This window comes from Rugamonas rubra, assembly GCF_900114705.1.
GTDB lineage: Bacteria > Pseudomonadota > Gammaproteobacteria > Burkholderiales > Burkholderiaceae_D > Rugamonas > Rugamonas rubra.
On record NZ_FOTW01000031.1, the window covers coordinates 1 to 57671 of the forward strand.

The window sequence follows — 57671 nt, forward strand, 5'->3', positions numbered from 1 at the left end:
GCCACCAGGTCGGCCGTCTCCAGCGCGGCGACGGCGTTGGTGCTCAGGCCGGCGACCTGGGCACTGTTCAGCGCGGCGGCCTGGGCGGTGCTCAGGGCGACGATCTGGTCGGTGGTCAGGGCGCCGGTCTGGTTGGTCGACAGGCCGGCGATGGCGGCGGTCTTCAGGTTGGCGAAGTCCTCGGTCTGCAGGGCGACGATGGAGTTGGTCGACAGCGCGCCGACCTGGGCCGAGCTGAGCGCGCCGGCCTGGTTGGACGACAGCGCGACGATCTGGTCGGTGGTCAGCGCGGCCATGTTGGCGGTGGTGACGGCGCTGATCTGGCCGGTGGTCAGGTTGGACAACTGGTCGGTGGTCAGCGCGGCCAGCTGGGCCGTTTTGAGCGCGGCGATGATCGAGGTCTTCAGGCCGACGATGTCGGCCGTCTCGATGGCGGCGATGTTGTTGGTCGACAGGGCGCCGAACTGGGCGGTGCTCAGCGCGCCCAGCTGGCCGGAGGTCAGCGCCACCACCTGGTCGGTGCTCAGCGAGGAGCCGATCTGGTTGGTGGTCAGCGAGGCGACCTGGGCGGTGGTCAGGCTGCTCACCTGGCCGGTGGTCAGGGCGACGACCTGGTTGGTGGTCAGGGCGGCGATGGCGGCGGTTTTGATCGCCACCAGGTCGGCCGTTTCCAGCGCGGCGACGGCGTCGGTGCTCAGGCCGGCGACCTGGGCGCTGTTGAGCGAGGCGGCCTGGGCGGTGCTCAGGGCGACGATCTGGTCGGTGGTCAGGGCCTTGGCCTGGTTGGTCGACAGGCCGGCGATGGCGGCGGTCTTCAGCGCGGCCAGGTCCTCGGTCTGCAGGGCGGCGATGCCGTTGGTGCTCAGCGCGGCCACTTGTTGCGAGCTCAGCGCGGCGGCCTGGGCGGTGGTCAGCGCCACCACCTGGTCGGTGCCCAGCGCGGCCATGTTGGCGGTCGAGATGGCGGCGGCCTGGACGGCGCTCAGCGCGGCGATCTGGTCGGTGGTCAGCGAGACCATCTGGGCGGTTTTCAGCGAGGCGATGACGGCGGTCTTGAGCGCGCCGATGTCGGCGGTCTCGATGGCGGCGACCGAGGCGGTGGCCATGGCGCCGACCTGGGCCGAGTTCAACACCGCGATCTGGCTCGAGGTCAGGGCCACCACCTGGTCGGTGGTCAGGCCGGCCGACAGGGCCAGGGTGCTCAGGGCGCCGATCTGGCCGCTGCTCAGGCTGGTGATCTGGTCGGTGGTCAGCGAGACCAGCTGGGCGGTCTGCAGGGCGGCGATGGCGGCGGTCTTGATGGCCACCAGGTCGGCCGTTTCCAGCGCGGCCAGCACGCCGGTGCTCAGCGAGGCGACTTGGGCGGTGCCCAGCGCGTTGGCCTGGGCGGTGCTCAGCGCGACGGCCTGGTCGGTGGTCAAGGCGCGCAGGGCGTTGGTGCTCAGGCCGGCGACGGTGGCCGTCTTCAGCGCGGCGAAGTCGCCCGTCTCGAGGGCGGCGAAGGCGTTGCTCGACAGCGCGGACGCTTGCGCCGAGCTGAGGATGGCGGCCTGGCTGGACGACAGCGCGACGATCTGGTCGGTGGTGATGGCGTTGGCCAGCTGGTTGGTGGTGAGCACCGCGATGTGGTTGGTGTTCAGCGCGACGACCTGGTCGGTCGTCAGGGCGCGGAACTGGGCGGTGTTCAGGCCTGCGATATCAGCAGTCGCCAGACTTGCAATTGTTTGGGTCGACAGACTTGCGATCTGGTCGGTTGACATGCTGGTTACGAGGCTCATTTCCATTCTCCTTGGGGGGTACTACCTGAATTCAGTCAAGATAAGAGACGGAGCCGAGCGGGACTTCTCCCTGGGGCTCCTCCTCACTACCGCTGGCACATTGCCAATTTTTCACTCTGTTTTATTTGCCATGCCGAAGCGACGGCCGCAAGAAAGCCCTGCTTTCCATTCTTAACGTCAACAAAAAAGTTAACTTGAGTAAACGAAAGCCGGGATCTTGCTTAACTTCAACTTTATTTTATTGCTTCAAAATCAATGATTCACTGTAGTCCATTGCGCTCGGGTAAAGAGGGGAATGGCGACGCGCTTCGGTACAAAGCGACCAATCCCGCACTTTCATTAAGTAAACTTGTTTACATAGGGCAATTTCCTCTTGCACACTGCGCATGTCGCCGGGCGGACCAGAGACAGGCGGAATACGAACCCCGAGTATATCGTAAATAATTTCCCACGAGAACGTTTTTACCGGCCTGTCTCCTGCGTGCAACCTGATTTTCGAACAAGTTTTAGCCGACCTCAACAGTGGCAAAAAAACCACTTCGCGGCGGCCGCCGCAGCGCGCCGCCGGCGGCCGCCGCGGCCGCGCGCCTTGATTCACAGGGGAAACATCGACGATCCCGATACTTTGCCGCAGAGAAATGACCGGACGATGACGGCGGCCGCCGGACGTTGCCGCCACCCAACTTCCCGCCGGCGGCCGGCCGCCCCGCCATGGCCTGTTTAGGGGATTGCCGCATTATCAAAAAGAAACATCCAGTGCCGGATGCACCACGCGGCGCGCGGCGGCGCCGTTGCAAATAAGGTACAGGGGCGCCGGCGGCGCATGGGCGGCGCGGCGTTCGGCGCGCTTTTTTGTTCGCCGGCGCGCAGCGCAACTCAGCCATGGGTGTAGAGTTGAACGCATGGATAACTCGAAAAAACTGGCCGGGGTTGCCGGCGTGGCCAGCATGCTGTGGCTGGCGATGACGGCGGCGGTGGCGGCCAACCAGCGCCGCCTGGTGTTCAATCCCACCGTCAAGCGCGAGGTCGAACGGCCGGTGAGCAGCGGCCACCGCACCCGCCCCATCGTGCTGCGCTCGAAGGACGGCACGCGCCTGTCCGGCTGGCTGATGACGCCGGCCGCGCTGGGGCCGCATCCGGCCGTGGTGTATTTCGGCGGCCGCTCGGAGGAGGTGTCGTGGGTGGCGCGCGACGCCGGCAAGCTGTTCCCCGGCATGGCCGTGCTGGCGGTCAACTACCGCGGCTATGGCGACTCGCACGGCGACCCGGCCGAGCACCACATGGTCGAGGACGGCCGCATGCTGTACGACTGGCTGGGCCAGCACCACCATGTCGACCCGCGCCGCATCGCCGTGGTCGGCCGCAGCCTGGGCTCGGGCGTGGCGGTGCAGGTGGCGCTGGAGCGCGACGCCCGCGCCATCGTCCTGATCACGCCCTACGACTCGCTGCTGGCGATCGCCAAGCGGCGCTTCCGCGCGCTGCCGATCGAGTACGTGCTGCGCCACCGCTTCGAGTCGGTCAAGTACGCCGCCGCGCTGATGGCGCCGACCTACGTGCTGCGCGCCGCCAGCGACGACATCGTGCCGCACTCGCACACCGACCAGCTGGTGGCCCGCCTGGGCCGGCTGCACGCCGACGAGACCGTGCCCGACTCCGACCACATGAACATCCCCTACCTGGACGGCACCCAGACCCGCATCGCCAACTTCCTCAGCCAGCAGTTCCTGCGCCCGCCCGCCTGAGCGGAGCGGCGGCCCGCGCCATTACCGGGACGGCGGCGGCCACGCCGCGCCGGCCTCAGCCCAGCTTCTTCAGCTGCTCGCGGGCGTAGCCGGCGTTGGCGTGGTTGGGCGCCAGCTCGATGAAGCTGGTGTAGGCCTTTTTCGCCTTGTCGGCCTCGCCCAGGCGCATGCGCGCGTCGGCCAGGTTGAGGTAGGCGATGGCGCGCGAGGTGTCGATCTGCAGGGTGTTCTCGAACCAGCGCGCCGCCTCGGCGTACTTTTCCTGCTTGTAGAAGACGAAGCCGAGGTTGTTGGCGGCCAGGCCGAAGTCGGGACGGAACTTGAGCGCCTCGGTGAAGGCCGCCTCGGCCTGGGCGTACTGCTTCTCCTTGTACAGCTGCAAGCCCTTGTCGTTGGCGCGCTGCGCCAGCTGGCGGGCCGAGGCGTCGACCGGCTTGGCCGCCTCGATCTTCAGCTCGCCGCCCTGCAGGTTCTTCAGCACCACCGCCTTGCCCTCGGCCTGCTGCTGGCGCCCGGTGTCGAGCTTGCTGTTGAGGGCGATCGCCTCGCTCGACAGCTGGCCGGTCTGGGCGCTGAGGAACTCGGCCTCGACCGGCAGTTGGAAGACGAACTCGCCGCCCTCGGAACCGGGCAGGCTGCCGAAGGCCGGCGTCTGCTGCGACACGCTGGCCACCGCCGGCGCCACGTAGGCGGCCAGCTCGGTGGCGGTGATGACGCCGTCGCCGTTCAGGTCGGCCTTGCCGCCCAGCGCCTGCAACACCGTCCAGGTGAACACCGAGTGGCCGCCGGGGCCGCCGTCGGCCACCATCTGGTCGGCGCCGCCGGCGGTCAGCATCTGCCGGCCCATGCGCCGCGCGTTGTCGCGCAGGAAGGCGGCGTTGCCGCCGCCGCGCGTCAGGCCCAGGCCGCTGTAGCAGGCGTCCATCAGGAACAGCACGTGCTTGGCGTTCAGGCTCTCGGCGATGTTCTGCAGGTCGGTCATCGGGATGGCGTCGACGCTGACCTGGTTGGGGTCGGAGTCGACCGGGATGATGTAGCCCAGGTTGCGGCCCGAGCTGAGCTGGCGCGTGGCGCCGTGGCCGGCGAAGAAGACGAAGACGCGGTCGTCCTTCTTCAACTGGGCGTCGGCCAGCTTGTCGTGGAACACCGCCAGGATGTTGTTGCGGGTGGCCTCGCCGTTGCTCAGCGAGAAGACCTTGTTGCGGTCGAAGCCGAAGCGGGTCACCAGCGTGTCGCGGATGGCGTTGGCGTCCTGCACGGCGTACTGCAGCTTGGGCCACTTCTGGTAGTCGTTGACGCCGATCACCACGGCGTAGCTGTTGGCGTAGCCCGTGCTCGGCGCCACCTTGTCCGGCTCCGGCTTGGCGCCGCGCGCCACGGTGAACTCGCTGCCGTTCCAGCCGGCGAAGCTGTAGCCGTCGGCGATCAGCTTGTCGAGCACCATCGGCAGCGCCTTGACGCTGCGGGCGTGGATGTCGTGGAACAGCACGATGCCGCGCTGCTCCTTGCCCAGCGTGGTCAGCACGCGGTTGGCGATCGAGTTGGGCACCGGGTCGGCCCAGTCGAGCGAGTCGACGTTCCACATCACCGAGCGCAGGCCCAGTTTGGCCAGGATGGCCAAACCCTCGGCGTTGTGGGCGCCGTAGGGGAAGCGGAACAAGGTCGAGCGGCGCGCGTCGACCGACTTGAGCATCTGGTCGGTGTGGGCGATCTCGCCGTACAACTGGTCGCCGCTCTGCTTGGACAGCAGGGCGTGGCTGTAGCTGTGGTTGCCCACGGCGTGGCCGGCGTCGAGCAACTGGCGGCTGGTGGCGGCGGACTTGCCGGGGATCTCCTTGCCCTGGGCGTCGAGCTTGCCCAGGTTGCGGCCGACCTGGAAGAACACGCCCGGCACGTTGTATTGCTTGAGGATGGCGGCGATCTCATCTGTGTAGCTGCCGTGCGGACCGTCGTCGAAGGTCAGCACCACGGTCTTCGGCGGCAGCGCGTTGCCGAAGATCTCCTTGCCCGGCGCCGGCGCCGCTGCGGCGGTGGAGGCCGATGCGGACGCCGCTGCCGACGCGGATGCCGCGCCGTCGCCGGCGGCGGCAGGCGGCTCGGCGTAGGGCACGATGACGCCGTAGTCCTTCATGATCTGCTCACGGCTGTACAGCTTGCGCAGATGGGCGACGTAGTCGTCCCAGCGCTCGCGCTTGGGCACGATGGCGCGGCTGTCGAAGCGGCCGAAGATGTCCTTGAGCTCCTTGTCGTACTGCTTCTCGATGTCCTCCAGCGCGGCGAGGTCTTCGCCGACCCGCTTGTGCAGCTTGATGGCCGGCAGCGTCTGGTCGGCGGCGGCCAGCTTTTGCAGCCCCAGCAGCACCTCGCGGAAGGCCAGGCGGTCGGCGTCGTACAGGTCGGCGGCCGACTCGATCCACGACAACATGGCATCGGTGGCGGCGTCGCGCTGGGCCGGCGGCAGGGCACGCATCTGCCGCAGCTGCAGCTCGATGGCGGCCAGGCGCTCCAGGTTCTCGTGGAACAGCGACTGGCCGACCTGGCTGGCGGCCTGCTTGTCGGCGGCGCTCATGCTCTGCTCGTCGGCCAGCAGGACGATGATCTTGCGGTGGGCGGCGAGCAGGTCGAGCAGCGCCGGCGGCACGTTTTGCGCGGCGCCGGGCTGGCCGGCGGCGACTGTGGGCGCGCCGGCCGGCGCCGGGTGTTTCAAATAGTAGAAGGCGGCGGCGCCGAGGGCGGCCACGGCCACGGCGGCGGCGGCGAGGTGCTTGCGAGATGTCATGAAAGAGAGCGTGTCCGGTGAGCAACGAATCGGGGTATTTTATGACAAATTGAACAATCTGATCGAAAGCGTCAGATATGCGGACGCGCGGCCCGCGCCGGATAGCTCGGCGGCCACGGCATGGGCGCTGCAACGGCGTCCATGCCGCCGCCATGCGCCCCGTTCCGCCGGTTCCTGGCCTGGCGCGCTGGGCATCGCCCCGCCGTGACAAAGCGAGAGAATCCCTCCCGTTTTTATTGCTATATTGGCATTTGACGTATGGGGCGAGCGCACTCGAAAGGATGATCTGGCATGGATTTGAGCCGCAAACGCCTTCCGGGGGGAATGCCAGCCGCGCCGTCCGTGCCGCGCGCCGCCGCAACGGGGGGCTTGCCGCCACGCACCGGCGCGCTACCGCCCGCGAAGTTTTCGCCCAGCCCACCGCCGCATTTCCCGCCGCATCGGCCGCCACCATTAGCGCAGGCCATGCAGGCGAAATTGGCACCCGCACGTATGCGCGCGGCGCCACGACCGCCCATCGTGCCGCAGCGGCCGCCCGCCCCCGCGCTGCCGACACTGCCCAGGCCAGTACCGCCGCCGCTGGGCCAACGCGCGCCGGCCAGGCCGATGCAGGCAAAGATGGCCGCTGTGCCGGCCAAGACGAACGCCACGCCGGCGCCGCTGCGCGCGCCGGCCTACGCCGGGCCGCCGTTCCCGCAGCCCGGCCTGCCGACCAGACAGATCGTACAAGCCAGACTGACCATCAAGAACGGCTCGCCGCAGGATCTCGTCAAGGCGATCGAGAAGACCGGCCTGGTCCGGCCGAACCGGGTGCATCGCCTGCCCATCGAGATCGGCCACATGATCCGCAGCACCGACAAGGACGAGCAGTTCGGCGAGGTCGACGTGGGCAACGCCCAGCAGGTGGCGCTGGTGGCCTACCGCCTCGCCCAGCACCGCTTCACCCCCCGGTCGGTCGCCGCGCCGTCGCGCAACCCCAACCGGGTCTACAAGCTAGCCATTGTCGGCGCCGGCAGCACGGCGGCCTACTACATCAATACGCTTGGGCCGGCCTATGACCACTCGCATACCGTGGTCATCGGCGGCAACAACCCGTGGATGTCCGCGCGCGGGCACGGTATTTCCTACATCAACCACACGGAACGGCAGATCGCCATGCCCAGCGAAAACGTCACCGAGCACGGCGGCAACGAGAGCTTCGTCAAGCGCCGCGCATTCGCCGCCGCCAGCGACCAGGTGATCCGCTCGACCACGGGACGCTGGATACACTCGGGCAATGTGACGAACATCCGCATGCTCGCCAACGTCTATACGATTACCTACGGCAACGGGCAGACGGTACGGGCGACGGAAGTGATCTTCGCCGGCGGCGGCGGCGCCCTGCGCAAGCCGGCCGAGTTGAGCGACGATAGTAAGGCCATCCGAAATGGCGCCCGGATCATCGACATGAACACGTTTATCCGCAGAAAGGTACGGCAGCGGCCCAGAGGCAGGGTGGTGGTCTGGGGTAGCAACGCCGCCATTGACGCCGTCGCGGCGGCCAAGCGCTTCGGCTGGACCATTGTCAAATGGCTGTACAACGCCGATCCCGCATGGCTTCCCGGCAGCCGCTACAAGTCCAAGCCCTACCGCCTGCAAGAAGTGCAAAGGGATTCCTCGCACAGCTACAAGGGACGCAACGACATCAAGATCGAGGACTGCGGCAGAAAACTCCAGGTACGGGACACGGTCAACAACGTAGTCATTGCGGCAAATATCGACTATGTGGTCTACGGCCTGGGAACCGACGACCTGTTAACCGACGGCGCACCCGTCATGGACGCCAGCGTTCTGGATGGCGACCGCAACCTGCGCCCGATGCTCGACGACGCCGGGATTTTCGGCGACATGCCAACGCCGGAAAACGACTCAAACCGCGCCTTCCTCGGCTGGCAGAACAAGGCGGGAACCTTCAAGGTCGTCGGCTTGGCGGCGGAGAACTACACCACCACCACCACGACACGCGACGGCAAGGATGTCAAAAATCGCATCAACTCAAAGGACGACCCCCGCGTGCTCGCCCTGAAGAACTGGGTCTCCGGCGACGTCGCCACCGTTGGCCAGCTCACCTACATCCGTTCCGCCGTCCGGGCGGTCAACAACTATGTGCCCCCTTCCATCGTCGACCGGGTCGACTACAGCCATGCCGACAGAAACCAGCTGCGCGTCCACCTGCAGGCGAAGTATCCAAGTTTGCCGGAAGCCTACGCGCAAGGCTTCATCGCATTGGTGCACACGGTGCGCAGCGGCTACAGCGCCCGTCTACCGCACGGCTTTACCGCCCAGCAAACCAATTTCCTCGACCAGCAACTGGCCGCCAAACACCTGCAGGCCAAGCGCGGCAAGATCTCGACCTTGGGCGCCTGGCTGCACTGGATGAGGAACCAGCTCCTGCGCATGATGCCAAACGAGGGCGCCGAAGTCAGCAGGGGTCTGGCCAAGTTGCCGCGCAAGCAGCGCTAGGTTCCAGATCGCCAAATGCTGTTCCTGCAACAGCGGATTACGGCTGGATCTTCCCCGTCGGCCGGCGGCGATACAGCACCAACAAGGTTGCCGCCAACAAGGCCAGCGCGATCAGATTGAGTACCAGCGTGGCGCCGTGCAACTGCCACACCACGCCGATACTGGTGCCGGCCTTGACGCTGAAGGCGCGGCCGCCGTCGTGCGGATAATAGCTGAGTACTTGCAGGCCGTAGTACAACAAGCCACCCCACAAACCGGCGACGCGCCCGCGCAGACACAGCGCCGCCGACACACAACCGAGCACGGCGGCCAACACCAGGCCCGCCAGCGCGCCGTCCTCGTGCGCCGGCCCGAGCAGGCCGAACACCACGGCGACGGCCAACACGCTGTTCAACAACAGCACCCGGGCCAACCACTTTTCAAATTCCGCCATCATCGGCACGCTTTCCTGTGTCCACGGGCGGCCGCTGCCGCCCTCGCCCGGCATGATAGCGACAAATTACAGCTTCTGTACGGCCGGCAGCACATAGTTGCGCAGGATGTCGAAGGGACGGTCGGCCTTGTCCGAGTTGTAGTTCTCGCCGGTGAAGACGACCACCAGGTCCGCCTCGGGGATGATGAAAATCATCTGCCCGCCGTTGCCCCAGGCGAAGCTCATGGTCACCTGCTTGCCGCCCACCTGCTCGAAGTGCAACCACCACAGGTAGCCGTATTTCCAGCCGTTGTCGATGAGGGCCTGCTTGCCGGTCGAGCGGGCGATCCAGTCGGCCGACACCACCTGCTTGCCCTCCCACACGCCGCGTTGCAACACCAGCTGGCCCAGCTTGGCCAAGTCGCGCGGGCGCAGTTGCAGGTGGCCACCGGTGTCGGTCTGGCGGTGGTTGTCGAAGTCGGCCCAGCGCGCCTGTGTGATGCCCAGCGGATTGAACAGGCCGGCGCTGGCGAACGCCGGGATCGACTGCTTGCTGGCCTCGGCGACCACGCGCCCCAGCGCCACCACGCCGGCGGTGCAATAGTGGCCCTCGCCGCCGGGCGCGGCGCGCTGCGGCAGGTTGACGAAGAAGCCGACCCAGTCGGTGGTGGGGTACATCTTGTCCTCGTTGCCCGGCGAGCCGGCGTCGCGGTCGTCGCAGGCGAGGCCGCTGCTCATCGTCAACACGTTGGCCAGGGTGATGTTCTGCTTCAGGGCCGGTGCGCCCGGATAGGCCGCGCCCAGGTACTTGCTGATCGGATCGTCGACGCTGGCGACCAGGCGCTGGTCGATGGCGATGCCGACCAGCAGCGAGGTGATGCTCTTGGTGGCCGAGCGCAGGTCGTGCAGCGTGTCCTTGTTGTAGCCGTTCCAGTACTGCTCCAGCACCGGCTTGCCGTGGCGCAGCACCAGCATGCTGGCCATGCCGTGCACAGCCGGCGCCGGCAACTCGCTGACGGCGCGGCCGAGCATGGCGCCGTCCATGCCCACCTCGGCCGCCGGCGCGATGACCCAGCGCTCGGTATCGTTGGGCGGCACCGGCACCGGCGGGCTTGAATTGCCGCCGGCGCCACCGCCACCGCAGGCGTTCAGCAGCAGCCCCAGGACGGCACAGGCGGCCAGCGAGGCGGCGCGCTGCGGGAGGAGTTTCTTGCTGCGGTTCATAGGCGGTTCCTGTCATGGTGAGGCGAGACGGTGGCGGGCCGCCGTGCCGAGAAATTATCAAGAATGCAAATTGCAATCCTAGCAATTTTCCACCACATTGTGGGAAATGTTTTAGTCCTCCTGGAAACGCTCCGTCAGAAAATCGACAAAGCTGCGCAGCTTGGGCGAGCGATAGCGGTCCGGCAAATAGACCACGCTCATCGGCCGGCTGGCCAGCTCGTGCTCGGGGAACAGGCGCACCAGGCGGCCGGCGCGCACATCGGCCTGCAGCAGGATCGCCGGTTGCAGCACGATGCCCAGGCCGTGCAAGGCGGCCACCCGCAGTGCCTGGCCGTGGTTGACCTGCAAACGGCCCGAGATCGGCACGCGGCTGGTGCCGTCCTGGTCGCTCAAACGCCAATGCGCCAGCACCGAGGGGGCAAACGACAGGCACTCGTGGCGGCTGAGGTCCTCCGGCACGGCCGGCGTGCCGCGCCGCGCCAGGTAGTCGGGCGAGGCGCACAACATCATCCGGTATGGCGCCAAGGGCTTGGCGATCAGCGCCGAGTCGGGCAACTGGCCGATGCGGATGGCCGCCTCGAAGCCCTCCTCGACCAGATCGACCACGCGGTCGCACAAGGCGACGTCGACGCTGACGTCGGGATAGCGGTCGAGGTAGTCGCGCAGCGCCGGCATCAACGCCTCGGTGCCGAAGGTGACCGGGGCGCTGATGCGCAACTGGCCGGCCGGCGCCAGTTGCATCTGCTGCGCCTGGGCGTCGGTTTCCGCCACCAGACGGAGGATTTCCTTGCAGCGCAGGTAGTAGTCCTCGCCGAAGGCGGTCAGGTGCTGGCGCCGCGTGGTGCGGTTGAGCAGGCGCATGCCCAGCCGCTTCTCCAGCGTGCGCAGATGGTTGCCGGCCATCGTAGCCGAGATGCCGCAGGCCGTGGCGGCGGCGCTCAGGCTACCCTTTTCGGCCGCCGCGACGTAGACCTTCATGCTGTCGAGCAAATCCATTCAACACTCCTGCTTTCAAATCACTCAAGTATCAAGCAGTTTATCTCGAATAGATTTTAAATAACACTGGAGCCTTGCTTGCACATGGAACGGCCGAGCGCCGTTCCGCGGCAAGCCCCCTCAACTACCCAGGAGCCATCATGGATTTGCAACTCGAACAACGTAGCGCGCTGGTCTCCGGTGCCAGCGCCGGCATCGGCGCCGGCGTGGCGCGCGTACTCGCCAGCCAGGGCGTGCGCGTGGCCATCACCGCGCGCCGCCGCGACCTGCTGGAAGGACTCGCCGCGCGGATCGTCGCCGACGGTGGCGCCAGGCCCGTCATCATCGTCGGCGACATCACCGACGCGCGGGACACCCAGCGCATCGCCGCCGAAGCCGGCGCCGCGCTCGGCGGCATCGACATTTTGGTCAACTGCGCCGGCGGCTCGCGGCCGATCGGCCCGGACGCGCCGGACGCCGACTGGGACGAGGCCTTCGCCCTGAACTTCACGGCGGCGCGCCGCCTGACGCAGGCGCTGCTGCCGGCCATGCGGGCGCGGCGCTGGGGCCGCGTCATCAACATCAGCGGTTCGATGGAGCCGCGCTCGCTGAACGCGGCCAGCGCCGCCAAGGCCGCCCTGCACCTGTGGGCCAAGGGCCTGGCCGGCGACGTGGCGGCCGACGGCGTCACCGTCAACTGCATCCCGCCCGGCCGCATCAACAGCGAGCAGATCCTCGGCAAGCTGCATCCGACCGAAGAAAGCCGGCGCGACTTCATCGAACGCAACATTCCCATCGGCTACTTCGGCGAGCCGGAGGACATCGCCCAGCTGGTCGCCTTCCTCGCCTCGCCGCTGGCGCGCTACATCACCGGCGCGGTGATTCCGGTCGACGGCGGCATGCACTATTTCGCCCATTGAGCGTGCACTAAGTAGCCCCGTTCACTATTTTCCACTGCAGAGACAAACACATGAAAGCCATTCAACTCACCGCCCCCTCGCTCGACGCCTTCCGCCGCACCGAACTGCCCGAACCTAAGGCCGCGCGCGGCGAGGTTCTGCTGCGCCTGCGCGCCGCCAGCCTGAACTTTGTCGACGTCGCCATCGCCACCGGCAACTTCCCCGGCGCCAGCTTCCCGATGGTTCCGGTGGCCGACGGCGCCGGCGAGATCGCCGCGCTGGGCGACGGCGTCGACGGCTGGAAGGTGGGCGAGCGCGTGGTGCCGCACTTCATGCCGAACTGGCTGGGCGGCGCCATCACGCCGCACAACGTGGCGGCGCTGCGCGGCATCTCCCTGCCCGGCTCGCTGGCCGAGTACGTCGCCGTGCCCGCCAGCAGCCTGGTGGCCCTGCCCGCCCACCTCGACTTCGTCCACGGCGCCGCGCTGCCGATCGCCGCGACCACGGCCTGGAACGCCGTGCGCTCGGCGCAGTTGCGGCCCGGCGCCGTGGTGCTGCTGTTGGGCACGGGCGGCGTCAGCATCTTCGCCCTGCAGTTCGCCAAGGCGCACGGCGCCACGGTGATCCTCGCCTCCTCGTCCGACGACAAGCTGGAGCGCGCCCGCCAGCTCGGCGCCGACCAGCTGATCAACTACCGCGCCACGCCGGCCTGGGACGAGGAGGTGTTGCGGCTGACCGGCGGACGCGGCGCCGACTTGGTGGTGGAGACGGTGGGCGGCGCCACCATCGCCCGCTCGCTCAACGCGGCGGCGCTGGGCGGCACGGTGTTCACGGTCGGCTTCGTTAGCGGCACGGCGGCGCCTATCGACCTGCTGCCGATCATCGTCAAGGCGCTGCGCATCGTCGGCAACAACACCGGCTCGGTGGCCGACCTGGCCGATGCGGTGCGCGCCATCGCCGCGCACCGCATCGTGCCGCTGATCGACCGCGTGTTCGACATCGAAGAGACCGCCGCCGCGTATGCCGAACTGGCCGCCGGCGGCCGCCACTTCGGCAAGATCGCCATCGCGCATTAAGCTACGAAAAAAAAACCGGCCAGCCTGCGGCCGCCGGGGTTTTTCTTGATCCGCTCTCGCGGCGAACTGGCCTAGTAGTGGGCGCCCATCACCCTATCGACCATGGCCTTGATCATTGCCGGCTGCACGCCGCTCTGCAAGGGATACTGCGGCCCGGTGTAGCCCCAGAAGTCCCAGCAGCCCTGCGGGTTGAACGGAACGGCGGACGAGACGATCAATTGCGGATAAACGATCAGCAGCTTGTTGGTGTCGGCATACTCGTTCAGTCCGCTGTTGTTGATGAAGCCGTTGCCGATCACGCCGTAACCCTGCAGGCAGCCATGCAGCGCGACAACCACCTTGCAGCCGGCGTTGGCCGCGCAGTAGGTCGGCACGTAGACGTAGCCGGTGTTGTCGACGCTGTAGGCGCTGGCCGCGCCGAAGGGCACGAAGGCCGTCTGGTCGAAAGGCACCATGGTGCCGGACGCCGTCGCCGCACGCCCGACGACCGAGCCGTACATCTGCTTGATCATGTCGTGTTCGGGATCGTTGCCGCAGTTGTTGATGAAGGGCGAGCCCTTGAAGGTGCAGGCGTTGACCACGGTGTTCGGCCCGCTGCCGCTCCAGGTGCCGCCGGTGGCCGCCTTCCAGGTCACCCAGGAATGCTCGGCGGCGGACTTGTTGTTGTAGGCGATGTTGCCGGCGGACGTGTAGTGCTGGTAGTAGGTCTGCAGCCAGTTGACGACGGGCTGCACCACCACCGTGTCGTTGGTGCCGGAATACAGATAGATTTTTTGTTGCGCCAAGTTGCTGGTCGGGTCGATCCAGCCGCTGCTGGCCCACAAGGTGGTGTCCGTCTCGAGGACATTGAGGCCGGTGTGGTTGATCGCCGGATTGTTCTGCATGCAGGTAGTGGTGGCGACGTCGACATTGGCCACCGCGCAGTAGTAAGGCCCGCCGGCGAACACCGCCGCGCCGGTGAAGGTCTGCGAATAGGCGATCGACATTTGCACCGCCATGAAGCCGCCCGACGAGATGCCGGCCACGGTCGGCTTGACCGCGCCATACGATAGCAGGGCCGGCGCGCCGGCGGCGCTGGCACCGACCGGCACGGCGGACAACAGCAGCGCGCCGATGGCGCCCAACATCGTCGATAGGACCGTATTTTTCCGTTTGCTCATGATGCGCTTCCCTTCGGGTGAGTGGGTGGCTTGCACATGGTGGACAAGGTGCAATGCCGACCAACATAGCAGTTTGGACGCGCCGAGAGGTTGCAATTACGATAATTCAAGCCGGATTGCGGCGCTTATTGAGCAAAATCAACAAGCAAGCAAAAAGCCCCGTAACTTCAATAAGTTGCGGGGCTACAGGACGCCCATCCACCTCGGCATAAGACGTTAAAACAGCGCCGCGTAGTCGTTCAGGTCCCGGGCGATGTATCCCTTGGCGGTAAAATGGGCACGGTCGCCCTGAGTAAGCGTCGGAGAGAAAAGAACCATTTCTTTAGTCCAGTCCTGCATATGCCGATGCTGCCTTGCGGAAATAAAACCCTCGACGTGCCTCTCGAACTCCGCAACCGACGTATTGGTGTGTGCATCGGCCGAACGTTTGCACGACCCGAACCGTACGCGCTTGTTTGTCTCGTCCAGCGCCACCAAGTCAATTTCGATATTGCGGCTGGCGTCCTTGGGACGGTTCCAGTAGCCCAACTGCATACTCGACAGTTCGAAATCGCCCTTGCCCTTACGCGAACACTCTTGCTGCAGCTTGCGAATGAGTTTCTCGAAAGCGAAGCCCTCCAAACCCATTAGTCGCGGCCTGGCCAGCTCCAGCGTTTTCTCGATCGGTTTCATGCGCGCCGCCTCTCGCGCTGGCTTGGCCACCGCCAACCAGGCCTGAAGGAAATTGTCGGCGATGTAGTAACGCGCGTTGCGGCTCTTCTCATCCGAGAAAACAGGATTGAGTTTGGAAATCATCTCGTAGTTTGTGACGAGCTTGCCAAGGTAGGCACTGATTTGCGTTTTCTCCTCCGGCGCGCCAACACCAGCCAGCAACTCGCCGTTGCCGCAGCCTGCATGGTCGGCCAAGAAGGTCAGCATCGAAAGCGAGCGCCCTCGAAGCTCCCGTAGAAACCAAGTGTCAGCTTCTTCCGATAAGGGGCTGGAGCTACGTAGGAACATTCTAGTCAGCAATTCATCGGCGAACTTTTCCGGCCCAACTTGATAGAGGTCCTGCTCGAAAGCATCATGATAAAATTTTGGCACCCCTTCGAAGAACGTCCAGAGCGTGAGCCATTGCGAGGGCGCCAGCACGTCTTGGCTACGAAAGACGTCCAGCAAGTCCTCGAAATCCCAATGGTCCAACTTGATGCGCTGGGTGAGCCGGCCGTAGAGCGGCGCCCCTTTGTCTTCGAGAAGTTGGTTCATGTCGGCGTGCAGAGAGCCCAGAACAAACAAGCCCCCCTGCTTGATGTTTGAGTCGCGCAGCTTGTCGACCTCCGCCTGTAAAAATGAGTTGAAACGCTTCAACGCGGCGCGGGTGAAGTACTGGAACTCGTCGATGACAACAACTAGCCCTGCTCGGCAAAGTTCGCCAATCGCCCGCGCCATGGAAGGAAAATCCACCACCGTTACGCTCAAGCTTCGCGCCAGACCGTGGTCACAATCGGTCAATGCGCGCTGGAAAGTAGTCGCTACGTCGCGCTCGTCCGAGTCAGGGACCTGCATATAAAGCAGGCGCTCGGAGAGAGTGCCATCATCTTTGGCTAGCTGTGACAGCAAGGATGTCTTACCAATCCGACGGCGCCCTTCAATGCGACAAAAGAACCACCGTCCCGCATTTACAATGCGGTTCAGCTCCGAAAGCGGCTCAGTCCGGCCGTAAAATTTCCAATCAGCCATGTTTTCACCATAAGATAATAAAAATTATCTTACACCATATCCGCTTGTAAGCCAGTGATTTCATTGAATTTTTCCGTTCTCGCCCGGAACTGAAATACATGAGGTGTTAACTTAGGGTTCGAACTTTGTCGTTCGCCCTCCCGCTCGGCTTGGCCGGGTTACGATGGTCGATGCCCAGGTGATAGCACCGTTCTACATAAGTAAAAAGCCCGCGCTTCTCTCGAAGAACGGGCCTGATCAACAAAAACCTGACTTAGTACGAATTAGAACGGGATGTCGTCATCCATGTCCGAGAAGTTCGGCGCCGGCTTCGGCGCTGGGCGCGGGGCCGGGGCTTGCTGCTGCGGACGCGGCGGCGGGGCCGGACGGCTAGGCGCCGGGGCATCGTAACCGCCGCCGTCGTCCATGCTGTCGCCACCACCCATGCCTTGGCGGCCACCCAGCATTTGCATCTGCTCGGCGATGATGTCGGTCGCGTATTTCTCGACGCCGTCTTTGTCGGTGTACTTGCGGGTCTGCAGGCGGCCTTCGACGTAGACCGAGGAACCTTTTTTCAGGTACTGGCCGACGATTTCAGCCAGGCGGCCGAAGAAGGAGATGCGGTGCCATTCGGTGAGCTCTTTCTGCTCGCCGGTGTTGCGGTCTTTCGACTTGTACGAGGTCGCCACCGCGATGTTGGCGATCGCGTCACCGCTAGGCATGTAGCGAATTTCCGGATCGCGACCCAGATTGCCGACGATGATGACTTTGTTGACTGATGCCATGTAAAAACTCCTGAATAACGGCGGCCGCCGGAGGCGGGCAGTTTAGTAGACTAAACCGCGATTATATGCCAAGGCTCCCGCTCGGCGACCAAAATTCCTCCGAACCCCCATGCAATTGGCGCAAGGAATTTTATGTTCGAAATGCAACTGAAACACGGAATACTGGTATTATATACAGTATTCATCGTCACCCTCAAGAGCTGCGTCAAATCGGCGCGCATTGCCCTGTCCCGCTGTGGCCGGCCGGGCGCCACGCGCAAGTATTGAAACCCAGCTATAGTGTCAGGTTGACCCGTTTTGGCCCCGTTATCGCTCTTTTTAGCGCGCGCCGGCCTCGCACCACCTCTTGAAAGCAAGGCAAAACATGGAACAAATTCGCATTCGCGGCGCCCGCACGCACAATCTGAAGAACATCAATCTGGATTTGCCTCGCAACAAGCTGATCGTCATCACCGGCCTGTCCGGCTCGGGCAAGTCCTCGCTCGCCTTTGACACCCTGTATGCCGAAGGCCAGCGCCGCTATGTCGAATCCCTGTCCGCCTACGCCCGCCAGTTCCTGCAGTTGATGGAGAAGCCCGACGTCGACCTGATCGAGGGCCTGTCGCCGGCCATTTCCATCGAGCAGAAGGCCACCTCGCACAATCCGCGCTCGACGGTGGGCACCGTCACCGAAATCCACGACTACCTGCGCCTGCTGTACGCCCGCGTCGGCACGCCCTACTGCCCCGACCACCCGGAAAATCCGCTGGCGGCGCAGTCGGTGTCGCAGATGGTCGATGCCGTGCTGGCCATGCCCGAGGGCACCAAGCTGATGATCCTGGCGCCGGTGGTGGCCAACCGCAAGGGCGAGCACGCCGACCTGTTCGAGCAGATGCAGGCGCAGGGCTTCGTGCGCTTCCGTGTGCAGAGCGGCACCCACGAGGCGAAGATCTACGAGGTCGACGACCTGCCCAAGCTGAAGAAGACCGAGAAGCACACCATCGACGTGGTGGTCGACCGGGTCAAGGTCAACGCCGAGATCAAGCAGCGCCTGGCCGAGAGCTTCGAGACGGCGCTGCGCCTGGCCGACGGCCGCGCCGTGGCGCTGGAGATGGACTCGACCAAGGAGCACGTCTACTCCAACAAGTTCGCCTGCAACGCCTGCGGCTATTCGCTGCAGGAGCTGGAGCCGCGCCTGTTCTCGTTCAACAATCCGATGGGCGCCTGCCCCGAGTGCGACGGCCTGGGCCACATCGAGTTCTTCGATCCGAAACGCATCGTCGCCTTCCCCAACCTGTCGCTGGCCTCCGGCGCGGTGAAGGGTTGGGACCGGCGCAACCAGTTCTACTTCCAGATGCTGTCGAACCTGGCGGCCTTCTACGAGTTCGACCTCGACCTGCCCTACGAGCAACTGCCCGCCGCCGCCCAGCAGGTGATCCTGCACGGCTCGGGCAAGCAGCTGATCCCCTTTGCCTACGTCAACGAGCGCGGCCGCACCGTCATCAAGGAGCACACCTTCGAAGGCGTGGTCACCAACCTGTCGCGCCGCTACCGCGAGACGGACTCGATGGCGGTCAAGGAGGAGCTGGCCAAGTTCATCAACGAGAAGCAATGCCCATCCTGCCACGGCGCCCGTCTGCGCGTCGAGGCGCGCTTCGTCAAGGTGGGCACCGGCAAGCAGGAAACGGCCATCTACGAGATCGCCGCCAAGCCGCTGCGCGAAACGCTGAGCTTCTTCGAGCAGCTGAAACTGAAGGGCGCCAAGAAGGAGATCGCCGACCGCGTGGTCAAGGAGATCATCTCGCGCCTGAAGTTCCTCAACAACGTGGGACTGGACTATTTGTCGCTCGACCGTAGCGCCGACACCCTGTCCGGCGGCGAGGCGCAGCGCATCCGCCTGGCCTCGCAGATCGGCTCCGGCCTGACCGGCGTGATGTATGTGCTGGACGAGCCGTCGATCGGCCTGCACCAGCGCGACAACGACCGCCTGATCGAAACGCTGAAGCACCTGCGCGACATCGGCAACAGCGTGCTGGTGGTCGAGCACGACGAGGACGCCATCCGCACCGCCGACTACGTGGTCGACATGGGCAAGGGCGCTGGCGTGCACGGCGGCGACATCATCGCCCAGGGCACGCTGAAGGACATCCTGAAAAGCAAGGAATCGCTGACGGCGCAATACCTGAACGGCACGCTGAAAATCGCCGTGCCGGAGAAGCGCCGCGCCGCCGACCCGGACAAGCAATTGCTGATCACCGGCGCCACCGGCAACAACCTGAAGGGCGTCACCCTGAGCCTGCCGGTCGGCCTGATGACCTGCGTGACCGGCGTGTCCGGCTCGGGCAAGTCCTCGCTGATCAACGACACGCTGTACCCGGCGCTGTCGCGCCACCTGTACGGTTCGCAGACCGAGCCGTCGCCGCACGATTCGATCAGCGGCCTGGAGCATTTCGACAAGGTGATCGCCGTCGACCAGGCGCCGATCGGCCGCACGCCGCGCTCGAACCCGGCCACCTACACCGGCCTGTTCACGCCGATCCGCGACCTGTTCGCCGGCGTGCCGACGGCCAAGGAACGCGGCTACAGCGCCGGCCGCTTCTCGTTCAACGTCAAGGGCGGCCGCTGCGAGGCCTGCCAGGGCGACGGCGTCATCAAGGTGGAGATGCACTTCCTGCCCGACGTCTACGTGCCCTGCGACGTTTGCCACGGCAAGCGCTACAACCGCGAAACGCTGGAGGTCCACTACAAGGGCAAGAACATCACCGAGATCCTCGACATGACGGTCGAAGATGCGCACGAGTTCTTCAAGCCGGTGCCGCTGATCGCGCGCAAGCTGCACACCCTGCTAGACGTCGGCCTGGGCTACATCAAGCTGGGGCAGAGCGCCACCACCTTGTCGGGCGGCGAGGCGCAACGCGTCAAGCTGTCGCTGGAGTTGTCCAAGCGCGACACCGGACGCACCCTGTACATCCTCGACGAGCCGACCACCGGCTTGCACTTCCACGACATCGACCTGCTGCTGAAGGTGATCCACCGCCTGCGCGACCAGGGCAACACCCTGGTCATCATCGAGCACAACCTGGACGTCATCAAGACCGCCGACTGGATCGTCGACCTGGGTCCGGAGGGCGGCGCCGGCGGCGGCCAGATCATCGCCAGCGGCACGCCGGAGGAAGTGGCGGCCAATCCGAAGAGCGTGACCGGCAAGTACCTCGGCCCGCTGCTGGCATAGGCCGCCTGGTAGGGAGCGCCGGCAAGACTTAGGCCGCGCCGGCGCGCTCGTTCCCGGCCTTCAACAGTGGCGTGATGGCCGGGTCGGCCATGCCGGCCGCGAAGTTCGCGCGGTCCTGCGTCATGGTTGCTCTCCTTCCTCGGTAGGTTCCTGAAAATCCGCGTTGCTGTCGGGCAGGGCCCGCAACACGGCGACCAAGTCGCTGCGGTGGACGGCGTAGGCGCCGGCCAACAACAGCAACAACAAGCCCAGCAAGATGTTCATGCTTTCCTCCTTTTTCGCACACGTGTGCGAAATTACTTCAAAAAAAGGCCGCGCGCACAGCGGCACGCGGTCACTGCGGATCGCTCAAACTCTTGTAGCTGCCGATCAAGCGGTTGAAGGCGCGTTGCGTGTGGCGCAGCGCGTTGTCGTCGTGCAGGAAACGGGTGTCGTGCACCAGGCCGATGATCAGGCTGTAGATCTCGTAGACCAGCTGGGCCGGATCGGTGTCGGGGCGCAGCTGGCCCTCGGCCATCGCCTGCTCGATGGTCTTGCGCAGCGAGGCGCGCCATTGCTGGGCGCCGCTTTGCAGGCGGTCGCGCAGCGGGCCGGCCTCGTCGTCGAACTCGAAGGCGCCGGCCGAGTACAGGCAGGCGCTGCGCAGCGCCTCGTCACCGGCGCGGCGCATCCAGTTGGCGATCTGGGCGCTCAGGCGCGGCAGGCCGCGCGGCAGTTGCAGCGTGGGCAGCAGCACCTCGGCGGCGAAGCGGCGGTCGTACTCGTCCAGCACCGCCTCCTGCAAGGCCTCGAGCGAGCCGACGCGGGAAAACACCCCGCTCTTGCTGATGCCGGTGCGCTTGGCCAGCTCGCCCAGCGACAGTTTGCCGATGCCCTCGGCGGCGGCCATGTCCATGGCGGCGGCGACGATGGCGGCGTAGGTGGCTTCGCTCTTGGCGGTCAGGGTATCCATGCGATTCACTTTAGCACACCCGTGCGAAATAGGCGAGAAAAAACGGCGCGTATCGAACGCGCCGTTTTTTATGTGCGAACCGGGCCGCTTACTTGGCCAGGCGCTTGGCCAGCTCTTCCTTGACGGCGATCAGCTCGGCCGGCATGTGGTAGGCCAGCTTGGCGAACAGCTCGTCGTGCAGCTTAAGCTCGTCGCGCCAGGCGTCCTTGTCGATCGAGGTGATGGTCTCGAACTCCTCCGGCGAGAAGGGGATGCCGTCCCAGTTCAGGTCGCCGAAGCGCGGCGTGGTGCCGAACACGTTTTCGACGCCGCCGGCCTTGCCTTCGATGCGTTCCAGCATCCATTTCAGCACGCGCATGTTGTCGCCGAAGCCAGGCCAGACGAAGTGGCCCTGCTCGTCGGTGCGGAACCAGTTGACGCAGTAAATCTTCGGCAGCGCGGCGGCGTTGTTGGCGCCCAGCTTGGCGCCCATGTTCAGCCAGTGCTGGAAGTAGTCGCTCATGTTGTAGCCCATGAACGGCAGCATGGCGAACGGGTCGCGGCGCACCACGCCCATTTGGCCGGCGGCGGCGGCGGTGGTCTCGGAGCCCATGGTCGCGGCCATGTAGACGCCTTCGACCCAGTTGCGCGCCTCGGTCACCAGCGGCACGGTGGTCGAGCGGCGGCCGCCGAAGATGAAGGCCGAGATCGGCACGCCGGCCGGGTCGTCCCAGGCCGAGTCGATCACCGGGTTCTGCGTCGCGGCGACGGTGAAGCGGGCGTTCGGGTGGGCCGCCTTGGTGCCGGAGGCCGGCGTCCAATCCTTGCCCTGCCAGTCGATCAGGTGGTCGGGCGCTTGCTTGCTCAGGCCTTCCCACCAGACGTCGCCGTCGTCGGTCAGCGCGACGTTGGTGAAGATGGTGTTCTCGCGCATGGAGGCCATGCAGTTGAAGTTGGTCTTCTCGTTGGTGCCGGGGGCGACGCCGAAGTAGCCCGCTTCAGGGTTGATGGCGTACAGGCGGCCGTCGGCGCCCGGTTTGATCCAGGCGATGTCGTCGCCGATGGTGGTGACCTTCCAGCCCTTGAAGCTGGCGGGCGGGATCAGCATGGCGAAGTTGGTCTTGCCGCAGGCCGAAGGGAAGGCCGCCGCGACGTAGTGCTTCTTGCCTTCCGGCGATTCGACGCCGAGGATCAACATGTGTTCGGCCAACCAGCCGGCGCCGTCTACCTGGGCGGCCTGGTGGCCCATGTTGGAGGCGATGCGCAGGGCGAAGCACTTCTTGCCCAGCAGGGCGTTGCCGCCGTAACCGGAGCCGAACGACCAGATCTCGCGGGTGTCGGGGAAGTGGACGATGTATTTGGTGCTGTTGCACGGCCAGGCGACGTCCTTCTGGCCGGCGGCCAGCGGCGCGCCGACGCTGTGCACGCAGGGGACGAACTCGCCGTCCGTGCCGAGCACGTCGTAGACGGCGCGGCCCATGCGGGTCATCACGCGCATGTTGACGGCGACGTAGGCGGAGTCGGACAGCTCGACGCCGATGTGGGCGATCGGCGAGCCCAGCGGGCCCATCGAGAACGGCACCACGTACATCGTGCGGCCGACCATGCAGCCGTCGAACAGGCCGTTGAGGGTGCCGCGCATTTCGCTCGGCTCGGTCCAGTTGTTGGTCGGACCGGCCTCTTCCTTGGTTTTCGAGCAGATGAAGGTGCGGTCTTCGACGCGGGCGACGTCGCTCGGGTCGGAGCAGGCCAGGTAGGAGTTCGGCCGTTTTTCCTGGTTCAGCTTCTTCATGGTGCCGGCGGCGACCATTTCGCCGCACAGGCGGTCGTATTCTTCCTGCGAGCCGTCGCACCAGTGGATGCGGTCGGGCTTGGTCAGGGCGGCGATGTCCGCGACCCAATTGATCAGTTTCTGCTGTTTAATGTAAGCTGGGACGTTGAGTGCGGCAACGCCACCCATCACGGGCTGATTCATAGTACCTCCAATGCCAATAAAGAAAATCTTGTCTTGTCCCGGCACGGCAGGATCGTCGTCAGCTTGTGGCTTGCGCTCTGGCGGGCGGCGCGATTGCTCGGCGGCGGCCCCCGGCGGGTACGGCGGTCATGTCGATTGCGCCGGCGATATGGCCGGCGCGCAGCCCAATCATGTGGCCGGGCTGGTGGAACGTATTGCGCGAACCCCATAGCTGAGTTCGAAAATGAGTGGGCGATTGTACACCCGTCAAACTGGCTTTTCTCCAAAAATGTAGGAGAAATAGTCGACTAAAGTAGTAAGCTATTCCATATTCTGAGAAATCCGTTATTAAGCTACGAAATTCACATTAAGATCGGTCAACTACCATGAAAATTGCAATTCTCGACGATTATCAAGATTCTACCCGCGATCTGGATTGCTTCCCGTTGTTGCGCGATCACGAAGTGAAAATCTTCACCAATTCGACCCGTGGACTGGGCCAGCTGGCGATCCGCCTGGCGCCCTTCGAGGCGCTGGTGCTGATCCGCGAGCGCACCGTGCTCAACCGCGCGCTGCTGGCCAAGCTGCCCAATTTGAAGCTCATTTCGCAGACCGGCAAGGTGGCCGGCAACATCGACGTGGCCGCCGCCAGCGAGCTGGGCGTGGCCATCGTCGAGGGCGTCGGCTCGCCCACCGCGCCGGCCGAGCTGACCTGGGCGCTGATCATGGCGGCCACGCGCAAAATCGTCCCCTACGCCAACAACCTGCGGGACGGGCTGTGGCAGACGGCCTCGATCAACCCCGGCCTGAACGGGCTGGGCACGGCGCTCAAGGGCAGGACGCTGGCGATCTGGGGCTACGGCAAGATCGGCCAGATGATCGCCGGCTACGGCCGCGCCTTCGGCATGAACGTGCTGGTGTGGGGCAGCCAGGCCAGCCGCGACGCGGCCGTGGCCGACGGCAACGCGGCGGCGACGACGCGCGAGGCCTTCTTCGAGCAGGCCGACGTGCTCAGCCTGCATTTGCGGCTGAACCCGGCCACCCGTGGCATCGTCAGCGCCGAGGATTTGGCGCGGATGAAGCCGACGGCCCTGTTCGTCAACACCAGCCGCGCCGAGCTGGTGCAGGAGGACGCCTTGGAGCGGGCGCTGCCGCAGGGCCGGCCCGGCTACGCCGCGCTCGACGTGTTCACCTCGGAGCCGCTGGCGGCCGACTCGGCGCTGCTGCGCATGCCGACCGTGCTGGCCACGCCGCACCTGGGCTATGTGGAGAAGGACAGCTACGAGCTGTATTTCCGCCACGCCTTCCAGAACATCGTCGACTTCGCCGCCGGCAGGCACGGCGCCCTGCTCAATCCGGACTACGCCAAGGGCGGCCGGACGCAATAGCCGGCCCGGCCGGCGTCAGCGGATCTCCGGCACGCCGCTCAGGTTGATGGCCGGCGCCGGCATGGCGTGCACCTTGCTCCACAGCCCGCTCCAGCCGGGCGGCCAGGCCAGCGCCGGGCCGCTGTAGGGCGGCAGGCTGGCGCGCACGGCGATCACCGGCACCGGCGGCATCTCCTGCAGCGGCGCGTCGGCCGGGCGCTGCATGTCCAGGCTGTACATATAGCCGGGCAGCAGGGCCGCGCAGACGCCCTCGAACCAGGCGGCGTGGTCCTCGTCGCGGCCGAGCGCGCGCGCCAGGCCCTGCGGGTCGAAGCGGGCCAGGGCGTGGACCAGCTCCTCGGTGGTGGCGGCCGGCGTGTCGCCCCAGCCCATCACCGGGTTGACGTTGTAGTCGGCGCCGGAGCCGTACCAGCCCTCGCGCCAGGGCCGCTGCATCCAGTCGCGCTGGCCGGTGAACAAATGCCAGCGCCAGTGCAGGCCGGACGGCTTGGGCCAGGAATACAGGTAGAGGCGCTGGTAGCCGGCGCGGTGCAACTCGCGCACCATGGCCATCAGGCGGGCGTGCGGCATGCGGTCGGGCGGGGCGCGGCGGAACAGGATGGCCTCGCCGTCGGCGAACTGCACCTCGTCCATCGACAGGTTCAGGTCGAGCGTGCGGGCCTCGCTGCCGAAGCGGGCGGCGATCCAGCCGGTCAGCAGGTTGACCGAGGTGATCACGCCGTAGCCACGGTGGCGGTGGAAGATGACGGTACCGGGAGCGAGCGCTTTCATGGCGGAAATAGGGAGCGGGTCCGACGAACAAAGAAACCAGTGTACTCACAGTTGGCGCAAGTTTCTAGGGCCAATGCAGAGCAAACACAGGGGGTGAGATTGCCCGCGCGCCGACCTTGCCGACTGCACAAGGGGCACGCTTCAGGCTATCATTCGGCCTATTCTCCACCGATCAAAGCACACCACCATGACCTTGCGCATTCTCGCCACCGGCGGCACCTTCGACAAACACTACAACGAACTGAACGGCACGCTCGGCTTCGCCGCCAGCCACCTGCCGGCGGCGCTGGCGCGCTGCCGCCTGACGGTGCAGGTGGAACTGCAGCAGTTGCCGCTGATGGACTCGCTCGACATGGTCGACGCCGACCGCGAGCGCATCCTGGCCGCCTGCCGCGGCGCCGCCGAAAAGGCCGTGGTCATCATCCACGGCACCGACACCATGCCGCAGACGGCCGCCGTGCTGGGCCCGGCCGCGCTGGGCCAGACCATCGTGCTGACCGGCGCCATGATCCCCTACGAGATCGACAACTCGGACGCGCTGTTCAACCTGGGCTTCGCCTGTGGCGTGGCGCAGACCCTGCCGGCCGGCGTCTACGTGGCGATGAACGGCCAGATCTTCGCCTGGGACAATGTGCAGAAGAACCGCGCCGCCGGCGTGTTCCAGCCGCTGTAGGCGGTCGCGCGGCCGCCGCGCTTTACCTCCAAGAATAAAAAATGCCCGCGAATCGCTTCGCGGGCATTTTTTCGTTCCGTCAAGGCGCCGGGGATGCCGGCGAACCCCACAGGCAGGGACCGGGGTCAGACCCAGCGGGTCCGACCCCAGGTTTGCGCCGCTGGGTTTTGCCGGCGTCCCGCTCGCCCGCGACGATCTTTTTCGGGCTATTTGTGGCTGGCCGCCAGCAGGCCGGCCGTGGCGGCCGGCTGCAGGCCGTTCAGGCGCAGCGTCGGATCGCCGCTGCCAGCACCGCCCGGCGCCGCCAGCGGCTGGCCGTTGGCGTCGTACTGCTGCAGCAGGCCGGCCATCTGCGCCGCGCCGGCGGCCAGCTGGCCGCTCGCCGAGACGCCGGCGGCGTCGAGCCGCGGCCGCTGGGCCGAGGCGAACTCGGCGCCGGCGCCGAAGGCCGCCATCGCCTGCACCATGGCGTTGACGCCGCTCACGCCGCTGACCGGGGTGAACGGCAGCGCCGCCAGCTGGGCGCTGCTCAGCGCGTGCACCTGGTCGGCGCTGAGGGCGGCCACCTGGCCGCTCGACAGGACGTGCAGCTGGCCGGTGCTGAGGGCGCTGATCTGGCCGGTGCTCAGGCTGCGCACGTGGCTGGTCGACAGCGCCGCCAGCTGGCTGCTGCCGAGGGCGTTGATGTCGCGCGTTTCGATGGCGGCGACGTCGGCCGTGCTCAGCGCCGCCACCACGGCGGTGCTCAGCGCGCCCACCTGTTGCGACGACAGTGCCACCATCTGGTCGGTGGTGAGCAGGTCGGCGCCGTCGGCGTGGCGGGCCGACAGGGCGGCGATCTGGCGCGTGCTCAGCGCGGCCAGCTGGGCCGTGCCCAGCGCCCACACCTGGCTCGACACCAGCGCGCCGACCGCCTCGGCGGCCAGCGCGGCGGCCTGGCCGGTGCCCAGCGCGGCCAGTTGCCCGGAGCTCAGGGCGGCCGCCTGGCCGGAGCGCAGGCCGGCGATGGCGGCGTTGCTGAGGGCGGCGAAGTCGGCCGTCTCGAACGCGGCGACGATGTCGTTCGACAGCCCGCCGATTTGCAGCGCGCTCAGGACGGCGGCCTGCTGGGTGGTCAGCGAGACGGCCTGGCTGGTGCCCAGGCCGGCCAGCACGAACGGCTTCAGCGCCGCCACCTGGGCCGTGCCGAGGGCGCCGATGCGCGGTCCGGCGGCGCCGTCGCGGTCGCTGCCGAGCACGGCCAGCTGGGCCGAGCCGAGGCTGCCGACGACGTCGACGCTGAGGCCGCCGAGCTGCTCGGCGTTGAGGGCGGCGAGCTCGCGCGAGCCCAGGCCGGCCACTTGGCGGCCGAGCAGGCCGGCGAGCTGGCGCGAGCCCAGCGCGTACAACTGGTCGGCGCCGAGGGCGTGGAGGGTGGCGCTGCCCAGCGCGCCGACCTGGCCGGCCGTCAGGCTGGCGATCTGGCCGGTGCTCAGCGCCGCCATCAGCGCGGTCGACAGCGAGGCCAGCACGACGCCCGACAGCGCCGCCAGGTTGGCCGTGCTCAGGCCGGCGACGACGGCGCTCGACAACACGGCGAACTGCTGGGTGCGCATGGCGCCCAGTTGCTGGGTGGTCAGCGCGGCGAACTGGTCGCTGCCGAGCGCCAGCACCTGGTCGGTGCGCAGCGTGGCGACGGCGATCGGCTTGAGCGCGGCGATGTCGGCGCTGTCGAGCGCGGCCACGGCGGCGGTGCTGAAGGCGGCCAGCTGGCTACCGATCAGCGCGGCCGCCTGGGCGGTGTTGAGGGCGGCGGCCTGGGCGGCACCCAGGCCGGCCAGGCCGGCCACCGTCAGGCGGCTCACCTGGGCGGTGCTCAGCGCGCCGACCTGCTCGGCCAGCAGGGCGGCGATCTGCGCCGAGCCGAGGCTGGTGAAGGCGGCCGAGTTGAGCGCCGGCATGTCGGCGGCGCGGATCGCCTGCAGCTTGTCGGTCGACAGGGCGCCGAACTGGGCGGCGTTGAGCCCGGCCAGTTGCTGGCTGCCGAACAGGCGGAACTGCTCCTGGCTCAGCGCGTTCAGGCCGGCCGTGCTCAACGCGCCGATCTGGCGCTGCGCCAGCGCGGCCAGCTGGGCGTCGCCGAGCGCGGCCAGCTGGGCGGTGCGCATGGCGCCGATGACGCGGGTGTCGAGGGCGGCCAGGTCGGCCGTCTCGAGCGCCGCCAGGGCGCCGGCCGACAGCGCGTTGAACTGCTGGCTGGTCAGCGCCGAGGCCTGGTAGGTGGTCAGCGCGGCCAGCTGCTGCGGGTTCAGTGCGGCAACCTGGTCGGTGCGCAGGTTCATCACCGCGCCGCGCTGCAGGGCGGCGATGTCGGCCACGTCGAGCGCGGCGATGGCGGCGCTCGACAGCGCCATCACCTGCGGCGCGCTGAGCGCGGCGACCTGGCTGCTGGTCATGGCGGCGGCCTGCTCGGCGCTCAGGCCTCGCAGGGCGGCGCTGCGCAGCGCGGCGATCTGGCCGGTGGTGAGCAGGCCGAACTGGCTGTGGCCGGGCTGGCTGGGGTCGTTGCCGAGCGCGGCCACCTGGGCCGAGCCGAGGCCGGCGATGGCGGCGGTGCGCAGCGCCACCAGGCTGGCCGTGCTCAGGGCGCCGATCGCGGCCGGCGACAGGCTGGCCAGCTGGCGCGAGGTCAGCGCGCCCAGCTGGGCGGCGGTGAGGGCACGGAACTGGCTGTCGCTCAGGGCGTGCAGGGCGGCGGTGCTGAGGGCGGCGATCTGGCGCGTGGCCAGGTGGGCGATCTGCTCGCCGCTCAGGGCGCGCAGCTGGGTGCTCGACAGGCCGGCGATGGCGCTGTTGTTGAGCGCGGCCAGGTCGGCCAGCTCGATCGCCGCGAAGGCGCCGCTCGACAGGGCGTTGACTTGGCGGCTGCCCAGCGCGGCGGCCTGCGCGGTGGTCAGGGCGGCCACCTGCTCGCCGCTCAGCGCGCCGAGCTGGCGCGTGCTCAGGCCGGCCAGGGTGGCCACGCGCAGCGCGGCGAAGTCGGCCGTCTCGAGGGCGGCCACGCCGGCCAGCGACAGCGCCGCCAACTGGGTGGCGTTCAGCGCCGAGGCCTGTTTGGTGGTCAGCGCGGCGACCTGCTCGCCGCTCAGGCCGGCCAGCATGGCCGGCTTGATCGCGGCGAACTGGGCGGTGGTGAGGGCGGCCAGGCCGGCGCTGCCCAGACCCGGCAGCTGGTTCGAGCTCAAGCTGCCGATCAAGGCCGGCTTGAGCGCGGCCAGGGTGGCCGGATCGAGCGCGGCCAGGGCGGCGCTGCCCAGCGCGGCCAGCTGGCGCGGCTGCAGCGCGGCCAGGTGGGCGGTGCTCAGGGTGTGCAACTGGCGGGTGCTGAGCGAGGCGATCTGCGCCGTGCTCAGCGCGGCGAAAACGGCGCCGCTCAGCGCGCGCAGGCCGTCGCTGTCGAGCGCCACCAGGGCGGCGGTGGACAGGCCGGGCAGCTGGCGCGGCTGCAGCGCGCGCAGCTGGGCGCTGCCCAGCGCCTGCAGCTGGGCGGCCGAGAGGGCGGCCAGCTGGCGCACGGTGAGGCCGCCGATGTCGCGCGTTTCGATGGCGGCCAGGTCGGCGCCGCCGAGCGCGGCGATCAGCGCGGTGCTGAAGGCGCCGATCTGGCCGGCGTTGAAGGCCACCATCTGTGCGGTGGTAAACAGCTCGCCACTGCCGAGCCGGGCCGGGGTCAGCGCGCCGATCTGGCGCACGTTGAGGGCGCCGATCTGCCGTGTGCTGAAGGCCTGCAGCTGGCTCGCGCTCAGGCCGGCGATGACGCCGGTGCCCAGCGCGGTCAGGTCGGCCGGCTCGAAGCCGGCGATGGCCTCGAGCGACAGGGCGGCGATGTTGTTGCCGCGCAGGACGGCGGCCTGGCCCGGCGTCAGCGCGGCGATCTGGCGGCTGCCCAGGCCGGCGACGAAGGGCGCCAGGGTGCTGGCGCCGGCCAGGGTCAGCGGCTTGAGCGCGGCGATGCTGGCCGGCTCGAGGGCGGCGATGCTGGCCGGCGCCAGGGCGCCCAGCTGGGCCGAGGTGAGCACCGCGGCCTGCTTGCTGGTCAGCGCGGCGGCCAGGCTGGCCGGCAGCGCGGCGAAGTCGGCGGCGGTCAGCGCGGCGATCTGCTTGGTGCCGAGGGCCGCGAACTGGGCCGGCGTCATGTTGCTGTCGATGCTCATGGGCAATTCCTTATTGTTCAATATTGAGAAAACTGTATCAGAAAAATTTCGGTTTTACCGATAAGCAACTAAATTTAGAATGTAAAAAATGTAAAAATATATTTATGCCAATACTAACAGCGAAATTTCCCGACAAATGCGCGAATTAACACGAAAAGACCCGCCAGTTCGACGGGTCCCGAGGTGGGGCATGCCGGGGATGCCGGCCTGAGCGGGGGGAGGCGGCAAGCGCGCCGCCCCCGCCGTGGACGGGTGTCCCGGGTCGCCGCTTGTTTGACTCGGGACACTGGCAGCGACTAGCGCGGCGGCAGCGCCAGCAGGCCGGCCGAGGCCGTGGCCCGCGCGCCGGGCGGCTCGCTGCCGGTCGGCGCGGCGGCCAGCAGGGCCGCACCGGCCAAGCTGCGGCCGCGGGCGTCGAACTGGGCCAGCTGGCCGGCCAGCAGGGCCGTGGCGGCCGGCGCCGGGTCCGTCAGCGCCAGCGCGGCGGCGGCCGCCACGGCCGGCGCGGCGTCCCGGCCGAAGGCGGCCAGCTGCTGGACCAGGCCGCCGACCCGGCCGCTCAGCACGCTGCCCGGCTGGGCCAGCCAAACGTCGGCCAGCTCGCGCTGCGCGCCGTCGGCCCTTGTGTAGCTGGCGCGCAGGGCCACCACGTTGCCCTGCTCCACCGTCGGCGCCAGGCGGGCGTCCAGGTTCAGGCGGACGATGCCCAGCGCGTCCAGGCCGGCCAGCTCGGCGGCCTGGCTGACGCCGTCGGCGTTGCCGTCGACCCAGACGCGCAACTGGCCGAAGGCGCGGTCGGCGGCGTCGATGGCGCCGTCGCCGTTGCTGTCGAGCTCGGCCAGGGCGGCGAAGCCCTGCTCGGCGCGGCCGCCGCCGGCCAGCGCGGTGGCCGAGCCGAACAGCTCGGCGCCGTCGTTGATGCGGCCGTCGCCGTTGCGGTCCAGCGCCAGCAGGCCGTCGCCGCCGCCGATCCAGCCGGTGGCGCCGGCGTGGCCGTCGGCGGCCAGGTCGAAGCGCACGCCGGCGTCCAGGCCGAGGGTGCGCAGGCCGTCGCCGTCGAGGTCCAGCGCCAGCGGCGTCAGGTTGCCCAGCGCGGCGATCTGCGCCGTGCTGAGCGCCTGCACCTGGGTGCTCGACCAGGCGGCGAACTGGGCGCTGTTGAGGGCGGCGATCTGGCCGGTGCTCAGCGCGCGCACCTGGGCGGTCGACAGCGCCGCCATCTGCAGCTTGTTGAGGCCGACGATGTCGCGCGTTTCGATCGCCGCCAGTTCGCTGGTGCTGAAGGCCTTGAGCATCGCCACGCTGAGCGCGCCGACCTGTCTGGCCGACAGCGCGGCGATCTGCGCGCTGCTCAGCAGGTCGGCGCCGGGCGGATGGCTGGTGCCCAGCGCGGCCACCTGGCGGGTGGCCAGCGCGGCGATCTGCTCGCTGCCCAGCGCCGCCAGTTGCGGCGCGCTGAGCGCGGCGATGACGGCGGTGCCGAGCGCGGCCAGGTCGGCCGCCTCGATGGCGCCGAACACGGCCGCCGACAGCTGGCCGATGCGGCTGGCGCCGAAGGCGGCGGCCTGCTGCGGCGTCAGGGCGACCAGCTGGGCGCTGCCCAGGCCGGCGACGAAGGCGGCCGAACGGCTCAGGCCGGCGATGGCGGAGCTCGACAGCGCGGCGATCTGCGCCGTGGCCAGCGCCGCCACCTGGGCCGTGTTCAGGCCCGACAGCGCGGCCGTGCTCAAGGCGGCCAGGCCGGCGCCGCCCAGGCCGGCCAGCGCGGCGGTGCCGAGCGCGGCGATGGCGCGCGAGCCGAGCGCCGCCGCCTGCGCGGTCGACAGCGCGGCCAGCTGGGCGCTGCCCAGCGCGGCGAAGAAGGTCGGGGCCAGCGCGGCCACGCCGTTCAGCGCGCCCGGCTTGAGGGCGGCGACGGCGGCGGCCGACAGCGCCGCCACGTTGGCGCTGCCCAGGCCGGCCAACTGGACGCTGCTCAGCGCGGCCAGCTGGGCGCTGCCCAGCGCCGCGCTCTGCGCGCTGCTGAGGGCGGCGATCTGGGCGCTGCGCAGGCCGGCGACGGCGGCCGTGCGCAGCGCCGCCAGCTCGTCGGGGCGCAGCACGGCGATCTGGCCGCTGGACAGGGCGGCGATCTGCGCGCTGCCCAGGGCGGCGAACTGGTCGCTGCCCAGCGCGGCCAGCTGGGCGGTGGCCAGGCCGGCCACGGCGGCGCTGCGCAGCGCCGCGATCTGGCCGTTGGACAGCGCGTTCAGCGAGGCGCCCAGCGCGGCCAGCTGCGCGCCGCTCAGGCTGGCGATGACGCTGGTGCGCAGCGCGCCCAGCGTGGCGGTGGCCAGCACGCCGAGGTCGGCGCTGGCCAGGCTGGCGAACTGGCGCGAGCTGAGCGCGCCGATCTGCTCCGGCGTGAAGGCGATGAATTGCGCGGTGCCCAGCGCGGCCAGGCCGGCGCTGCCCAGCGCGGCCACCTGGCGCGTGCTCAGGCTGGCCAGCTGGGCGGTGCTGAGCCGGGCCACCACGGCGCCCGGCAGGGCGGCGATCACCGCCGTGCTCAGGGCGGCCAGCGCGGCGGTCGGCAGCGCCGCCAGGGTGGCGCTGCTCAGCACGGAGATCTGGCGCGTGCCCAGCGCGGCCAGCTGGGCCGTGCCCAGGCCGGCCACCTGCAGACTGGTCAGCGCCGCCACCTGCTCGCTGCGCAGGCCGGCCAGGGTGCTCGGCCGCAGCGCCGCCAGGTCGGCCGTCTCCAGCGCGGCGATCGCCTCGTTGGAGAAGGCGGCCAGCTGGCGGCTGCCCAGCGCCGCCGCCTGGGCCGGCGACAGGCTGGCCACCTCGGCGGTGGTCAGGCCGGCCAGGGCGCCGCTGCGCAGCGCGGCGATCTGCGCCGTGCCCAGGGCGGCGAACTGCGCCGTGCCCAGCGCGGCCAGTTGGAGCGAGTTGAGCGCGGCGATGGCGCCGGTGCGCAGCGCGACGATCTGCGCGCTGCCGATGGCGGCCAGGTCCTCGGCCGCCAGCCAGACGACCTGTTTGGCGCCGAGCGCGGCCAGCTGCGCCGCGCTCAGCGCGGCCACCTGGGCGCTGCCCAGCGCCTGCAGCGCGGCGCTGCCCAGCGCGGCGATCTGGCGCGTCGCCAGGCCGGCCAGCTGGGCCGTGCCCAGGCCGGCGATGACGGCGGCCGGCAGGGCGGCGACCACCGCCGTGCTCAGCGCCGCCAGGTCGGCGGCCGGCAGGGCGGCCAGCGTGGCGCTGGCCAGCGCCGCCATTTGCGCGCTGCCGAAGACGGCGAACTGGGCCGGGCTGAGGGCGACGATCTGGGCGCTGCCCAGGGCCGCCACCTGCTCGCTGCGCAGGCCGCGGATGGCGCCGCTCGACAGCGCGGCCAGGTCGGCCGTCTCCAGCGCGGCGATGGCCGCGGTCGACAAGGCGCGCAGCTGGGCGCTGCGCAGCGCGGCGCTCTGCTCGACCGTCAGCGCCGCCACCTGGGCGGTGCTCAAGGCGGCCAGCGCGGTGCTGCGCAGCGCCGCCACCTGGGCCGTGCCGAGGGCGGCGAACTGGCCGGTGGCGTCGAGCGCGGCCACCTGCGCCGCGCTGAGCACGGCGATGGCGGCGCTGCGTAGGGCGCCGATGTTGTCGGCGCTGACGACGGCCAGGTCCCCGGCGTCGATGCCGACGATCTGGCGCGAGCCGAGCGCGCCCAGCTGTTCATAGCTGAGCGCGGCGAACTGGGCGCTGCCCAGCGCGCGCACGCCGGCGCTGCTCAGGGCGGCGACCTGGCGCGTGCTCAGGCTGGCGATCTGCGCCGCGCTGAGGCGGGCGATCACCTCGCCGGGCAGGATGGCGATGGCGGACGGGCTGAGCGCGGCCAGGTAGGCGGTCGGCAGCGCGCTGATCAGGCCGCCCGCCAGGGCGCCGATCTGGCTGCTGCTCATCGAGGCCAGCTCGGCCGTGGTGAGGGCGCCGACCTGGGCGCTGTCCAGCGCCGCCACCTGGGCGGTGCTCAGGCCGCGCAGGGCGGCGGTGCGCAGCGCCGCCACGTCTGCCGGGTCGAGCGCGGCGATGGCGGCGGTCGACAGGGCGCGCAGCTGGGCGCTGTTGAGGGCGTGCACCTGGGCCGTGCCGAGCGCGCGCGCCTGGCTGGCGCCCAGGCCGGCCAGGGCGGCGCTGCGCAGGAAGCTGATCTGGCCGGTGCTCAGCGCGACGATCTGCACCTCGCTGAGCGCGGCCAGCTGGCTCGAGTTCAAGCCGCCCAGCGCGACCGGGCGCAGCGCGCCGATGGCGTCGCTGCCGAGCACGCCGAGGTCGGCGTTCGACAGCGCCGCCAGCTGGCGCGAACTGAGCACGCGCAGCTGGCCGGAGCCCAGCGCGGCGAACTGCGCCGGGCTCAGCGCGCCCAGCGCGGCGCTGCCCAGCGCCGCCACCTGCTGCGTCGCCAGGCTGGCCACCTGCTGCGTGCTCAGCTGGGCCAGCACCGCCGTCGGCAGCGCCGCGAAGGTGGCCGGTTTGAGCGCGGCCAGCGCGGCGGTCGGCAGCGCGGCCAGGCTGGCGCTGGCCAGCACGGCGATCTGCCGGCTGCCCATCGCGCTCAGCTGGGCGGTGCTCAGCGCCGCCACCTGGGCGCTGCTCAGCGCCGCCGCCTGGGCGCTGCGCAGGCCGGCGATGGCCGCCGTGCGCAGCGCCGCCAGGTCGGCCGTCTCGAGGGCGGCGATGGCCTCGACCGACAGGCCGGCCAGCTGGGCGCTGCCCAGCAGCGCCGCCTGGGCGGTGCTCAGGCCGACGATCTGCGCCGTCGTCAAGCCGGCCAGGGCGGCGCTGCGCAGGGCGCGGATCTGCGCCGTGCCCAGGTTGGCGAAGGGGTTGTTGCCACCGCCGCCGAGCTGGGCCAGCTGGGCCGAGCTGAGCGCGGCGATGGCGCCGGTGCGCAGCGCGCCGATGTTGTCGACGTCGATGGCGGCGATGCCGCGCGTCATCAGCGCGACCAGTTGCGCGCTGCTCAGCGCGGCCAGCTGGGCGCTGCCCAGGGCGTGGATCTGTGCCGTCGCCAGCACGGCCAGCTGCGCCGTGGCCAGGCCGCCGATGGCGCGCGAGCTCAGCGCGCGCATGCCCTCGTTGCCCAGCGCGGCCAGCTGGCCGGCCGACAGCACGGCCAGCTGGCGGCTGCCGAGGGCGCCCACCTGGGCGGCGCTGAGGGCCTCGATCTGGTCGAGCCGCAGCGCGGCCAGCTGGGCGCTGCCCAGCGCGGCGACATCCTGGCTGTCGAGCGCGGCGATGGCGCGCGTGCCCAGCGCGGCGAGCTGGCCGGCGACCAGCGCGGCCACCTGTTTGGAGCCGAAGCCGGCGATCTGCTGGGTGCCCAGCGCGGCCAGTTGCTCGTTCGTCAGGCGCGCCACGGCGGCCGGGTTGAGGGCGGCGAAATCGGCGGCGTCGAAGGCGGCCAGCGCCTGGGGGCTGAGGGCGGCGATGTGGCGCGAACTCAGTGCGGCGGCCTGGGCCGTCGTCAGCTGGGCCACCTGGGCGGCGCCCAGTCCGGCGACGAAGTTGGCGCCCAGCGTGGCGGCGCCGAACACGGCGGCGCGCAGGGCGGCCAGGTTGGCCGGCGGCAGCGCCGCGACGGCGGCGGCGGCTAGCCCCGCCAGTTGCGGCCCGGACAGCGCGGCGGCCTGCGCCACCGTCATCGCGGCGGCCTGGGCGGCGGTGACCTCGGCCATCTCCGCGAGAGACAGCGCAGCGATGAGTTTGGTGCTCAAGGCGGCGAACTGGGCGGGGGTGAGACCGGTGACTGAGGTCATGGTAGTTCCTTATTTGATAACTTCCCACTATACCAGAACGGCCGGGAATTTCCACAAGGAAACATGAAATATTGCAAGAATAACCAACACCCCCCGCCCGAGGCCCCGCTTCGCCGGTGAAAAGACGGCGCGCGCCGGCCGCTGCGCCGCGCGCCGGCAAAAAAAATGCCGCCCTGCATTGAAGCGGGCGGCATCGTCGGGCTCGGCGGCGGGCGCCGGGCCGGGTCAGGCCTTGGCTTCGCCGCCCAGCGCCTCGACCACGTCGGCCATCAGCTTGCTCAGCTCGCCGGTCATCAGCATCATGTCGCCGTCGAAACGCTCGTCGTCGTTCTTGGTGCTCGATTCCTTCTCGCTGATCACGTCGAGCGGCTTGATGCCCTTGATCGCCAGCGACTCGGTCAGCACGAAGGAGATCTTGCCGTCCCAGGTCATGGCCAGGCGGGTGCACTGCTTGCCGGCGGCGATGTGGCGGCGCACCTCCTCCGGTTCCAGCGTGTGGCGCACATAGCGCACCGCCGCCTTGCTCTCGCCGGTGGCGCGCAGCTCGGTGTCCATGTCGACCGTGAAGCCGGCCGGCGACTCGTCGGCCTGCAGCCATTCGGTCATCACGCCGACCGGCGAGCGCTGCACGCGCAGGCTCTCCAGCGGCAACTTGTCGACCGCCTTGAGCAGCAGCTTGATGACCTCGTCGGCCTTGGCCGGGCTGGCCGCGTCGACCACCAGCCAGCCGTTGACCGGGTCGATCCAGGTCCAGACGTTGCTGCGGATCGAGAAGGCGCGCGGCAGCAACTCGTCGGCGACGCGCTCCTTGAGCTCCTTCATCGCCTTCTTGCCGGGGGCGAAGCCTTGCGCCTCCTCCATGTCGGCGGCGCGCGCCTTGGCGACCTGGTTGATCACCGTGGCCGGCAGCAGCTTCTTCTCGGTGCCGAGCAGGATCAGCATCTGTTTGTTGACCACGTGCACCAGCGTGCCGTTGCCGCGCGGCGAATCCCAGCCCTGGCGCAGCAATTCATTGCTGCTGGCAGGCACGAAGGAATGGGGAGCGAGCGCCGCTTCCAGTTGTTCCGGGGTGTACGCCCAGGGGGCGGGCAGGCGGTAGATCTGCAGATTCTTGAACCACATAGTTGTTTTTGCCTTGTTTTTCAGTGTTGCCAGGGAACGGTATTTTACACGTTGGCGCGGCCGGACAGGCGCTTTGCCGTGCTCCGGCCGCGCCGCGCGGGCCGCGCCCCGGGGGTGGGTGGGGGATGGCTAGGGGGCCGCCCGCGGCGGCGTCACGGGAACAATTCGCCCTGGCTGCGGCCCTGCCCGGCCGCCGCCGGGGCGCCGGGCGGCTCGAGCGTGCTGGCGCGCACGCCGAGCAGGCGCAGGCGCCGTTGCAGCGGCACCCGTTTGAGGCACTCGCGCGCCGCCTGCAGGATCGCCGCCGGCTCGGCCACCGCCCGCGGCAGGGTGACGTTGCGGCTGACGATCTGGAAATCGTCGAAGCGCAGCTTGATGCCGATGGTGCGGCTGACATAGGACTTGCGCCGCAAATCCTCGGCCAGGCGCTCGCACAGCGCCGTCAAAATGCCCGACAACGCGGCGCGGTCCTGGCGCGCGTGCAGGTCGCGCTCGAAGGTGGTCTCGCGGCTGATCGACTTGCTCTCCGTGCTGGTCGAGATGGCGCGCTGGTCCAGGCCGCGCGCGGCCTCGGCCAGCCAGCCGGCGTAGTTGGCGCCGAAGTGCTCCTGCAGCAGGCCGGCGTCGGCCGCCGCCAGCTGGCCGATGGTGGCGATGCCCAGCGCCGCCAGCTTCTCGCTCGCCTTCGGGCCGACGCCGTTGATCTTGCGCACCGCCAGCGGCCAGATGCGCGCCGGCACCTCGTCGAGCGACAGCATGGTCAGCCCGTCCGGCTTGTCCAGGTCGGAGCAGATCTTCGACAGCAGCTTGTTCGGCGTCACGCCGATCGAGCAGCTCAAGCCGGTGGCGGCGCGCACCGCCTGCTTGATGCGGCCGGCCAGCTCGAAGGTCTCGCCGGCCACCTCCGTCAGGTCGATGTAGATCTCGTCGATGCCGCGGTCCTCGATGGCCGGGGCGATCGCCGCCACGGCCGCCTTGAACAGGCGCGAGTAGTGGCGGTAGGCGTCGAAGTTGACCGGCAGCAGCACCGCGTCCGGCGCCAGCTTGGCCGCCTTCATCATCCCCATCGCCGAGCCGACGCCCAGCGCGCGCGCCTCGTAGGTGGCGGTGGTGATGACGCCGCGGCCGACGTAGTCGCGCAGGCGGGCGAAGCGGCGCGTGCCGTCGGCCTGCACCTGCGGCTGGTGTTCGCGGCCGCCGCCGATCACCACCGCCTGGCCGCGCAGCTCGGGGTATTGCAGCAGCTCGACGGAGGCGTAGAAGGCGTCCATGTCGAGGTGGGCGATGCGGCGTGCTGGCGCAAACTGGCTGGTCATGGGCGGCCCGTTCCGGTCGGGAAGAATACTGTGAATACATACAGTATCGCCGCAAATTGCCGGGCGTGCAAGTCCGCCGCGGCCGGCCCGGTATGGCGCATACGCAACACTATCGCCGCGCCGGGGCGGCGCCGCGACAATCACCCACCGCGTCCGCGCGGGACAGCGGTAGTATCTGTAGAGCAAGTTTCCCTCCACCACCCTCGTCCCAAGGACCACCATGCAATTGTCCAATCTAAACATCGGCGTCCGCCTGGCCATCGGCTTCGGCCTGGCCATCGCCGTCATGCTGTTGATGTCGCTGGTCGGCATCGACCGGGTCAACCGCGCCAGCGCCATGACGGCGCAGATCGTCGACGACCGCTATGTCAAGGTGCAGCTGGTCAACGAAATGCGCAGCTACGCCAACCGGGGCGCGCAAAGCGTGCGCAACGCCATGCTGGCGGCCGAGCCGGAGCAGGCCAAGGCCTTCGTCGCCGCGCTGGCCGAGTCCGACCGGGTCGGCAACGAGGCGGCCGCCAAGATGGAGAAGATGCTCGCCTCGGCCGACGGCCGGGCGCTGTTCCGCGCCCAGGGCGAGGCCTACGTGCAGTACGCCGAGCAGCGCGGCGCCGCCCTCAAGCTGCTCGAGGCGGGCGAGCGCGACAACGCCGTCCAGTTCCTCTTCAAGCAGGTGATCCCGCTGCAGACCGCCTATTTCGTGCGCCTCGACGCCATGCTCAAACACCTGGCCGGGCAAATGGCCGACAACGGCGCCGCCGCCGCCAGCGCGGCCCGCGCCGCCACCGCCCTGCTGCTCGGCCTGCTGGTGCTGGCCACCGTGCTGTCGGCCGGCGCCGGCTTCATCATCACCCGCTCGGTCACCGGGCCGATCAAGCAGGCGGTCCTGCTGGCCGAGACCGTCGCCAAGGGCGACCTGACGGCGCGCATCGAGGTCAACCGCACCGACGAGGCCGGCCGCCTGCTGCACGCGCTCAAGGACATGGTCGGCAGCCTGACCGGCACCGTCGGCGCGGTGCGCGGCAGCACCGACACCATCGCCACCGCCTCGGCGCAGATCGCCGCCGGCAACCTCGACCTGTCGCAGCGCACCGAGCAGCAGGCCGCCAGTCTGGAGGAGACCGCCTCCTCGATGGAGCAGTTGACCTCGACCGTCAAGCAGAACGCCGACAACGCGCGCCAGGCCAACCAGCTGGTGGTCTCGGCCGCCGAGCACGCCGACCAGGGCGGCCAGGTGGTCGGCCAGGTGGTCGCCACCATGGGCTCGATCAAGGACAGCTCGCGCAAGATCGTCGACATCATCGGCGTCATCGACGGCATCGCCTTCCAGACGAATATTCTGGCGCTCAACGCGGCCGTCGAGGCGGCCCGCGCCGGCGAACAGGGCCGTGGCTTCGCCGTGGTCGCCTCCGAGGTGCGCAACCTGGCGCAGCGCTCGGCCGGCGCGGCCAAGGAGATCAAGGAGTTGATCGGCGACTCGGTCGGCAAGGTCGACGCCGGCAGCGCCCTGGTCGACGCCGCCGGCGCGACCATGGCGCAGATCGTCGCCTCGGTGCGCCAGGTGGCCGACATCATGGGCGAGATCACCGCCGCCAGCATCGAGCAGAGTTCCGGCATCGAGCAGGTCAACCTGGCGATCACGGCGATGGACAGCGCGACCCAGCAGAACGCCGCCCTGGTCGAGCAGGCGGCGGCCGCCGCCGCCAGCATGCAGGAGCAGGCGGTGCGGCTGTCGCAGGCGGTCAGCGTGTTCCGCCTGGACGGCCACGGCCCGTACTGAGGCCGGGGCCGGGGCCGCGGCGGAGACCGAGGGTCGGGGCGCAGGTTCGGGCCGGGGCCGCGCCAAGCGCGCGCTGCGGCGCGACGGTTCCGGCTTATCCAAACGGGAATGTTGCATTAAAGAATGCTACACTGGACGCACCATGTCCATCCGCCGCCCCACCGCGCCGCGCCGCCTGATGCGCCTCGCCGCCTGCCTGTTGGCCGCCTTGCCGGCGGCGGCCCAAGCCTTTTCCTGTCCGGCCCTGACCCGCGTCGGCCTAAGCGACCTGGGCTACTCGTCCTACCGCGACGGCGCGCGTTTTCGCGGCACCTCGGTGGCCATCGCCGAGGAGCTGGGCCGGCGCACCGGCTGCCGCATCAAGCTCGAATGGTTTCCGCGCGGCCGCCTGTTCGTCGAGTTCGACGCCGGCCGGGTCGACCTGGCGATGGCCTCGCAGCGCAACGCCGAGCGCGAGCGCAGCGGCCGCTTCATTCCCTACGCCACCACCCGCTTCGAGCTGCTGCTGACCAAGCGCGGCGGCGCCAACTACGCCAGCCTGGCCGACTTCGTCGCGCACGGCAAGGGGCGGCTGAACCTGACGCGCGGCGTGTTCTACCCGCCCGAAGTGCAGCACCTGCTCGAGCGCCTGCAGCGCGCCGGCCGCCTCGAATACGTCAACGACTACGACGTGGTGTTCAAGAAGATCATCGCCGGCCGCGCCGACGGCACCTTCGCGCCGCCCATCATCCACCTGCTGCACCGGCGCCGCCTGGGCCTGCTCGACAGCATGCAAGCCTACGCCGTCAGCGAAACGCCGGCGCGCCTGGTCGGCGCCTTCGTCTCGCGCGCCAGCGTGGCGCGCGACGCCCGCGACGCCTACGCCGACGCGCTCTACGAGATGGTGGCCGACGGCACCGTGCAGAAGATCTACGAGCGCGAGCTCGGCGCCGAGGCCGGCCGCCAGGTGTTCCAGAACGGCGTGGCCGAGATCCTCGCCACCATCCGCCGGCCGCAACGGCCCTAACCGCCCCGCGCAAACCCCAGCGCAAACCCCAGGGTCAGTGCCGACATTCGGACACGAGCTCTACCATAACCTTGAGCAGCGCGCCCCATTGCTGCTGAGTCTGTGTCCGAATGTCGGCACTGACCCCGATGGCGCTGACCCCGATGGCGCGATGGCGATGGGCCACGGGGCCGCGCCGCAGGACGGCATCGGCGGCGGCATCTTTTCAGCCCGCCAACGACCTTTTTACGAAATATTTCTAAAAGCCCTTGCGGATGGCGGCGATCGCACATAAAATACGGCCTCCTTCAGACGTTGTGACAAACCCTGAAGGGTTTTCTGAGGTTAGCGTGGGGTGCTTAGCTCAGTTGGTAGAGCGGCGCCCTTACAAGGCGTAGGTCGGGAGTTCGAGCCTCTCAGCACCCACCAAGTCAGAAAACGTTGTAACGAATTAGGAGTGGTAGTTCAGTTGGTTAGAATACCGGCCTGTCACGCCGGGGGTCGCGGGTTCGAGTCCCGTCCGCTCCGCCAACATTCAGCTGGCCCGCTTCGGCGAGTCGGCAAAGATTTACAGTAGTACAGCATTCGAAAGAATGTGGAGTGGTAGTTCAGTTGGTTAGAATACCGGCCTGTCACGCCGGGGGTCGCGGGTTCGAGTCCCGTCCGCTCCGCCAGCATCTTAAAAACCGCCGCGAATCTCAGATTCGCGGCGGTTTTTTCATTCCAGCACCAGTTGCTGCGACAAAGCGGCGTACACCGCCGCCACCCGCGTCAAATAGCGCGCCTCCGGATGCGTCAGCAGCCACAACTCGGTTTGACACTCGGCGATGGCCTCGCTCAGCGGCGCCAGCTCGGCCCGCCCCGCCGCCAGGAACACCGGCAGCACGCCGATGCCCAGGCCCCGGCCGACCAACTCGGCCACCGTCAGCAGGCTGCTCACCGAATAGCTCGGCACCACCTTGGGAAAATGCTTCTTGCGCCACAATACCGACGGATGCTCGGGCAGCGCGTCGTCCGGCGCGATCCAGCTGGCGCCGTGGGCCAGCTCGGCGTCGAAGCCGGCCGAACCGGCCGGGCTGGCCGAGCCGGCGGGACCGGCCGGGCCGCCGGCGCTGGCCGTGTACACGGCCATACGCACCGGCCCGAGATGCTTGCCCAGCAAATGCGGCGGCGGCCGCCGCGTCGCGCGCAGGGCGATGTCGGCGTCGCGCCGGGTCAGGCTGGCCAGCTCGTTGCCGGCGTGCAGCTCGTAGCGCAGCAGCGGATGGCGCGCCCGCAACGCCCCCAGCGCCGGTGCCAGCAGGCCGTGCAACAGCGAATCGGTGGTGGTCAGGCGCACCACGCCGGCCACCTCGCCCGGGCCGGACTGCGCCGCCGCGCGGGCCGCCTCCAGCTGGCTCTCGATCTGTTCGGCGTGCGCCGCCAGCCGCTGCGCCAGCTCGGCCGGCCGGAAGCCGCTGCGCGAGCGCTCGAACAGGCGCTGGCCCAGGCCCTTCTCCATCCGCTGCACGCCGCGGAAGATGGTCGAGCCGTCCAGGCCCAGACGGGCGCCGGCCTCGGCCAGGGTGCCGCAGCGTACCAGCGCCAGCACCACGTCCAAATCGGCCGCGCTGAGTTTGTATTGCGTCGACGCAATCATAGTTTGCCTATTCGCCTATTTTCATTGCGTTTATGTGAGCGTAGATTCTACTCCTCGCCCATTCCGCAGGAGCAGCACCATGCCAACTGTCCGCTACACCCTACTCAGCCATCCACTCTGCCCCTATGTGCAGCGCGCCGCCATCGTGCTGGCCGAAAAGGGCCTGGCCTTCGAGCGCGTCGACATCGACCTGGCCGACAAGCCGCGATGGTTCCGCGACCTCTCGCCGCTCGGCAAAACGCCGGTCCTGCTGGTCGACGGCGTGGCGCTGTTCGAGTCCGCCGTGATCTGCGAATACCTCGACGAGACAGCCGCGCCGCGCCTGCATCCGGACGAGCCGCTGGCCAGGGCGCACCAGCGCGCCTGGATGGAGTTCGGCTCGGCCGTGCTGGCCGACATCGCCGGCTTCTACAACGCCGCCGAGCCGGCCGCGCTGGACGCCAAGGCGCAGGCCCTGCGCGCCAGGTTCGCCCAGCTGGAGGCGGCCTGCGGCGACGGCCCCTGGTTCGCCGGCCCGCGCTTCGGCCTGGTCGACGCCGTGTTCGCCCCGGTGTTCCGCTACCTCGACGTGTTCGACCGGATCACCGACTTCGGCATGCTGGCCGACGCGCCCAGGCTGCGCGCCTGGCGCACCCGGCTGGCCGAGCGCGCCTCCGTGCGCGGCGCCGCGCCGGCCGACTACGCGGCGCGGCTGCAGAGCTTCCTGGCGGCGCGGCCGTCGGCCCTGGCCCGGCTGCTGCCGGCCACCACCTGAGCCGCGCCACCCCGGCGCGGCTGCGCGACTGCGCGGGCAATTCCATGTGATTTTTTAGCAACATACTGCGCAAAGCCGGCAAAACCGGCGACAATGATGTTGCCTACACGAATGATCCACCCTATGGAGTCGCCTTGCTCTTTGGTTTACTGAAAGCACCGCCGCTGTCGCCGCGCCTGCACCGCTTGAAAGACTCGCCGCTGTTCGCGTCGCTGACCCCGCTCGAACTGAAAATCGTCGACGGCCTGATGCACGAGCGCCGCTACCTCGGCGAGGAGATCATCTTCGACGAGGGCGAGGAGGGCCAGGCGCTGTACCTGGTGATGTCGGGCCGGGTGCTGATCAGCCGCAAGCTCGACAGCAGCGTCGAGGTGGTCGCCGAGCTCTCGCCCGGCGCCTTCTTCGGCGACCTGGCCCTGCTCGACAACTCGCCGCGCAACGCCCAGGCGCGCGCCATCGACAACTGCGAGCTGGCGGTGTTCTTCCGCGCCGACTTCATGGGCCTGATGGAGACCGACGCGGTGATCGGCTACAAGATCTCGCTGGCCCTGGCGCGCCACATCGGCGGCCGGCTGCGCGAATGGATGTCCGGCCAGCCGCAGATCGAAGCCCTATGAACACGCCGCACCGCTTGAGCGAGGCGCACAGCGCCGGCCCGGTGGTGTGGAGCGGCATCATCGCCACCACCTGCGCGCTGCTGTTCCTGCTGCAGCAGATGCTGTGGCTGGCCGTGCCCTTCCTGTTCGCCATCATCCTCTACTACATCCTGCTGCCGCCGATGCAGCGCCTGATCCGCCTCGGCCTGAGCCACAACGCCGCCGCCCTGCTGGTCGGCGGCCTGTTCCTGCTGGTGCTGACGCTGGCCGGCATCGCCGCCGTGTTCTGGTCGTCGGCGCCGGCCGAGTCCTGGCAGGACCTGCTCGGCCACTACCTCGACGGCGGCCTGGCCTTCGTGCGCGGCACCCTGGTGGCGCTGGAGGACAAGTTCCCCATCCTGCGCCAGGCCCGCCTGGGCAAGGTCATCAACAGCCGCTTCGCCAGCTTCACCGGCAGCTTCATGCAGAAGCACCTGACCGACATCCTGGTCTCGGTGGCGGCCTGGCTGCCCTCGCTGCTGCTGGCGCCCTTCCTCACCTTCTTCTTCCTGCGCGACGGCCTGCGCTTCAAGAAGTTCCTCGCCCGCGCCGTGCCCAACGCCTTCTTCGAGAAGACCCTGTACCTGCTGCACGAGGTCGACCAGACCGCGCGCCGCTACTTCCAGGGCCTGATCAAGCTGACCGTGCTCGACACGGCGGTGCTGGCAATGGGCCTGTGGGCGATCGGCGTGTCGGCGCCGCTGACCTTGGGCCTGATCGCCGCGCTGCTGGCCTGGGTGCCGTATGTGGGGTCGATCGTCGGCTGCATGCTGGTGGTGACGGTGGCCTCGACCGACGCGCCGGGCGATCCGCTGGTGGCCTACAGCGCCATCGGCGTGTTCATCCTGGTGCGCCTGCTCGACGACTTCGTCTTCATGCCGCTGACCCTGGGGCGCAGCCTGCACATCCACCCGCTGATCACGGTGCTGATGATCTTCGTCGGCGGCTCGGTGGCCGGCGTGGCCGGCCTGATGCTGGTGCTGCCGCTGCTCGGCGTGGTGATGGTGGTCGGCGAGACCATGGGCAAGCTGATCACCAACCCGCGCCTGCGCGCGCGCCACCGCAACGCCATCGCGCTGCGCGTGCGCCAGGCCAGCGCCGACCTGGTGGTGTGAATTTGTCGCGCCTGCCGCGACGGTAAAAAACCCAAAGGCACAAAACGAGGGTCAGACCCTAGGGTCTGACCCTGGCTCCGCGCCTTTGGGTGGTGTTAAAGCCGCTGGCGCCTTGACCGCGCCGCGTCACGCTACATATCAGGCGGCGATGGCCACCGGCGCCGCCGCCTCCTCGGCCACGTCGTCCGAACGGATCAGGTGGTCGAAGGCGGCCAACGCCGCCTTGGCGCCCTCGCCCACGGCGATGACGATCTGCTTGAACGGCACCGTCGTCACGTCGCCGGCGGCGAACACGCCCGGCACCGAGGTCTGGCCACGGGCGTCGACTTCGATCTCGCCGTGGCGCGACAAACCGACCACGCCCTTCAGCCACTCGGTGTTCGGCACCAGGCCGATCTGCACGAACACGCCCTCCAGCTCGACCCGGTGGCTGGCGCCGCTGTTGCGGTCGGTATAACTCAGGCCGTTGACGATCTTGCCGTCGCCGTTGATCTCGCTGGTCTGCGCCGACACGATCACCGTCACGTTGGCCAGGCTGCGCAGCTTGCGCTGCAACACCGCGTCGGCGCGCAGCTCGGCGCCGAACTCGATCAGGGTGACGTGCTTGACCAGGCCGGCCAGGTCGATCGCCGCCTCGACGCCGGAGTTGCCGCCGCCGATCACCGCCACCCGCTTGCCCTTGAACAGCGGGCCGTCGCAGTGCGGGCAGTAGGCCACGCCGTGGTTGCGGTATTCCTTCTCGCCCGGCACGTTGATCTCGCGCCAGCGCGCGCCGGTCGCCAGGATCACCGATTTACTCTTGAGCACGGCGCCGCTGGCGGTGGTCACCTCGATCAGCTTGCCCGGCGCCAGTTGCACGGCGCGCTGGGTGTTCATGATGTCGACCTCGTACTGCTTGACGTGCTGCTCCAGCGCGACGGCGAATTTCGGCCCGTCGGTCTCGGTGACGGAGACGAAGTTCTCGATCGCCAGGGTGTCGAGCACCTGGCCGCCGAAACGCTCGGCCAGCACGCCGGTCTTGATGCCCTTGCGCGAGGCATAGATCGCCGCCGCCGCGCCGGCCGGGCCGCCGCCGACGATCAGCACGTCGAACACGTCCTTCTTGCTCAGCTCGGCCGCCTGGCGCGCGCCGGCGTTGGTGTCGAGCTTGGCGAGGATCTCCTCGACGCTGGTGCGGCCCTGGCCGAAGTGCTCGCCGTTGAGGAACATCATCGGCACCGCCATGATCTGGCGCGCTTCCACTTCCTGCGGGAAGACGCCGCCGTCGATGGTGGTGACCTTGATGCGCGGGTTGATCACCGCCATCGCGTTGAGCGCCTGCACCACTTCCGGGCAGTTGTGGCAGGACAGCGAGATGAAGGTTTCGAACACGTAGTCGCCGTCGAGGTTGCGGATCTGTTCGATCACCGCGTCGTCGAAGCGGATGGTGTGGCCGCCCACCTGCAGCAGGGCCAGCACGAGGGAGGTGAATTCATGGCCCATCGGCACGCCGGCGAAACGCACGCCGATGTCGCTGCCGGGGCGGTTGATGCTGAACGAGGGCTTGCGCTCCTTGTCGTCGCGGCGCTCGACCAGGCTGATCTTGTCGCTCAACAGGACGATCTCCTGGAGCAGTTCCTGCATCTCGCGGGCGGTGGCGCTGTCGTCCAGCGATGCGACGATCTCAATCGGTTGCACCACTTTTTCCAAATAGGATTTCAACTGGGACTTGAGGTCTGCATCTAACATGGTTTTTCTTCCTTACAAAATTTTGGGCGAATGCCGGACCGGACGCCCGGTCCGGCATCGCGGTACTACTGTGTTGCTGTTGCTGCTGGCTTCAAGACTTAGATCTTGCCGACCAGGTCCAGCGATGGCTTCAGGGTGGCGGCGCCTTCGGTCCATTTGGCCGGGCACACTTCACCTGGGTGGGAGGCGACGTACTGGGCAGCCTTGACCTTGCGCAGCAGTTCCGAGGCGTCGCGGCCGATGCCGTTGTCGTGCACTTCCAGCACCTTGATCTGGCCTTCTGGATTGATGACGAAGGTGCCGCGCAGGGCCAGGCCTTCTTCTTCAATCATCACTTCGAAGTTACGCGACAGCAGGCCGGTAGGGTCGCCGATCAGTGGGTATTGCACTTTCTTGATGGCGTCCGAGGTGTCGTGCCATGCCTTGTGGGCGAAGTGGGTGTCGGTCGAGATGCCGTAGACTTCCACGCCCAGTTTGGAGAATTCGGCGTAGCTGTTGGCCAGGTCTTCCAGTTCGGTCGGGCAAACGAAGGTGAAGTCGGCTGGGTAGAACACGAATACCGACCACTTGCCTTTCAGCGAAGCTTCGGTGACGTCAACGAATTTGCCGTTGTGGAAAGCGGTGGCTTTGAAAGGTTTGACTTGGGTGTTGATCAGAGACATTGTGGTTTCCTCGTGGGGTTGTGAATCATTGAGACTGCAGTGTAAAGTTTTTTCGTCCATATGGAAAATTGATTGTTCAAATTGTTTCAATACAGTTTGACTATCGATGGCCGATATGGAAACGTTATTATCCCCGTTCCACGGCGCGCCGGTGCGGCGGCGGACGAATCGCCGGGACGGCGTTGCCGGTCGGAAGCTTGCGAGGGGGGGCGGAAAGGCGCGCCCCGGCGGCGGGGCGGGGCCGGTGGCGGCGAGACTATTTGCACATCGGAATCGAAGGCGCGCCCAGGGTGGCGAGGAAGCCTGTCAGCTGCCGCTCCAAGGCCTCAATCGAATTGAACTCGCCGCTTTGCGCGAACACGTCCCGGCCCGAGTCCGGATCGAGAATTTCCGCGCAAAAATCACCACTCTCCCAGCACGTGACCCGCCCCATTCCCATCGGCGCGTCCAAGTCCAAACGTGCGGAAGGGTTGGCGGACATCTTCCCTACCGTCAACTCCATCTGCACGCCAGATGGCAATAGCGTCTGGGCGTTCTTTGTCCACGAGAAAAAGATGTCCAACATGATGAGTAATCCTCGCAATGAGCGGTCAACATGGATTAACTCAATTGTAGTACGCATCGCAGTTTGCGCCAGTGCGCGCGCGTGACGAGGCGGCGTCGGTTCAGCCGGCCGGCGGCTGGGCCTTGAGCGGGGCGTCGAACTGCGCGGCCGGCATCGGCCGGGCGAACAGGTAGCCCTGGCCGTAGTCGCAGCCGGCGCCGGCCAGCAGGGCGCGCTGCTGCTCGGTCTCGCCCCCCTCGGCGATGACGCGCAGGCCCAGCTTGTGGGCCATGACGATGATCGCGTCCGACAGCGCCATGTCGCTCGACTCCGGCGCCAGGTTGCGGGTGAAGGAGCGGTCGATCTTCAAGTAGTCGATGTCGAACTTCTTCAGATACGACAGCGAGGAGTGGCCGGTGCCGAAGTCGTCCAGCGCCACCTCGATGCCGGCGTCGCGCAGCAGGCCCTCGGTGATCTCGACCACCAGCGACTGGCCGGGACGGCCGCGCGCCAGCAGCTGGCCGAGCCAGCCCTGGTAGCCGCCGCCCTCGCGATGGAACTCCAGCGGCGCCAGGTTGATGCTGACCTGGGACTCTGGGTGGTGCTCCCGGCGCCAGCGCGCCACCCACTGCAGCGACTGCCGGAAGACCCACTCGCCGATCTCGATGATCAAGTGGCGGCCAGCAGCGTGGCGCCGTCGAGCAGGCGCTTCAGCGGTCCATCCTGCAACGCGCTTTCCAGGCTGGCGACGGCGGCCGGATTGGCCATGATGTCGCTGCACAGTGCGCAGATGTCGTCTTTCGGATAGAGACCGGCCAGTTGCGCGCGCTGCGCCGGCGGCAGCGCCGGCACCAGCAGCGCCGGCCCGAGCACGCGCAAGGCCTGCAGCAAGGGACGCGCGCGGCCGCGCGCCAGCACGCCGGCCAGCGAGGGCTCGTCGAGTTGTCCCATGATGAGTGGACTGCCCGCGCACTTCGCCGCGATCGTCGTGTTGCAGCAGGCCAGCACCGTGCCGTTCTCCAGCAGCGTTGGCCGGTGCAGCTGGCGGCAGGCGCCGGGCGGAAGCTGCGCCGACATGAACTGCACATGCTCGCGCAGGGGCTCGGCGCGGGCGGTCGGCCCCAGCTCCTGGCATAGGCGGCGCACCCGCTGCGCGATGCCGGCCGCCGCCAAGCCGGCGTCGAGCTGGCGCGTGAACGCGCTGGGGCGGGCGCCCGGCGTGGTCGTCACCACGCTGACCAGCAGGCCGCGCGCCAGGCCGGCCTGGGCGGCGACAATGAGCTTGTCGACGGCGAGGAATTCGGCATGGTACAGGTCCGTGCTGAGCAGCAGCTCGGTGATGCCGGGCATGCTCTCCAGCAGCCGCTCGGCCGCCGCCGGGGCGGTGCCCCAGAAGCCGTTGCTGTTGATCGCCAGCAGGACGCCGCAGTCGCGCGCCAGCGCCGCCAACGCGCGCAGGTCGCGGCGGCGCAGGAAGGGTTCGCCGCCGCTGACATGGATGCCCTGCAGGCCGGCCACGGCGATCGCCTGGCGCAGCTTGTCCAGCGCCGCCGCGTCGAGCGCGAGGAAGCTCGTTTCACCGGGCCCGCTGTTGGTGCCGCAATGGCGGCAGCGCAGATTGCAGCGGTTGGTCAAGTAGATGTTGAGCAGCGCCTGCGGCCGCTCGTACAGCGTCGAGACCGGCAGGCCGCCGGGCGCTGTCATCGCGCCCTCCGCCATTGCCGCGTCATGGCCAGCCAGGCGTCGCCGGCCAGACGCGCCGCCTGCATCGCGCTCAGTCCGACCAGGGCCGTGCCGGCCGCGTCGAGCGCCAGGCTGTCGATGAAGTCGTCGAGTTCGCGGCGGTGCAGCGGATCGGCGTCGCCGTGCAGGCGCAGCGAGTGGAAGGCGGCCGGCGGCAGGCCGGTCGCCGTCGCCCAGTAGGCGATCGCCCCGGGGCTGGGTGGCGTGCCCTCGAGGAAGGCGATGTAGCCGAGCAGCGCCAGCGGGCTGTGGTGCAGTATCCAGTAGTATTGCGCGCCGACCATTTCAGCCAGCGCCGGCGCCGGCGTCCGCGCCAACACCTGGGCGGCGTCCAGTCCGGCCAGTTCCAGGTCGGCCAGCAGGATGTCGGCGTGGCCGCCTTCCTCCCGGATGTGGCCGGTGAAATACTGCGCCAGGCGCGCCTCGAGCGGATCGGCGAGGTCGCAGCGCGAGCGCGCCAGCTCCATCAGGGGGATGCTGGCGCGCACGATCTGGTGCAACAGGCACAAATAGTCCTGGTAATGCGGCGTGCCGACCGCCGTGCCGAGGTGGCGCAGGCTGGTGTTGTAGGCGCACGCGCCGATCTTGGCGCGCAGCGCGGCGCTGGCCGGCAGCGCCGCGGCCGGAAGGGACGGCCGCGGCGCTGCGCGGTCGGGCAAAGTGGTTTCCATGGTGGGGCCTCGCAACGGTGGGAAAGGGGATGGCGGCACAGCCGCCGCGCGGCCGCCGACAGGACGGCCGCGCGTAGGACCGCGGGCGGCGGCTAGAAAATGCCACCGCCGACGTCGTCGGCGGTGGCGACGCCGCGCTGTTCGGCGTTGCGCTGCACCTGCGCCAGCACCTGCAGCTCGTTGTCGGACAGGCCGGCCAGGAAGGCGGCCGGCCCGGCCGGCGCCTTCAGACCGAATTGCTCCAGCCGCAGCTGCGCCGCCGCCGCCGGGCTGCAGACCGCGTTGGCCGCCGCCATCAAGGCCTCGATGGCCAGCCGCAGGTTGGCGTTGCCGACGCTGGGCAGCACGCCGCTCAGCAGGGCCCTGGCCATCGGCCAAACCGAGCAAAAGCTCATTGCGCCGACCATTTCGCTGCTGCCGCAAGCGGTGTTTGGGGTATTGTTCATGATGTTTTCCTTTCAGTGGGAGTGGAGGGCGCCAACGGCCACGACGGCCGCCGGGCGCCCCTACCCCTTCGCAATTGGCGTGCCAGCCGCGCAGCGCCGCCCGCCGCAGGGAAAACCGCGGCGGCGCCGCGATTGGGTGTAAATTGCTCACACCACGGTGTCAACGTTGACATGTCAACACGCGCCGCCGTCCCACCTTCGCTGGAGTAGACTTGTCCTCGACCGACCCCGACCACACGCTGACCTCGCTGCTGGCGCCGCGCCAGGACGCGCCGCGCCTGCTCGCCCTGACCATCCTCTGGCACCCGGACGCCGAGCGGATCGGCGAGCAGTTCATCGCCCCGTCGGCCGAGGTCGCCGTCGGCCGCTTCGCGCCGCCGTTCGCCGCCCCGGCCGGCGCCGCCCTGCCGCTGGGCCACCGCTGCGTCGCGCGCGAGCCGCTGCGGCTGCACTACCGGCCGGACGGCCAGGTCGCGCTGGCGCCGCCGGCCAGCCGCATGCACCTCGAGGTCGACGGCGCCGCCGTCGGCGCGCCGCTGCTGCTGGCCGCCGCCCGGCTCGACGCCGGCGTGGTGCTGGGGCTGGGCGGCGCCGTCCTGTTGTGCCTGCATTGGATGGACCGCCTGCCCGACGGCGCCGACATGCCCGCCCTGCTCGGCGTGAGCAGCGCGGCGATCCGGCTGCGCGGGCAGATCCGCCAGGCGGCGGCGACCGATCTTCCGGTGCTGCTGCTGGGCGAAACGGGCAGCGGCAAGGAGGTCGCCGCGCGCGCCATCCACGCCGCCGGCGCGCGCCGCGCCGAGCCCATGGTGGCCGTCAACATGGCCACGCTCAACGAGGCGCTGGCGGCGGCCGACCTGTTCGGCGCCGAGAAGGGCGCCTACACCGGCGCGCTGGCCGCCCGCCCGGGCTGGTTCGCCGAGGCCGGCGCCGGCACCCTGTTCCTCGACGAGATCGGCAACGCGCCGGCGCCGATCCAGCCGATGCTGCTGCGCGTGCTGGAATCGGGCGAGTATCGGCCGTTGGGCGCGCGCCGCGACGCGCGCTCGCAGGCCCGCCTGATCGCCGCCACCGACCAGGACCTGGCGGCCGGCGGCTTCAACCAGCCGCTGCTGCGGCGCCTCGAGGGTTTCGTCATCCGCCTGCCGCCGCTGCGCGAGCGGCGCGCCGACATCGGCCTGCTGATCCGCCAGGTGCTGCGCGGCTGGGCGGCGCGCGGCGGCGCGGCGGCGCCGGCGCTGCCGGCCGCCTTCGTCGACCAGCTGTGCCGCCACGACTGGCCCGGCAACGTGCGCCAGCTGGCCGGCGCGGTGCAGCGCGCGCTGCTCGACGTCGACGCCGGCCTGGCGCCCCGCCTCGACGCGCCGGCGGCGGCGCCCGCGCCCGGGCCGGCCGGCGCGGCGCCGGCGGCACGCGCCAGGCTGGCTGAGCTGAGCCCGCAGGCGGTGCTGGACGCCCTGCAGCAGAACGGCTGGCGCATCCGCGCCGCCGCCCTCGCGCTGGGCGTGTCGCGCCCGTCGATGTACAAACTGATCGACGCCCATCCGGACATCCGCAGCCTGGCCGCGATCGCGCCGGAGGAGATCGACGCGGCGCTGGCCCGGCACGGGCCGGACGCGCAGCGCTGCGCCGCCGCGCTGCGCACGCCGAGCGAGCCGCTGCGGCGCCACCTGCGCCTACGCGGCGGGCCGGCCTAGTGGCGTTTCACGGTCGACGGGCCGCCGACCTCGCTTTCGGGGTCGAAGAAGAACACCCGCAGCGGCTCGCTGCCGTCGTCGCGCAGGATGCGCACGGTGAGCACGAAGGACAGCTCCCAGATGCCGGCGGCGCCGACCACGTCGAGCGTCGACTTCCAGGTCTGCGCGACCCGCAGGTAGCCGTCCGGATCGACCACCGGCGCCCCGACGTCGAGGTCCAGCCCCAGCGCCAGCGTGGCGCCGAGCGACTGCGCGAACATCGACGGCGGCGCGTATCGCGTGCCGAAGTCGGCCCCGCGCAGCAGCACCTGGGGCCGGGTGATGAGGCAGGCGTCGACCACCTGGAAGCCGACGAAGCCGGGGCCGCCGCCACCGACCACCCGCACGCTGAGCTGCTCGCCCGGGCCGAAGTGCAGCGAGTCGGCGTACATGCCGTCGTCCGGCTCGGGCGGCGGTTCCGCGGCGGCGGCGGCGGCGGCGGCCGGCCGCTCCAATCTGTAGCGCAGCAGGGAACTGAGCTGGTCGGCGTCGAAATTGACTTTCAGTAACACGATCGGTGCGGCGGACAATGGCTTCATTTGACGGTTTCCATGGTGGTGGACGGCAGGGGGGAGTAAAGGGCGTCGCGCCGCAGCGCGACCAGGTCGGGCTCGGTGGCGATCAGACGCGCCGGATAGCCCAATTCTTTGGCGCGCCGCAGGTGCGCGATGGCCGCGCCGCGCGCGCCGGCCAGCTCGCTGGCCAGCGCGGCGCGGAAACGCACGTCGGGGTTGTCCGGCGCCGCCGCCGTGGCGCGCGCGGTCCAGGCCAGCGCGGCGCCGCCCTCGCCCAGGTGGGCGACATACAGGCCCATGCGCGAGAGGAAGGTGGCGTCGTCGGGCTTGTGCTCGAGCATGGGGCGCAGCAACTCGACGGCGCGCCGGTAGGCCTGCTGCGAGTCCGCCTGGCGCCCGGGTAGCCAGCGCAGCGCGTCGGCCAGGTTGGCCCAGCGCAGGAAATCGTTGGGCCCGCCGCGCGCCGCCGACACCGCGTGCTCGAAGGCGGCGGCCGCGGCGACGAAGTCGCCACGGCTGAACAGGACGGTGCCCAGGTTGCTGTAGAGCACTCCGCTGGGGCGCAGCTGCAGGCCCTGCTGCAACACCCGCAGCGCCTCCTCGCCGCGGTCCTGGCGCAGCAGGGCGGCGCTCAGGTTGGCGTAGGCGAACACGGCGTCCGGCTCGAGCCGCAGGCTGGCGCGGAAGGCGCGCTCGGCGTCGGCGTAGCGACCGCGCTGGAACGCCTGGGTGCCCAGCAGGTCGGTCAACAGCCGTTCGCCCGGATGGCGCGCCATGGCCGCGTCGAGCGCCTGTTGCGCCTCGCCGTAGCGCTGCAGGCGCTGCAACACGCTGATCTTGATCTGCCAGGCGAACAGCTCGCCCGGCTCGAGCGCCAGCGCGCGCCCGGCCGCCGCCAGCGCCGCCGCCGAGTTGCCGCGCTGCGCCTCGACCCAGGCGCGCGCCGCGTGGGCCAGCGCCAGCTGGTCGTTTTCGCGCAGCGCCAACTGGGCGCTCGCCTCGGCCCGCAGCAACCAGGCCTCGTCGCGGCCGTCGCCGATGTAGTGCAGGCTCTGCGCCAGCGAGGCGCCGGCCGCCGCCGCCGCGTGGCGCGGCCGGTGCGCCAGCACCTGCTCGAAGCGGGCCAGCGCGGCATCCAGCGCGCCGTCGCGGTCGGAGTGGCGCAGGCCGTCGAGGCCGGCCTGCAGCGTCGGCTGTTCGGCATACGGCGCCCAGTCGCGCAGGCGCCAGTCGGAGGGCAGCCACAGCCAGACGGCGGCGGCGCACAGCAGCGCCCCGGCGCCCAGCGCCAGCGGCACCGCGGCGCGCCGCCACGCCAGCGCGGCGCGGCGCCGCCACGGCGCGGCGGCCGGCTCGGCCGGCTCGGCCGGCCACGCCGGCGCGCCGGCCGCCGGCGCCAGCGCGGCGATGCGCCGGCACACCAGCGCCATCGTCGCCAAGCGCCGCGGCGGCTCGGGCGCCGTCATCGCCAGCACCAGTGCGCGCAGCGCCGGCGGCGTGTCCGGCCGGAACGGCCACTGCGCGGAGCTCGATTGCAGCTGGGCGGCGGCCAGCGCCAGACCCTGCAGGCCGGCGAACGGCCGCGCGCCGCCCAGCAACTCGTACAGGATGATGCCGAGCGCGTAGATGTCGCCGCCCTGGTCGGGCGCGGCGCCGCGCAGCCGCTCCGGCGCCATGTAGGCGATCGTGCCCTCCAGGCCGGCCGGCGCCAGCGACTGGGTCGCCAGCGGATCGATCTGGCGCGCCAGGCCGAAGTCGAGGATGCGCACCAGGCCGGACGGCTCGAGCATCAGGTTGGACGGCTTCAGGTCGCCGTGTACCAGGCCGCTGGCGTGCGCCTCGGCCATCGCCGCCGCCACCTGGCCGGCGATGTCGAGCGCCCGCGCCGCCGCCATGCCGTCGCCGTTGGCGCGCAGCGTCGCGCCGCGCACCAGCTCCATCACGATCGACTGGGTGGCGTCCTGCTCCTCCAGCGCGTAGATGTGGACGAAGGCGTGGTGGCGCAGCGAGGCGGCCAGACGCGCCTCGGCCACCAGGCGCTCGGCGCCGACCAAGCCGGACGGGCCGCGCAAGCGCTTCAGCGCGACGCAGCGCTGCAGCTTGCCGTCCCAGGCCTCGAACACTTCGCCAAAACCGCCCTCGCCGAGGCGCGCACGCAGCTGGAAGTGGCCGATGCACAGCCCGAGCCCCGACGAGGCTGTGGTGACAGCTGCCTGCATGGCTCAATTGTCCTTCCGTCTGGAGGCCTGGGGCGTAACGGGATGGCGCCCAGCCGCCACCCGCCACGGGGATAATTGTCAAATTATATACTGGATTTATTAATTATCGGCGGCGGCGCGCCCCGGCTCGGGCTCAGCCGGCCGGCGGCTGGGCCTTGAGCGGGGCGTCGAACTGCGCGGCCGGCATCGGCCGGGCGAACAGGTAGCCCTGGCCGTAGTCGCAGCCGGCGCCGGCCAGCAGGGCGCGCTGCTGCTCGGTCTCGCCCCCCTCGGCGATGACGCGCAGGCCCAGCTTGTGGGCCATGACGATGATCGCGTCCGACAGCGCCATGTCGCTCGACTCCGGCGCCAGGTTGCGGGTGAAGGAGCGGTCGATCTTCAAGTAGTCGATGTCGAACTTCTTCAGATACGACAGCGAGGAGTAGCCGGTGCCGAAGTCGTCCAGCGCCACCTGGATGCCGGCGTCGCGCAGCAACAGCAGCTTGTCGGTGACGGCGCTGCTGGCGTCGAGCAGCAGGCCCTCGGTGATCTCGACCACCAGCGACTGGCCCGGCAGGCCGCGCGCCTGCAGCTGGCCGAGCCAACCGCGGTAGCCGCCCTCGCGCTGGAACTCCAGCGGCGACTGGTTGATGCTGACCTGGAACTCCGGATGGTGCTCGCGGCGCCAACGCGCCACCCACTGCAGCGACTGCTGGAAGACCCACTCGCCGATGTCGATGATCAGGCCGCTGGCCTCGGCCAGCGGGATGAACTCGAGCGGGCTGACCAGGCCGCGCAGCGGATGGTTCCAGCGGATCAGCGCCTCGGCCTTGTGGATGCGGCCGCTGCGCAGGTGGACGATGGGCTGGTAGTACAGCTCCAGCTGGCCGCCCTTGAGCGCGCCGCGCAGGTCGTTGGTCAGGCGCATGCGGTTCTGCGCCGCCACCTGCAGCACCGGGGTGAAGTAGCTGAAGCGGTTGCGCCCGGCGCCCTTGGCGGCGTACATCGCCTGGTCGGCGTGCTTGAGCAGGTCCTCGATGTCGACGCCGTCGTCGGGGAACAGGGTGATGCCGATGCTGGCCGAGACGAAGGCCTGCTCCTGGCCCAGCGCGAACGGCGCCAGCAGGCTGTCGATGATCTGCTGGGCGATCCGTTCGACCCGCTCCAGCCCGCCCGCCGCCGGCAGCTCGGGCAGGATCACGGTGAACTCGTCGCCGCCCAGCCGCGCCACCGTGTCCGACTCGCGTACGCAGGCGCCGATGCGGCGCGCCGCGTCGATCAGCAGGATGTCGCCCTGGTGGTGGCCCAGCGTGTCGTTGACCTCCTTGAAGTGGTCGAGGTCGATGAACAGGATCGCCACCCGCGTGCCGTCGCGCCGGCTCTTGGCCAGGTCGTGCGCCAGGCGGTCGTGGAACATGCGCCGGTTGGGCAGCTCGGTGAGGGCGTCGAAGTTGGCCTGCTGCCAGATCAGCGCCTCCGCCGCACGCTTCTCGGTGACGTCCTCGACCATGCACAGGTGGTGCGGATGGCCGCCGGCGGCGCTGCCGATGGCGGCCACCGAGGCGTCGACCCAGACCACCGCGCCGTCCGGCCGCAGCAGCCGCTTCGACAGCTTGTAGCCGCCGACCCGGCCGGCGTTCAGGCCGGCCATCTGCTCGCGCTCGGCGGCGGCGTCGTCCGGATGGCTGATCGCCAGCCAGCTGGCGGCCTTCAGCTCGTCCTCGCCGCGCCCGGCGATGGCCAGGCAGCGCGGGTTGGCGTCGCGGAACTGGCCGCTGGCCGCGTCGATCAGGGCGATGCCCATCGGCGCCGCCTCGAACATGGTGCGGAAGCGCAGCTCGCCCTTGCGGATGGTTTCCTCGGCGCGGCGGCGCTCGCGCGCCAGCAGGCTGAAGTGGACCGCCGCCGCCAGCGCCAGCAGCGCGCCGACGCCGCCCAGCACGCGGTACAACCACTTCAGGCGGGCGTTGCCGTCGTCGCCCTGGTAGAGGAAGCCGTCGAAGTTGACGCCCCTGGGCAGCAGGCCCAGGTCGGCGTAGACGTCGGCGATGTGGCGCCAGCGCGCCGGGTTCATGTAGCCGATCTCGACCAGCACGGGCTGCACCAGCGGCACCATCTGGCGCGCCTCGTAGAGCAGGTGCTGGCGGTCGT

Annotated in this window: 42 protein-coding genes and 3 tRNA genes (1 of these 45 running past the window's edge); 18 read left to right on the forward strand and 27 right to left on the reverse strand. The window is 69.2% G+C overall.

The annotated features are described in order from the left end of the window. The coding region (locus tag BM252_RS26030; protein WP_425442373.1) for a beta strand repeat-containing protein at positions 1-1778 on the reverse strand (1778 nt) is incomplete at its 3' end. Positions 1779-2680: 902 nt separating this feature from the next. On the opposite strand from BM252_RS26030, the gene BM252_RS26035 reads away from it, so the two are divergent. Further along, complete coding sequence (locus BM252_RS26035; RefSeq protein WP_093390585.1) at positions 2681-3520, forward strand: alpha/beta hydrolase; 840 nt, start codon at positions 2681-2683, stop codon at positions 3518-3520. Between the two features lie 55 nt (positions 3521-3575). Here BM252_RS26035 and BM252_RS26040 read toward each other — a convergent pair whose 3' ends face one another. Continuing rightward, positions 3576-6299, reverse strand: coding sequence for a polysaccharide deacetylase family protein (locus tag BM252_RS26040; RefSeq protein WP_093390586.1), 2724 nt, complete (start codon positions 6297-6299; stop codon positions 3576-3578). Here BM252_RS26040 and BM252_RS30525 point away from each other — a divergent pair. Next, entirely contained in the window at positions 6298-6507 is a 210-nt protein-coding gene (locus BM252_RS30525; RefSeq protein ID WP_139236754.1) for a hypothetical protein, read from the forward strand. The two genes, BM252_RS26040 and BM252_RS30525, sit on opposite strands and share 2 nt — an antisense overlap. 83 nt (positions 6508-6590) lie before the next feature. Then, positions 6591-8801: a hypothetical protein gene (locus tag BM252_RS26045; protein ID WP_139236755.1), complete on the forward strand. Its 2211-nt coding sequence runs from the start codon at positions 6591-6593 to the stop codon at positions 8799-8801. A 37-nt stretch (positions 8802-8838) separates the two neighbouring features. On the opposite strand, the gene BM252_RS26050 is transcribed toward BM252_RS26045, so the two are convergent. The 3 genes from BM252_RS26050 to BM252_RS26060 all read right to left on the reverse strand — a co-directional run bounded on the left by BM252_RS26050 (position 8839) and on the right by BM252_RS26060 (position 11433). After that, complete coding sequence (locus BM252_RS26050; RefSeq protein WP_093390588.1) at positions 8839-9237, reverse strand: hypothetical protein; 399 nt, start codon at positions 9235-9237, stop codon at positions 8839-8841. A 63-nt stretch (positions 9238-9300) separates the two neighbouring features. Beyond that, positions 9301-10437, reverse strand: coding sequence for a serine hydrolase domain-containing protein (locus tag BM252_RS26055; protein WP_093390589.1), 1137 nt, complete (start codon positions 10435-10437; stop codon positions 9301-9303). Positions 10438-10548: 111 nt separating this feature from the next. After that, entirely contained in the window at positions 10549-11433 is an 885-nt protein-coding gene (locus BM252_RS26060) for a LysR family transcriptional regulator (RefSeq protein WP_093390590.1), read from the reverse strand. Positions 11434-11573: 140 nt separating this feature from the next. Here BM252_RS26060 and BM252_RS26065 point away from each other — a divergent pair, with 140 nt between their 5' ends. Next, on the forward strand, positions 11574-12332 hold the full coding sequence (locus tag BM252_RS26065) for an SDR family oxidoreductase (RefSeq protein WP_093390591.1): 759 nt from the start codon (positions 11574-11576) through the stop codon (positions 12330-12332). A 50-nt stretch (positions 12333-12382) separates the two neighbouring features. Beyond that, entirely contained in the window at positions 12383-13387 is a 1005-nt protein-coding gene (locus BM252_RS26070; RefSeq protein WP_093390592.1) for a zinc-dependent alcohol dehydrogenase family protein, read from the forward strand. A 71-nt stretch (positions 13388-13458) separates the two neighbouring features. Here BM252_RS26070 and BM252_RS26075 read toward each other — a convergent pair whose 3' ends face one another. The 3 genes from BM252_RS26075 to ssb form a co-directional block, all read right to left on the reverse strand. Beyond that, positions 13459-14547: an extracellular catalytic domain type 2 short-chain-length polyhydroxyalkanoate depolymerase gene (locus tag BM252_RS26075; protein WP_139236756.1), complete on the reverse strand. Its 1089-nt coding sequence runs from the start codon at positions 14545-14547 to the stop codon at positions 13459-13461. 216 nt (positions 14548-14763) lie between these two features. Next, the gene (locus BM252_RS26080) at positions 14764-16266 is read right to left on the reverse strand and encodes an ATP-binding protein (RefSeq protein WP_093390594.1); all 1503 of its coding nucleotides are present in this window, start codon (positions 16264-16266) and stop codon (positions 14764-14766) included. Between the two features lie 263 nt (positions 16267-16529). After that, a complete protein-coding gene (gene ssb, locus BM252_RS26085; RefSeq protein ID WP_093390595.1) occupies positions 16530-17030 on the reverse strand; it encodes a single-stranded DNA-binding protein in 501 nt (166 codons plus the stop codon). A 364-nt stretch (positions 17031-17394) separates the two neighbouring features. On the opposite strand from ssb, the gene uvrA reads away from it, so the two are divergent. Further along, positions 17395-20241, forward strand: coding sequence for an excinuclease ABC subunit UvrA (gene uvrA, locus BM252_RS26090; protein WP_093390596.1), 2847 nt, complete (start codon positions 17395-17397; stop codon positions 20239-20241). Between the two features lie 120 nt (positions 20242-20361). On the opposite strand, the gene BM252_RS31245 is transcribed toward uvrA, so the two are convergent. The 3 genes from BM252_RS31245 to BM252_RS26100 form a co-directional block, all read right to left on the reverse strand. After that, entirely contained in the window at positions 20362-20505 is a 144-nt protein-coding gene (locus tag BM252_RS31245) for a hypothetical protein (RefSeq protein WP_174900691.1), read from the reverse strand. A 70-nt stretch (positions 20506-20575) separates the two neighbouring features. Beyond that, positions 20576-21193 carry a TetR/AcrR family transcriptional regulator gene (locus tag BM252_RS26095; RefSeq protein WP_093390597.1) on the reverse strand — a complete coding sequence of 206 codons (618 nt, stop codon included), beginning with the start codon at positions 21191-21193 and terminating at the stop codon, positions 20576-20578. Between the two features lie 88 nt (positions 21194-21281). Further along, positions 21282-23147 carry a phosphoenolpyruvate carboxykinase (GTP) gene (locus BM252_RS26100; protein WP_093390598.1) on the reverse strand — a complete coding sequence of 622 codons (1866 nt, stop codon included), beginning with the start codon at positions 23145-23147 and terminating at the stop codon, positions 21282-21284. Positions 23148-23512: 365 nt separating this feature from the next. On the opposite strand from BM252_RS26100, the gene BM252_RS26105 reads away from it, so the two are divergent. Then, positions 23513-24514, forward strand: a complete 1002-nt coding sequence (locus tag BM252_RS26105; RefSeq protein ID WP_093390599.1) for a D-2-hydroxyacid dehydrogenase family protein — start codon at positions 23513-23515, stop codon at positions 24512-24514. A 15-nt stretch (positions 24515-24529) separates the two neighbouring features. On the opposite strand, the gene BM252_RS26110 is transcribed toward BM252_RS26105, so the two are convergent. Then, positions 24530-25285: an L-asparaginase gene (locus BM252_RS26110; RefSeq protein ID WP_093390600.1), complete on the reverse strand. Its 756-nt coding sequence runs from the start codon at positions 25283-25285 to the stop codon at positions 24530-24532. Between the two features lie 187 nt (positions 25286-25472). Here BM252_RS26110 and BM252_RS26115 point away from each other — a divergent pair, with 187 nt between their 5' ends. Beyond that, positions 25473-25958 carry an asparaginase domain-containing protein gene (locus tag BM252_RS26115; protein WP_093390601.1) on the forward strand — a complete coding sequence of 162 codons (486 nt, stop codon included), beginning with the start codon at positions 25473-25475 and terminating at the stop codon, positions 25956-25958. A 206-nt stretch (positions 25959-26164) separates the two neighbouring features. Here BM252_RS26115 and BM252_RS26120 read toward each other — a convergent pair whose 3' ends face one another. From BM252_RS26120 to dinB, 4 genes are all read right to left on the reverse strand, one after another. Then, a complete protein-coding gene (locus tag BM252_RS26120; protein ID WP_093390602.1) occupies positions 26165-30151 on the reverse strand; it encodes a hypothetical protein in 3987 nt (1328 codons plus the stop codon). Between the two features lie 296 nt (positions 30152-30447). Further along, on the reverse strand, positions 30448-35931 hold the full coding sequence (locus BM252_RS31250; RefSeq protein WP_174900692.1) for a beta strand repeat-containing protein: 5484 nt from the start codon (positions 35929-35931) through the stop codon (positions 30448-30450). 225 nt (positions 35932-36156) lie between these two features. Next, positions 36157-37053, reverse strand: a complete 897-nt coding sequence (locus BM252_RS26130; RefSeq protein WP_093390604.1) for a recombination-associated protein RdgC — start codon at positions 37051-37053, stop codon at positions 36157-36159. A 152-nt stretch (positions 37054-37205) separates the two neighbouring features. Continuing rightward, the gene (gene dinB, locus BM252_RS26135) at positions 37206-38369 is read right to left on the reverse strand and encodes a DNA polymerase IV (RefSeq protein WP_093390605.1); all 1164 of its coding nucleotides are present in this window, start codon (positions 38367-38369) and stop codon (positions 37206-37208) included. Between the two features lie 220 nt (positions 38370-38589). Here dinB and BM252_RS32060 point away from each other — a divergent pair, with 220 nt between their 5' ends. From BM252_RS32060 to BM252_RS26160, 6 genes are all read left to right on the forward strand, one after another. Then, complete coding sequence (locus BM252_RS32060) at positions 38590-40149, forward strand: methyl-accepting chemotaxis protein (protein ID WP_093390606.1); 1560 nt, start codon at positions 38590-38592, stop codon at positions 40147-40149. Positions 40150-40291: 142 nt separating this feature from the next. Beyond that, positions 40292-41155 carry a substrate-binding periplasmic protein gene (locus BM252_RS26145; protein WP_245774458.1) on the forward strand — a complete coding sequence of 288 codons (864 nt, stop codon included), beginning with the start codon at positions 40292-40294 and terminating at the stop codon, positions 41153-41155. Positions 41156-41243: 88 nt separating this feature from the next. Continuing rightward, complete coding sequence (locus tag BM252_RS30535; protein ID WP_139236757.1) at positions 41244-41429, forward strand: hypothetical protein; 186 nt, start codon at positions 41244-41246, stop codon at positions 41427-41429. A 58-nt stretch (positions 41430-41487) separates the two neighbouring features. Further along, positions 41488-41563: transfer RNA gene (locus BM252_RS26150), tRNA-Val, on the forward strand. A 25-nt stretch (positions 41564-41588) separates the two neighbouring features. Continuing rightward, positions 41589-41665: transfer RNA gene (locus BM252_RS26155), tRNA-Asp, on the forward strand. 66 nt (positions 41666-41731) lie between these two features. Continuing rightward, positions 41732-41808: transfer RNA gene (locus tag BM252_RS26160), tRNA-Asp, on the forward strand. A gap of 44 nt (positions 41809-41852) precedes the next feature. Here BM252_RS26160 and BM252_RS26165 read toward each other — a convergent pair. Next, positions 41853-42773 carry a LysR family transcriptional regulator gene (locus BM252_RS26165; RefSeq protein ID WP_093390607.1) on the reverse strand — a complete coding sequence of 307 codons (921 nt, stop codon included), beginning with the start codon at positions 42771-42773 and terminating at the stop codon, positions 41853-41855. Between the two features lie 79 nt (positions 42774-42852). Here BM252_RS26165 and BM252_RS26170 point away from each other — a divergent pair, with 79 nt between their 5' ends. The 3 genes from BM252_RS26170 (at position 42853) to BM252_RS26180 (ending at position 45277) form a co-directional block, all read left to right on the forward strand. Beyond that, positions 42853-43527 (forward strand): glutathione S-transferase family protein, encoded by a 675-nt coding sequence (locus BM252_RS26170; protein WP_093390608.1) that lies wholly within the window; start codon positions 42853-42855, stop codon positions 43525-43527. 134 nt (positions 43528-43661) lie between these two features. Next, the gene (locus tag BM252_RS26175; protein WP_093390609.1) at positions 43662-44144 is read left to right on the forward strand and encodes a cyclic nucleotide-binding domain-containing protein; all 483 of its coding nucleotides are present in this window, start codon (positions 43662-43664) and stop codon (positions 44142-44144) included. Continuing rightward, positions 44141-45277 carry an AI-2E family transporter gene (locus BM252_RS26180; protein WP_093390610.1) on the forward strand — a complete coding sequence of 379 codons (1137 nt, stop codon included), beginning with the start codon at positions 44141-44143 and terminating at the stop codon, positions 45275-45277. Before BM252_RS26175 ends, BM252_RS26180 begins: the two co-directional genes overlap by 4 nt. A gap of 138 nt (positions 45278-45415) precedes the next feature. Here the strand turns inward: BM252_RS26180 and ahpF are convergent, their stop codons facing one another. The 7 genes from ahpF to BM252_RS26215 form a co-directional block, all read right to left on the reverse strand. Further along, on the reverse strand, positions 45416-47005 hold the full coding sequence (gene ahpF, locus BM252_RS26185) for an alkyl hydroperoxide reductase subunit F (protein WP_093390611.1): 1590 nt from the start codon (positions 47003-47005) through the stop codon (positions 45416-45418). Between the two features lie 98 nt (positions 47006-47103). Then, the gene (gene ahpC, locus BM252_RS26190; protein ID WP_093390612.1) at positions 47104-47667 is read right to left on the reverse strand and encodes an alkyl hydroperoxide reductase subunit C; all 564 of its coding nucleotides are present in this window, start codon (positions 47665-47667) and stop codon (positions 47104-47106) included. Between the two features lie 256 nt (positions 47668-47923). Continuing rightward, positions 47924-48232, reverse strand: a complete 309-nt coding sequence (locus tag BM252_RS26195) for an immunity protein TriTu family protein (protein WP_093390613.1) — start codon at positions 48230-48232, stop codon at positions 47924-47926. A 100-nt stretch (positions 48233-48332) separates the two neighbouring features. Further along, positions 48333-48884 (reverse strand): EAL domain-containing protein, encoded by a 552-nt coding sequence (locus BM252_RS26200; protein WP_245774459.1) that lies wholly within the window; start codon positions 48882-48884, stop codon positions 48333-48335. Beyond that, positions 48881-49915, reverse strand: a complete 1035-nt coding sequence (locus BM252_RS26205; protein ID WP_174900693.1) for a radical SAM protein — start codon at positions 49913-49915, stop codon at positions 48881-48883. The genes BM252_RS26200 and BM252_RS26205 overlap by 4 nt, the downstream gene beginning before the upstream one ends. Beyond that, positions 49912-50625, reverse strand: a complete 714-nt coding sequence (locus BM252_RS26210) for an iron-containing redox enzyme family protein (protein WP_093390615.1) — start codon at positions 50623-50625, stop codon at positions 49912-49914. Before BM252_RS26210 ends, BM252_RS26205 begins: the two co-directional genes overlap by 4 nt. A gap of 92 nt (positions 50626-50717) precedes the next feature. Next, positions 50718-51071, reverse strand: coding sequence for a hypothetical protein (locus BM252_RS26215; RefSeq protein WP_093390616.1), 354 nt, complete (start codon positions 51069-51071; stop codon positions 50718-50720). Between the two features lie 212 nt (positions 51072-51283). On the opposite strand from BM252_RS26215, the gene BM252_RS26220 reads away from it, so the two are divergent. Then, a complete protein-coding gene (locus tag BM252_RS26220; protein ID WP_093390617.1) occupies positions 51284-52768 on the forward strand; it encodes a sigma-54-dependent transcriptional regulator in 1485 nt (494 codons plus the stop codon). Here BM252_RS26220 and BM252_RS26225 read toward each other — a convergent pair. The 3 genes from BM252_RS26225 to BM252_RS26235 all read right to left on the reverse strand — a co-directional run. Further along, positions 52765-53346: a hypothetical protein gene (locus BM252_RS26225; RefSeq protein ID WP_093390618.1), complete on the reverse strand. Its 582-nt coding sequence runs from the start codon at positions 53344-53346 to the stop codon at positions 52765-52767. The two genes, BM252_RS26220 and BM252_RS26225, sit on opposite strands and share 4 nt — an antisense overlap. After that, positions 53343-55541 carry a serine/threonine-protein kinase gene (locus BM252_RS26230; RefSeq protein WP_093390619.1) on the reverse strand — a complete coding sequence of 733 codons (2199 nt, stop codon included), beginning with the start codon at positions 55539-55541 and terminating at the stop codon, positions 53343-53345. The genes BM252_RS26225 and BM252_RS26230 overlap by 4 nt, the downstream gene beginning before the upstream one ends. A gap of 133 nt (positions 55542-55674) precedes the next feature. Further along, on the reverse strand, positions 55675-57671 hold the 3' portion of the coding sequence (locus BM252_RS26235; RefSeq protein WP_245774460.1) for an EAL domain-containing protein. The gene runs 841 nt beyond the window's last position; only the last 1997 of its 2838 coding nucleotides appear in the window; the start codon falls outside the window, past its right edge; the stop codon is at positions 55675-55677.

Excerpts from the sequence above, each read along its gene's own strand:
- BM252_RS26110 (WP_093390600.1), bottom strand. The coding sequence starts at position 25,285 with ATGAAAGCGCTCGCTCCCGGTACCGTCATCTTCCACCGCCACCGTGGC.
- ahpC (WP_093390612.1), bottom strand. The coding sequence starts at position 47,667 with ATGTCTCTGATCAACACCCAAGTCAAACCTTTCAAAGCCACCGCTTTC.
- ssb (WP_093390595.1), bottom strand. The coding sequence starts at position 17,030 with ATGGCATCAGTCAACAAAGTCATCATCGTCGGCAATCTGGGTCGCGAT.
- BM252_RS26145 (WP_245774458.1), top strand. The coding sequence starts at position 40,292 with ATGTCCATCCGCCGCCCCACCGCGCCGCGCCGCCTGATGCGCCTCGCC.
- BM252_RS26080 (WP_093390594.1), bottom strand. The coding sequence starts at position 16,266 with ATGGCTGATTGGAAATTTTACGGCCGGACTGAGCCGCTTTCGGAGCTG.
- dinB (WP_093390605.1), bottom strand. The coding sequence starts at position 38,369 with ATGACCAGCCAGTTTGCGCCAGCACGCCGCATCGCCCACCTCGACATG.
- BM252_RS26215 (WP_093390616.1), bottom strand. The coding sequence starts at position 51,071 with ATGAACAATACCCCAAACACCGCTTGCGGCAGCAGCGAAATGGTCGGC.
- BM252_RS26035 (WP_093390585.1), top strand. The coding sequence starts at position 2,681 with ATGGATAACTCGAAAAAACTGGCCGGGGTTGCCGGCGTGGCCAGCATG.
- BM252_RS26095 (WP_093390597.1), bottom strand. The coding sequence starts at position 21,193 with ATGGATACCCTGACCGCCAAGAGCGAAGCCACCTACGCCGCCATCGTC.
- BM252_RS32060 (WP_093390606.1), top strand. The coding sequence starts at position 38,590 with ATGCAATTGTCCAATCTAAACATCGGCGTCCGCCTGGCCATCGGCTTC.
- BM252_RS26225 (WP_093390618.1), bottom strand. The coding sequence starts at position 53,346 with ATGAAGCCATTGTCCGCCGCACCGATCGTGTTACTGAAAGTCAATTTC.
- BM252_RS31250 (WP_174900692.1), bottom strand. The coding sequence starts at position 35,931 with ATGACCTCAGTCACCGGTCTCACCCCCGCCCAGTTCGCCGCCTTGAGC.
- BM252_RS26130 (WP_093390604.1), bottom strand. The coding sequence starts at position 37,053 with ATGTGGTTCAAGAATCTGCAGATCTACCGCCTGCCCGCCCCCTGGGCG.
- BM252_RS26165 (WP_093390607.1), bottom strand. The coding sequence starts at position 42,773 with ATGATTGCGTCGACGCAATACAAACTCAGCGCGGCCGATTTGGACGTG.
- ahpF (WP_093390611.1), bottom strand. The coding sequence starts at position 47,005 with ATGTTAGATGCAGACCTCAAGTCCCAGTTGAAATCCTATTTGGAAAAA.
- BM252_RS26065 (WP_093390591.1), top strand. The coding sequence starts at position 11,574 with ATGGATTTGCAACTCGAACAACGTAGCGCGCTGGTCTCCGGTGCCAGC.
- BM252_RS26115 (WP_093390601.1), top strand. The coding sequence starts at position 25,473 with ATGACCTTGCGCATTCTCGCCACCGGCGGCACCTTCGACAAACACTAC.
- BM252_RS26055 (WP_093390589.1), bottom strand. The coding sequence starts at position 10,437 with ATGAACCGCAGCAAGAAACTCCTCCCGCAGCGCGCCGCCTCGCTGGCC.
- BM252_RS26205 (WP_174900693.1), bottom strand. The coding sequence starts at position 49,915 with ATGACAGCGCCCGGCGGCCTGCCGGTCTCGACGCTGTACGAGCGGCCG.
- BM252_RS26070 (WP_093390592.1), top strand. The coding sequence starts at position 12,383 with ATGAAAGCCATTCAACTCACCGCCCCCTCGCTCGACGCCTTCCGCCGC.
- BM252_RS26075 (WP_139236756.1), bottom strand. The coding sequence starts at position 14,547 with ATGAGCAAACGGAAAAATACGGTCCTATCGACGATGTTGGGCGCCATC.
- BM252_RS26210 (WP_093390615.1), bottom strand. The coding sequence starts at position 50,625 with ATGGAAACCACTTTGCCCGACCGCGCAGCGCCGCGGCCGTCCCTTCCG.
- BM252_RS26195 (WP_093390613.1), bottom strand. The coding sequence starts at position 48,232 with ATGTTGGACATCTTTTTCTCGTGGACAAAGAACGCCCAGACGCTATTG.
- BM252_RS31245 (WP_174900691.1), bottom strand. The coding sequence starts at position 20,505 with ATGAACATCTTGCTGGGCTTGTTGTTGCTGTTGTTGGCCGGCGCCTAC.
- BM252_RS26180 (WP_093390610.1), top strand. The coding sequence starts at position 44,141 with ATGAACACGCCGCACCGCTTGAGCGAGGCGCACAGCGCCGGCCCGGTG.
- uvrA (WP_093390596.1), top strand. The coding sequence starts at position 17,395 with ATGGAACAAATTCGCATTCGCGGCGCCCGCACGCACAATCTGAAGAAC.
- BM252_RS26050 (WP_093390588.1), bottom strand. The coding sequence starts at position 9,237 with ATGATGGCGGAATTTGAAAAGTGGTTGGCCCGGGTGCTGTTGTTGAAC.
- BM252_RS26040 (WP_093390586.1), bottom strand. The coding sequence starts at position 6,299 with ATGACATCTCGCAAGCACCTCGCCGCCGCCGCCGTGGCCGTGGCCGCC.
- BM252_RS26120 (WP_093390602.1), bottom strand. The coding sequence starts at position 30,151 with ATGAGCATCGACAGCAACATGACGCCGGCCCAGTTCGCGGCCCTCGGC.
- BM252_RS30525 (WP_139236754.1), top strand. The coding sequence starts at position 6,298 with ATGAAAGAGAGCGTGTCCGGTGAGCAACGAATCGGGGTATTTTATGAC.
- BM252_RS26170 (WP_093390608.1), top strand. The coding sequence starts at position 42,853 with ATGCCAACTGTCCGCTACACCCTACTCAGCCATCCACTCTGCCCCTAT.
- BM252_RS26230 (WP_093390619.1), bottom strand. The coding sequence starts at position 55,541 with ATGCAGGCAGCTGTCACCACAGCCTCGTCGGGGCTCGGGCTGTGCATC.
- BM252_RS26060 (WP_093390590.1), bottom strand. The coding sequence starts at position 11,433 with ATGGATTTGCTCGACAGCATGAAGGTCTACGTCGCGGCGGCCGAAAAG.
- BM252_RS26045 (WP_139236755.1), top strand. The coding sequence starts at position 6,591 with ATGGATTTGAGCCGCAAACGCCTTCCGGGGGGAATGCCAGCCGCGCCG.
- BM252_RS26105 (WP_093390599.1), top strand. The coding sequence starts at position 23,513 with ATGAAAATTGCAATTCTCGACGATTATCAAGATTCTACCCGCGATCTG.
- BM252_RS26100 (WP_093390598.1), bottom strand. The coding sequence starts at position 23,147 with ATGAATCAGCCCGTGATGGGTGGCGTTGCCGCACTCAACGTCCCAGCT.